Source organism: Flavobacterium sp. ALJ2 (assembly GCF_015594725.1).
GTDB lineage: Bacteria > Bacteroidota > Bacteroidia > Flavobacteriales > Flavobacteriaceae > Flavobacterium.
On the sequence record NZ_JADNRC010000002.1, the window covers coordinates 172,352 to 230,022 of the forward strand.

The following is a 57,671-nucleotide window of genomic DNA, read 5'->3' on the forward strand; positions in this document are numbered from 1 at the left end:
TATAATTTACTGTATTACTCCATAGATAGTGTTGCCAAAACAGGAAAATGGTCTGAGTTTTCAAAATCTGAAAAACTTTCAAATTTCTTTACTTTCATATTATTATCAGCAAAAATATAATCGATTCTCGCAGGATAATAACGAAACTTATATGTAGCTCCAAATCCTTCGCCTGCTTCTTCAAAACTATCCTTTAATTTCCCTTTTATATTACGATAAACATATGAGAAAGGACTATTATTCATGTCTCCACATATTATAAGAGGGTAAGTACATTCTTTTTTATTCTCTCTGAAAATTTCTGCCTGCTCTTGCTGTTGCTTGAATGCCTTACTTATTCGGGAAAGAATACGTTGTGATTTTTCCTGATTCATCACATCAATATTTTCAGAAATTTCATCTACATCTGGTGAAATCTTAATCGACTGCAAGTGCATATTATAAACTCTTATAATATCCTTACCACGCTTAATATCGGCATAAATCACATTATTATTCGAATTAGGAAAAACAATATTTCCTTGGTACAATATAGGAAACTTAGAAAAGATTGCCTGACCGGTTTTAATCTTATTCCCTCCCATAAATATATATCTATGTGGATAAACTTTTAGATCAATATGAGCTGAATTTGAAAATTCTTGAATACATAAAATGTCTGGATTTTTTTCATCTATAAAGGCTTTTATATCAAGAGGAACATCCTCTCTATCGATCCATTTAAAAACATTAAACAGTCGTACATTATAACTCATTACCGTAAAATCCTTTTCATTTTTAATATACTCTTTAGTCGAAAATTTATAAAATTTATTTATAAAAGTAATTCCCATCAAGAGAACTAATCCTGATAGAATCATTCGCTTCTTAAACTGAATTGCCCAATAAAAAAAGAATAATCCATTAAATACAAAAAACAACGGCATAAACAAAGTAAATACCGACAAAAGAGGAAACATCTTAGGAGCTAAAAAAGGCAAAATATAAGCACTGAATGTCAACACAGTAAGTACTATATTCAAAAAGAACATTATTTTATTAAACCATGAAAGATTCTTCATTACACTTTAATTAATAATTTTTATTTCCCAGCTTTAAATAAAAATTCTTTTTCTTCTTTTGTTAAACAATCATAACCTGACTGACTAATTTTATCTAAAATCTCATCTATTTGCTGTTGAGTTTTATCTTTAGTTACAATTTTAGAGGTAGTTCTTTGAGTAGTTATATTATTGTAATTTTTATGTACCTTCTTAAATGGAGTCGAGGGTGATTTCTTGAATAAATTAGTAAAAAAATCTAAAACACGAGTTACAATCTTACTTAGATCAAAACCACTTTGTAATAATTTAATAAAAACAAATCCGAAAACAGCACCAGCAAGATGAGATATATGTCCCCCCATATTACCTAATCGAAACTGCATTAGGTCTAATACTAAAATAACGACAGTAATATGCCATAATTTTACATTACCGATAAGCAACAAACGAACCGTCATTAATGGCTGATAAGTCGTTGTAGCAACTAGAATCGCCATAATAGCAGCTGAAGCTCCAACTACAGAAGAGTCAAGACTTAGGAAATAAAAACTAAGAGCAAATACTACTCCTGCAAAGATTGCACTTAAAATGTACAATCCCAAATATTGTTTTTCAGTAAAAAAGGTCAAAAACAAAGAACTAGTAAAATTTAAAATCAACATATTAAACAACAAATGCAGAAACCCATCATGGAAAAAAGCATAAGTAAGGAATGTCCAAGGTTTAAATAAAAAATCCGCTGGTTCTGATGATAATGCCAACCAACTCGGAAAAGCAAATTGACCTATCGAAAACTGATAAAAAAAAACTAATGAAACTAAAAAACAGGCGATATTCCAATAGATTACTCGCTGAGCAATTCCTCCTAATTTATATTGCAATTTTAAATCGTCTAATATATTCATATGTCTTTTCTGTTTATAATATAAGTAATAAATCTAAAAAATTAATTCCAACGATTATTATTAAACTGAGTCTTTTTCCAATACCACATCATTAAATATCCAACAAGTGCCCCTCCAATGTGGGCAAAATGAGCAATACCTGTGCCTCCACTACCAAACAATGAACTTCCTTTAAAACCTAAAAATAAATCGACAGCGATGATTCCAGGCACAAAATACTTAGCTTTTATAGGCACCGGAATAAACATAAGAGCCAACTCAGCATTAGGAAACATGAAAGCAAAAGCTACCAGAAGTCCATAAATTGCTCCCGAAGCTCCAACCATAGGTGTTTGATTAATTATAGAGGCATCAAATAAACTTTTAAAATTAACCTCATTTAATAAATTAGTTTTTCCTACTTTATCTAAAATTGGCCTGATACCATCCATGAATAAATCACCACGGTAACTCCCACCATCTGTGAAATTCACGTTTAATATTTGATGTAATGAACTATCTGACAAACCTAAATTAGATGCACCTTCTAAAACATTTTGTATTTGAAGGTAATTAAATCCTAACTGCAACAAAGCTGCTCCAAGTCCACATGAAATATAAAAGAATATAAACTTTTTCCCTCCCCAAAAATGCTCCAATGCAGATCCAAAAGAGACCAATGCAAACATATTAAACGCAATATGCATAAATCCTCCGTGCATAAACATATGCGTAATTGGCTGCCAAAGCTTAAATTGATAATTCTCTGGAAAATAAAGCGAGAAATACTCATAAGAAACTGGCACTAATTGTGAACCTAGGAAAAAAATAATATTAATTATCAATAATTGTTTTACAACTGGAGTCATATTCATCATAAGGCAAATTTTTTATCTATATCTTCCACACGCATTGTGATGAAAGTTGGTTTTTGAAATGGAGAAATATTTGGATCTTTACAAGCAAAGAGTCCGTTTACTAAATTATCTTGTTCTTTTTCTGTTAAATAGGAGCCCGTTTTTACAGCCATACTTTTCGCCATTGATTTAGCGATTGTATCATTTTGAGAAAAACTACTTTCTGGAATTCCATCTTGCAAATCACTTAACAATTGTTCTATAACCAATGACACTTCACTTTCGGTACTATTAACAGGTATTCCTGAAATCACAATATGATCTTCCGAAGAAGACTCAAAAACAAAACCAGTATTTACAAGTGATAATTGTAATTCCTTAATGATTTCCAAATCTGTAGATGAGTAAAATAAATTTAAAGGGAATAACAATTGTTGGCTAGAAGCCTGATTAACGGTCATATTATGCAAAAACTGTTCGTATAAAATACGTTGATGAGCCCGTTGCTGATCTACAATCACCATTCCTGATTTTATAGGTGAAACAATATATTTTTTATGAATTTGATAGGTCTTATGAACAGTTTGCTCGATCTCATTATCATTAAATAAAGACGAGGTTACCTCTTCATTTTCAAAAGACATCATCCCTATTTCCTCGGTGTCTTGCTTTAAACCTACATATAAACTTTCCCAACTAGCTGTTGGCTCTGGTTTTTTATAACTAGAATACGAATTAGAACTACCAGAACTAGAGCCACTACTAAAACTAGAACCTGAATTAGAATAATGTTTATTTGTTTTATCATCCGTAAAGGGATTAAAAGTACCATCAACCTGAATTGTTGGCGTTTCTCCTTCTAAATCTTTATAATGGTAAGGGGTATCTAAATTAGCATCTCGATCAAAATCCAAAACAGGAGCTACATTAAATTGCCCTAAACTGTGCTTAATAGATGCTCTTAAAATAGCATATAAAGCTTGCTCATCATCAAACTTAATTTCGGTTTTTGTTGGGTGAATATTAATATCAATCGTATTAGGTGGCACTGATAAGTACAAGAAATAACTTGGCTGGGCACCATCTTTTAAAATCCCCTCATAAGCAGCCATAACTGCATGATGCAGATAACTGCTTTTAATAAAACGATCGTTAACAAAGAAAAACTGCTCTCCCCTACTTTTTTTAGCAAATTCTGGTTTACTCACAAATCCTTTTATGGCTACGATTTCAGTTTCTTCATTTACAGGAACTAATTTCTCATTTGTTTTACCTGCAAAAATCCCAACAATACGTTGTCTAAAGCTAGAAGGGGGTAAATTAAACATTTCACTTCCGTTATGATAAAAAGTAAAATGAATATTAGCATGTGCCAAAGCTACACGCTGAAACTCATCCATAACATGGCGAAATTCAACCGTATCTGACTTCAAGAAATTTCTTCGGGCAGGTATGTTAAAAAACAAATTTTTAACCGCGAATGAAGTTCCTACTGGCAAAACAGCTACTTCCTGCGATACAAATTTACTGCCTTCAATAACAATATGTATTCCTAGCTCCTCCTGATCTTGTTTAGTTTTCATTTCCATATGAGCAATTGCAGCAATAGATGCTAATGCCTCGCCACGAAATCCTTTGGTGTGCAAAGAAAACAAATCTTCTGCCTGGCGTATTTTGGAAGTTGCATGACGTTCAAAACACAAACGTGCATCAGTAACACTCATCCCAGAACCATTATCAATGACTTGTACCAATGACTTCCCAGCATCTTTGATGATTAATTTAATATCTGTTGCTTTTGCATCGACTGCGTTTTCTAAAAGTTCTTTCACCACCGATGCAGGTCTTTGAACCACTTCTCCAGCAGCAATTTGATTGGCAACATGATCAGGAAGTAATTGTATAATACTCGACATTAAAAAAAATTTGGGTTTATAGTTTAGATCTTTGGTATAAAACCAAAGATTACAAATTTAATGAATTTCTATTGGGTTTTATAGCTTTATGAATCATAAAAAAAACAAAAAAACCTATACTGTTTTTACACAGTATAGGCATCAATATTCTTACAGATGTATTTTTATTTTTCTAACTCCAATGGTTTGTCTTCTATTTGAAGCGCCCCACTTGACAACAACGGCTGGTCTTGAAACTGATTTAAAGATGCTTGCTGACGGATATATGCCATTTTTATCGCTGCAATAGCGGCCTCGGTACCTTTGTTGCCATGAATACCACCACTCCTATCAATAGATTGTTGCATGTTATTATCTGTCAACACACAAAAAATAACGGGAATATCAGTTTGAACATTCAAATCTTTAATTCCTTGCGTCACACCTTCGCATACAAAATCAAAATGTTTTGTTTGTCCTTGAATTACACATCCAATAACAATTACGGCATCAACATTTTGAGTTTGCAACATTTTTTTTGCTCCATAGATCAACTCAAAACTTCCAGGAACATTCCATCGAATAATTTGTTGTGCAGGAACTTGATTCTCAATAAATGTTTCAAAAGCGCCATTATAAAGGCCTTCTGTTATAGTGTCATTCCACTCAGAAACAACAATCCCAAATCGAAAATTTTTCGCATTTGGGACTGTGTTTTTATCGTAATCTGATAAATTTTTATTTTCGGTAGCCATCTTTATTATTTAAGATTTTAGAATTTCAATTATAAGACTGCTAAAATACAAATCTTAAATGTAAATTTCTAACTCTACAATTATTTATTGCGCTAATCCAATCAATACATCTACAGAAGCTGCTTCTGGAGTTGCATCATAGTTCTCTTTAACATCTGTAAAATACTTAAGAGCGTCAGATTTTTGACCTAAAGTCAAAGCTGTTTTACCTGCCTTAAGCAAGAAACGTGGCGTAGTAAAATCATTTTTATTTAATTCAGCCGCTTTTACATAATAATCTAAAGCTTCTTTTTGTTGATTTTTTTGAGAATACGCATCACCTATTGCACCTTTCGCCAATGCGCCTAAAATTAAATCTTTAGACTTAAATTTACCCAAATAAGAAATTGCTTCATCATATTTACCAGTATTTAAATAAGCAATACCAGCATAATAATTTGCTAAATTCCCAGCATCAGTTCCAGAATATTCATCTGCAATTTTCACAAATCCAAATTTACCTTCCGAACCATTCAATGCTAATTTATACAAAGAATCACTAGCTACTCCATTAGTTGCTTTTTCAAAATTTTGTTGAGCAACAAACATTTCATTAGCGGCCTCTTCTTGTTTAGGAGAAGCGATAAATTTTTGGTAAACCAAATAACCTATAGTTCCTACAGCAATCGCAGCAACTAACCCAATAATAATTTTTTGGTTTCTAGCAACCCAGTCCTCTGTTCTAGAAGCAGTCTCATCTAATTTAGAAAAAACTTCAGCAGTTGTACTGTTTTTCCCATCAAGAATTACTTGTTGCTCTTCATTAACAACTTCATCTTTAACTTCTTTTTCTTTAGGTGCTTTATATCCTCTTTTATTGTAAGTAGCCATTTAAAAATAATTTAGTGAACGGCAAAAATAAAATTTTTATTGAAACTTACATGAAAAAAATCAACTTTAAATTAATTTTAAAAAAATTTCCCTCAAAATCGAACTTTTTCATGTATAAAATTCAAAATAATTCAGACACTAAACCCTAAAAAAACAGTTTATATCGATATTTTTCAATAATTTGCACACGCTTAAAAATTGTTAAACAAAAACAACAACAAGCTTTATTTCAGCAGTTTAAAATGTATTTAAAAAAAATTTCTTTATTCAACTATAAAAATTTTTCTGAAGCAAATTTCGAATTTGACAAAAAGATAAATTGTTTCGTTGGAAAAAACGGTATTGGGAAAACCAATGTACTCGATGCTATTTACCATTTAGCCTACGGAAAAAGCTATTTCAATCCTTTGGCAGTTCAAAACATTAAGCATGGAGAAGAGTTTTTTGTGATAGATGCCGAGATAGAAAAAAACGAACGAAACGAACAAATCGTATGCAGTTTAAAAAAAGGGCAAAAAAAAATCCTAAAAAGGAATGGCAAGGCCTACGATAAATTCTCTGACCACATCGGCTTCATTCCTTTAGTAATAATTTCTCCAGCAGACAGAGATTTGATCGTTGAAGGAAGCGAAACACGCCGTAAATTTATGGATACTGTGATTTCACAATTAGACTCTCATTATCTGCAACAACTTATTCAATACCAAAAAGTAATTAGCCAGCGTAATGCACTACTCAAATATTTTGCATTGAATCACGTTTTCGACAATGATACCTTATCTATATATAATGAGCAATTGGACAGCTACGGTAAATCTATTTTTGAAAAGAGAAAACAATTCATCGAATCTTTTATCCCAATTTTCAATGCACATCATCATGCGATAACAGGCTCCGAAGAAACAGTACAATTAGTCTACGAAAGTCATTTGTTCGAAAAAGACCTACTCACGCTACTACAAGAAAACATTAATAAAGACCGTGCCTTACAATATACAAGTATTGGAATTCATAAAGATGATTTGTCTTTTGAAATAGACAACCATCCTATTAAAAAATTCGGATCACAGGGACAGCAAAAATCATTTTTGATTGCTTTAAAATTAGCACAGTTTGAATTCTTAAAAAAACAAAGTGGTGTAAAACCAATTTTACTCTTTGATGATATTTTTGATAAATTAGACGAAAGTCGAGTAGCCAAAATTATAGAAATGGTTAATAACGATACTTTTGGTCAACTTTTTATTTCAGACACACATCCAGATCGGACTGAAACCATTGTTAAGTCAACACATCAGAGTTACAAAATATTTAATTTATGATTTCATAAAGATTCCCAAATTAAAAAAACTTAAATTAGCCTACTCATTAAATACAAGACTATGAAAACCCCACAAACAATTCTTATTGTAATCGCATTCGTACTTGCCTCTTGCAACGGACAATCATCTAAAAATATCGAAGTTATTAATCCAACTGCTTTCTCAGAAAAAATAAACACTACTCAAGACCCTCAAATTTTTGACGTAAGAACTCCTGAAGAATTTGCAGCAGAGCATATTGACAATGCAGTAAATGTAAACTGGAACAGCAAAGACTTTGCTACAAAAGCAGCAACTTTTGACAAATCAAAACCAGTTTTTGTATACTGTTTGAGTGGTGGAAGAAGTAAAAAAGCGTCTCAAAAACTAAAAGAATTAGGCTTTACAAACATATATGAACTTGACGGTGGAATTATGAAATGGAACGCTGAAGGACATTCAAATCCAAATGCTAAAACTACAGGAATGACAAGTCAAGAGTATGCAACTTTATTAAACACAGATAAAAAAGTCTTAATTGATTTTTATGCAGAATGGTGTGGTCCTTGCAAACAAATGACTCCTTACCTTACCAAAATGCAAAAAGAACTAGCTGACAAAGTGGTTATCATTCGCATAGATGTTGATCAAAATAAAACCTTGGTAAAAGATATGAAAATTGACCAACTTCCGACTCTAATATTATATGAGAACAAAGAAGTAAAATGGAAAAACACAGGATTTATTAGCGAAACTGACCTAAAAAAACAACTATAATAAAAACTATAATATGCTTACCAAAGAAAGTTTACAGTTTTTAGATGATTTAAAAACAAATAACAATAGAGATTGGTTTTTGGAAAACAAAAAACGATATGATATCTTCAAAAAAGACTATCATCAGCTAGTTTCCGATTTTTTGGACGCAATGAAACCAATGGACCCTTCATTGGAACTATTAGAAGTAAAAAATTGCACATTCAGAATCAACCGTGACATTCGTTTTTCTAAAGACAAATCACCATACAAATCACACCTTGGCGTTTGGCTTTCTACTGGAGTAAAAGGACAAAATCGTGCTGGATATTATGTTCATATCGAAAAAGGCGCTAGTTTTATAGCTGGTGGTTTCTACTCACCAGAAGCAGAAGACTTGAAAAAAGTACGCAAAGAAATCGCTTTTTTTTATGATGACTTAGAAGCAATTATAGCCGATGAAAACTTCAAGAAAGAATTTGAAAACTTAGATATAACTGAGACCAATTCGCTTAAAAATCCACCACGCGGATATGAAAAAGAACATCCTGCGATTGATTTTTTGAAATTAAAAAGTTTTACAGCTACGCAAAAATACGACATCAAAGAAGTAACCCAAAAAGATTTTGTTACCAAAATGAGTCAGAAACTTATTGCATTAAAACCACTAAATGAATTTATTAATCGCGCTTTAACGACCGATGAATTTTAAGGTTTTTGTCACAAATTTTACTAATTCTCATTAATTAAATTTGTGTGAATTAGTAAAATTACTTCGACTGTTTACTATCGTTCGGGTCGTGCCAGAAAAAAGTTTCACACAACGCTTTCTAAATTTATCGAATGAAAAAAAGAAAAATACTTTTTCTTGGAGAATCATATCGAGCCGATGCCATTACATGGATGAGAGGCTTAAAAGAGTTTGGCGATTTTGAGATCTGTACTTGGGAACTCAAAACACCAAATAACACCAATTTCAACCGTTTCAAACGAATAACTGAATATGCTTTTGCCCCTTTCGCTATTAAAAAAATCATTCGATTAGAAAAACCCGATATAATTATTGCAGAAAGAACGACCAGTTATGGCTTTCTTGCTGCACTATCTGGTGTAAATACAATTGCAATTGCACAACAAGGAAGAACCGATTTATGGCCAGAAGGATCTTTATTATTACCTTTTAAAAAGATAATTCAGAAGTATGCATTCAAAAAAGCACATTTAATACATGCTTGGGGTCCTGTAATGACAACTTCAATGAAATCTACTGGAGTCGACATGAATAAAGTTTTAATCTTGCCAAAAGGGATCAATTTATCAATTTTCTCTCCTTCAATCAACAATGCTACTAAAATAGAAGCAATTGTCACTCGTTCTTTAGAACCTGAATACAAACATGATTGCATTTTTAAGGCATTTGCCATTTTAGACAAAAAAAACATTGATTTCAGTTTAACAATTGTTGGAGACGGAACTCAATTAGGATATCTAAAAAAACTAGCCATAGAATTAAATATTCAAAACAAAGTAGTTTTTACTGGTCGAATTGCAAACACAGAACTTCCTAAATTATTACAAAAAGCTAACTTTTATATTAGCATGCCAAGCACCGAAGGTGTTTCGGCTTCATTATTCGAAGCAATGGCTTGTAACTGCTATCCTATTGTATCGGATATTCCAGGAAACCAAAGTTGGATAAAACATCGCGAAAACGGACAATTAATCCCTATTGACAATTACATCAAACTAGCCAATGAACTTATCTGGTCATTTCAAAATCCACATTCAAGAAACAAAGCAATTATGCAAAACCGAAAGTTTGTAGAAGAAAACACCAATTATAATATCAACATGAAAATTATCGCAGATAAATATCATGAATTATTGGATTTACGAAGCTAAATAAAACTAACCATAAAAAATATAAAGTTTTACGTTAATTGATTTATTTCAAAAAAAACTTTACGCTCTCTGCTGTAAAACTTAACAATTACATCAACCTAATTTTTTTTATCTTTTAAGACAGAATAAACCACTATATTTATTACAAAAATCAAGTCAAATAAATTATAATCCTTACTTTTGGACTCTTGATTAATTCTACAAAAAAGTTTCGCATTTATGGAAATTCTATCTCAATTTTCTTTAAAAAATCATAATACATTTGGCATTGAGGCCAAAGCAAAACAGTTTATTGCCGTACATTCAATTGAACAATTGAAGAAAGTATTAGAGGAAAATAAAAATCAGCCAAAATTTATTTTAGGAGGCGGAAGTAATATGCTTTTAACCAAAGATATTGATGCCTTGGTAATCCATATTGATTTAAAAGGAAAAAAAATAATTGATGAAAATGATGATTTTGTCTGGGTCGAAAGTCAAGCCGGAGAAACTTGGCATGAATTTGTACTCTGGACAATCGATCTAAATTTTGGCGGATTAGAAAACATGTCGCTTATTCCTGGAAATGTAGGAACAACTCCTGTACAAAACATTGGTGCTTATGGAACAGAAATAAAAGATACGTTTGTTTCGTGTGATGCAATGAATATTGAAACTCAGCTGGTAAAAACTTTTACCCATGCTGAATGCAATTTTGGATATCGCGAAAGCATTTTCAAAAATGAAGTAAAAAACCAATATATTATAACATCGGTAACTTACAAACTAACCAAGCGTAATCATAAAATTAATACTTCTTATGGAGATATTACTGCCGAATTAGCCAAAAACAATATTACAAACCCTAATTTAAAAGATGTTAGTAATGCCGTAATTGCTATTAGACAAAGTAAATTACCAAACCCAAAAGAATTAGGAAATAGCGGAAGTTTCTTTAAAAACCCAATATTATTAAAATCAGATTTTGAAAAAATTTATCAAAATTTTCCAGAAATGAAATATTATGATATTTCCGAAACTGAAGTAAAAGTTCCTGCTGGGTGGCTTATCGAACAAGCAGGATTTAAAGGGAAACGTTTTGGAAATGCTGGAATTCATAAAAATCAAGCTTTAGTACTCGTGAATTACGGAAATGCAACTGGACAAGAAATTCTAGCAATCTCGAAAGACATTCAAAGAACAGTATTTGAAAAATTTGGAATACACATAGAAGCAGAAGTTAATGTGATTTAAAAAAATATAAGATGCACACACCAAATATTTTCAAAAATGAAGACCCTGAAGCAATTAGATCTTTTCTTAAAGAAAATAGTTTCGGAATACTGATTAACCAAACAAATGGAAAGTTATGGGCAACACATATTCCATTAGAAATAGAAACTAGAGAAGACGGAAAAGAAGTACTATGCGGTCATATTTCTAAATTAAATCCGCAAGGTGAAGGATTCATTCAAAACGACGAAATCTTAGCTGTTTTTTCAGGAGCGCATAGCTACATTTCATCTTCTTGGTACGATCATGAAAATGTACCTACTTGGAATTATAGTGCTGTACACATATATGGTCGGATAAAAATAATAGATCACGAAGCTGCAATTGAATCATTAAGAAAATTAGTAAACAAATACGAAGCTAACTCCGAAAAACCTATTCGCATAGAAGATTTATCTGAAAAAACAATGCGACAAGCACATGGAATAATTGCTTTTGAAATTGAAATAGATGAAATTCAGGCAACTAAAAAAATGTCCCAAAACCGAGACGATGTAAACTATAAAAACATAATCATAGCCTTAGAAAAAACAGAAAACCCTCAGTCTATTGTGGTTGCAAAAGAAATGTCAAAATACCGAAAGTAATTACACTTTAAAGGTTGAAAATCGAGAATTGATAATTACATTTGCACTCGCAAGATTCAAAATTAAAAGACATTAAAATCAGATGCTTACAATTATTTTATACTTTTTTATTGCTATCGTTGTAGTACAGCTTTCTTATTATTTAGGTGTATTTAGTAAATTTTCATTTGCTAAAACACAGAATATCACTACAAAGAGAATTCCTATTTCAGTTATTGTCTGTGCAAAAAATGAGGCCGAAAATGCAATAAAATACATTCCGTTATTAATTGAACAAGATTATCCTGATTTCGAAATTGTTCTAATAGATGATGCTTCAAGTGACGAAACATTAGAAATTTTTGAGCAGTTCGAAAGTCAACACCCAAACCTAATTCGTTTAGTGAAAGTAAAAAACAACGAAGCCTTTTGGGGAAATAAAAAATACGCTTTAACATTAGGAATAAAAGCAGCTAAAAAAGAGTATTTATTATTTACAGATGCCGATTGTTATCCTACATCTAAAAATTGGATTACAGCTATGAGCTCTCAATTTACAATGAACAAAACCATAGTCTTAGGATATGGTGCTTACGACAAAATTGAGAAATCATTCTTAAATAAAATCATTCGTTTTGAAACTTTACTCACTGCTATCCAGTATTTTTCATGGGCAAAAGCAGGCTGTCCATATATGGGAGTTGGTCGTAATTTAGCATACAAAAAAGAAGAATTTTTTAATGTAAATGGTTTTATAAGCCACATTCAAGTTCGCTCAGGAGATGATGATTTGTTTATCAATCAAGCTGCCCATAGCCACAATACAACTATAGCTTATTCTCCAGAAAGTTTTACATATTCTAAACCAAAAGAAAAATACAAAGACTGGTTTATTCAAAAAAGAAGGCATGTAGCAACCGCTAATTACTATAAAACTTTTGACAAAATACAATTAGGCCTTTTTTACAGCTCTCAATTGTTATTCTTTATACTAGCCATTATCTTACTATCTTTCCAATTTCAATGGATTATCGTTTTAAGCTTATTCTTAGCGCGATACATCGTTGCTTGGCTCGTTGTAGGGTTTTCTGCTGGAAAATTAAAAGAAAATGATTTAAAATTGTGGTTTCCTATTGTAGAAATTGTGCTTATATTCACTCAAATTAATATCTTTATAACTAATATTTTTTCAAAACCAGTACATTGGAAATAAATTCTAAAATAGAGAAAGCAAAAAACGGAGACCAAATCGCCTTCACTTTTTTGTTGAACCATTATTGGAATGAAGTCTATAGTTTCATGCTTAAACGTACTGAAAACGAAACGATTGCCGAAGATATAACTATAGAAACGTTCTCTAAAGCTTTTGACAAAATAAAAACTTACAATCGTGAATTTCAATTCAATACCTGGCTTATTGCAATTGCAAAGAATGTGCACATTGATTTATTACGCAAAAAAAAAGCCAATCTCTTTATCGAAATTACCGATCAGGAAAACCAACAAGCCTATAATATTGCCGACACTACTCCGTCTGTAGAGGATGAATTAATTACCGAACAAAATTTATCCAGATTATTGCATTGCATCAAAGAATTAAAACCGCATTATCAGGAAGTAATTCAGTTACGCTATTTTCAGGAAATGAGTTACCAGGAAATTGCCTTTAAAATAAATGAGCCTTTAAGCAATGTGAAAATAAAATTACTTCGTGCTAAGAAATTATTAGCAGAAGTAATAAAAAACAAAAGATAATTTCCTATCTTTCGCCAAAGGATACAACATCCGCACTTTCCCCCTTAAATAACTAATAACATAACAAAGTTCTTATTATTAACGTTAATTACGTAAACTATTTTTGCTTATGATTTAAACTACTACTTAACCTTTAAAACTATGAATTATGTCAACATCAAGCATCTACGAAAACAAATGGATTGACCTTGTATTCGAAAACAGAAACAAAGAGTATGGCGCATACCAGTTACGCCATGAAAGTTCAAGAAACTCCTTTAGAGCTCTTCTCATGGGATTAATACTCATTACGACTGTTGTATGCATTACAATGTTAGTTAGCAAACTAAATCACGTCAATATCTCACCAACACTACCCGATATTCCGGTAATAGAACTAAAATTAACTGACATTCCGTATGTGACTGAAAAATCGGCAGCAATGCCTGCAGTAAAATCACAACCTACAGAAACTGTTATTGAAAAAAGCCAACTTACTAACCCTACAATTGTAGAAGCAAGTCGAGCTACTCCTGAAATTGCTAAAAACACAGAGAATGCTGTGGTAGTAACACCAACTGAAGGAGGTGCTACAACATCAACTAATACTTTAACAACTGGAGGAAACGATAGTGAAACTGAAATTGTAAAAACACCTGGTAATGGCAACAAAATTGTAACAACTGGTTCTCTAGACAAGCTACCAGAATTTCCAGGAGGAATAAATAAATTCTACACCTATGTAGGAAATAATTTTAATCGCCCAGAATTAGACAGCGAAAGAACGATTCGTATTTATGTATCATTTGTAATCGAGAGAGACGGAAGTATGACAGACATCCTTGTAAGAAATGATCCAGGATATGGATTAGGAAAAGAAGCTGTTAGAGTTTTAAAATCTTTAAGAACAAAGTGGAACCCAGGAATGGTTGATTCTAAGCCTGTTCGTACCGCATATAATCTGCCAATTACAATAAAAACAGAGTAAAATATAAAACTAAAGAGGCAGTCCTTAGACAGCCTCTTTAATGTTTAAATCTAAAAACACATCTAATTATTTTTTAGTAGTTTTCTTAACTGTTTTTTTAGCAGTCGCTTTCTTTACTGAAGCTGGCACAGTATTAACTATTTTTTGTTGAACATATGGTTTATACACCCCATCTTTTTCAGCTCTTTTTTTAGCATCTTCAGCTCTTTGTTTAGGATCTGGATGTGAACTCATCATTTTATCTAAAAAAGACCCTTCGGCGCCTTCACTCATCTTTGCAAGAATTCTAAATGCAGATTCTTCGGCATTAACATTATAACCATTCTTTTTCAAAAAATCATATGAAAACAAATCTGCTTCTGATTCTTGTGTTCTACTGTGCTTACTATCAATCATAGCACTTCCAATTTTTCCCAGTTGAGTTTCGGTAAGCGCTGCAATTTTTCCTGACTGTGAAGATACCGCATCAATTAAAGCTTCTTTTCTATAAGCTGCCTTCATTCCATCTCTTGAATCATGATTAGCTACGTGACCAATTTCATGCCCAATAACTGCAAGCAATTCATTATCATCCATTATATCCATTAAACCTGAATATACGCGAACACTACCATCAGCAGTTGCAAAAGCATTTACTTCTTTTAGCATATAAACTTTATAATTTAAAGTATATCCATTACCCGAAGTATGTTTTCCAAACAATCTGTTTAATCGTATTGCATATCCATCTGTCGCTGGTGCAACTTGATTTTTGGCATCCATTTCAGCAACTGCTGCTTTTGATAAAGCTGCAGCATCGGCATCACTAAATGTAAATCCTGCATACCCTTTTTGAACAGCTCCTAAAGCTTTTTCTCCTAAATTTATTTGTGCATTAGCTTTTGTAAATCCAAAAGTTGCCAGCAATACAATTAATGCTATAGATTTTTTTTTCATATTTTTAATGTTAAATTAACCATAACAAATATAATACATCTTTAAAATACTCATCCAATGAAAAACTAATTAATTTTAGAAGAAAAAAACATTCCATAATTCTATAAACTAAAATTATTTATTGTAATTATCATTAAAATAAAATTCATGTATTTTCTTTCATCAATAATCCATAAAGCAAAATTAAAGCATAAACAAATAAACAAATAAGCAACATTGCTTATCTTTGTACTTTGAATATTAAATATGGAAAGCGTTATAGATAATAATTTACCTATTGGAAAACCAAAATGGTTGAAGGTAAAACTCCCAATTGGACAAAAATATACCGAACTACGTGGTTTGGTAGATAAATATAGTTTAAATACAATTTGCACTTCTGGTAGCTGCCCGAATATGGGTGAATGCTGGGGAGAAGGAACTGCTACTTTTATGATTTTAGGTAACGTTTGTACACGTTCTTGTGGTTTTTGTGGTGTAAAAACCGGAAGACCTGAAACTGTAGATTGGGACGAACCAGAAAAAGTAGCACGCTCTATTAAAATCATGAACATCAAGCACGCTGTTATAACAAGTGTCGATAGAGATGATTTAAAAGATGGTGGTTCGATTATTTGGATTGAAACTGTCAAAGCAATACGACGTATGAATCCGAATACGACTTTAGAGACGTTAATTCCTGATTTTCAAGGAATAGAAAGAAACATTGACCGAATTGTAGAAGCTAATCCTGAAGTGGTTTCTCATAACGTAGAAACCGTTCGTCGATTAACTCGTGAAGTACGCATACAAGCTAAATATGACCGTAGCCTAGAAGTATTACGCTACTTAAAAGAAAAAGGAATCAACAGAACCAAGTCTGGAATCATGCTTGGACTTGGAGAAACCGAAGAAGAAGTATTTCAAACTATGACCGATTTACGTAATGCAAACGTAGATGTAGTAACGATTGGACAATATTTACAACCAAGTAAAAAACATTTACCTGTAAAAGAATTTATCACTCCAGATCAATTCGCTAAATATGAAAAATTCGGACTAGAATTAGGCTTTCGCCATGTCGAAAGCGGTCCGCTAGTACGTTCATCTTACAAAGCGCAAAAACATATTCTTTAGTTACTAAATGTTGAATATTTTATTTTAATGAATAAAAAAACACGAATTGCTATTAATGGTTTCGGAAGAATTGGTCGAAACTTGTTTAGATTACTTTTAAACCATCCCGAAATTGAAGTTGTTGCTATAAATGATATTGCCGACACTAAAACAATGGCACACCTAATTAAATACGATAGTATCCATGGTGTATTACCATATGTAGTTAGTAGTGATGAAAATGGAATAATCGTTAACGAAAGACACTTTTTGTTTTTCCACGAGAAAAACATTTCAAGCTTAAATTGGAAAGACTGTGATATAGATTATGTCATAGAATCAACTGGAAAATATAAAACGTATGAAGAAATTAATGCGCATATTATTGCCGGAGCAAAAAAAGTAATTCTGTCCGCTCCTTCTGAAGTTGACACCATTAAAACAGTTGTTTTGGGTGTAAACGAAGAAATATTAGACGGAACTGAAACAATAATATCTAATGCGAGCTGCACAACAAATAATGCTGCTCCAATGATAAAAATAATCGATGATCTTTGTGGTATCGAGCAGGCCTACATTACTACGATACACTCATACACGACAGATCAGAGTCTGCACGATCAACCCCATAAAGATTTGCGCAGAGCTAGAGGTGCGAGCCAATCAATTGTTCCTACAACAACGGGCGCAGCTAAAGCATTAACAAAGATTTTTCCTAAATTGCAAAATAAAATTGGCGGTTGCGGTATTCGCGTTCCTGTTCCCGATGGTTCATTAACCGATATTACATTTAATGTAAAACGTGCCGTTTCAATTGAAGAAATTAATGAAGCATTTCAAAATGCTGCTAAAACTAGTTTAAAAGGAATTTTGGATTACACTGAGGATCCTATTGTATCTGTTGATATTATTGGAAATCATAATTCCTGTTTATTTGATGCACAACTTACTTCTGTAATCGACAAAATGGTTAAAGTTGTAGGTTGGTACGACAATGAAATTGGCTATTCATCTAGATTAATCGATTTAATATTGCTGACAAAAAAAAAATAAACTAATTATAAAAAGTATTACAACACATGAAATACCTTTTTATTATAATCAGTTTTTTCAGTTCATTTTTGTATTCCCAGCTCATCCGGAATACAGATAGTGCCGTGTATTATGACGAATTGGCTAATTCTAGTCTTGAGTCTAACAAATACAACCAAGCACTTATATTTACCGAAAAATCAATCCTTTTTTGCGAAGCTAATCATAAAACAGAAAGCCAAGCCAATCAAACTTTTAAGCTTGGTAAAATTTACTATAATCAAAAAAAATACAACGAAGCTTTAACCAACTTCAACAAAAGTCTTGCTTTACTTAAAAACAAGCCTTCTACAATTACTAAAGCGCTTGCTCTTCATTATATTGGCATAACAAATACCGAAAAAGGAAATCATCATCTCGCTCAAACTTATTTTAAGAAATCAGAATCTGTTTTCAAACAATTGAACATTATTGACTCGACTCAAGTTCTAAACCTTCAAAAGGGAATAGCCTTAAAAGCCAATAACGAATATGACTTGGCTATCGCTATTTTTAAAAAAATAATTAAGGAACCAGACAGTAGATCTATGTTAAGAACAAAAACTGATGCATATTATCAGCTTGGCCTTATAGAAAAACATCTAAATAGAAATAAAACTACCATATACTATCTTGACAAAGCACTAGAGCTGTCTTCAAAGAGCAATGATCTTAACCAAAAATCAATTATTTTATTAGCACTTAGCCAATTTTACAAAACACATAAAGACTACGACAGAGCCTATACCTACCTAGACGAGCATTACCAATTAAAAAACTATATATACAAATTAAAAACCTCAAAACTTGATTTTGATGATTTTAAAAAATTTAAGGATAAAGAGGTCATAAACACTGCGCTTCAAAAAGAAAAAAAAGATCTTGAAGATAAAAAAACATACAAATATTCTAAATTAATAAGTATTCTTGCCATTGCATTAATCTCTATTTTATCGCTTTTAAGTTTATCTCTTTATAAAAACAACATTATTCGAAATCAGAACAACATCCTTTTAAGAGAGAAAAACAATGAATTGGTCATTGCAAAGAACAAAGCTGAAAAAGCATCAAAAGCAAGATCTGAATTTTTATCGACTGTTAGTCATGAACTCCGAACTCCTCTTAATGCGATTAATGGAATCACTCATTTATTAATAGAAGATAATCCTAAGAAATCACAAAAAAAATATCTAGAATCATTAAAGTTTTCAGGGAATTATTTAACTACATTTATCAATGAAATTCTTGAAATTAATAAAATTGATTCTAACAAACTTGAAATAGAATCGATAAGTTTTAATCTAAAAGAATTACTAATAAACATACAACGTTCTTTAAAAGAATTAGCTACAGCCAATAAAAACTATTTTAATTTAGAAATTGACGAAAGTATTCCAGACAATTTAATTGGTGACCCAACCAAATTGTCTCAAATAATAATGAACCTAATTAATAACGCCTTAAAATTCACTGAAAATGGACGAGTGAATGTAATTGTAAAACTACATTCATTAAAAGACGAAAAAGCAACTATTTATTTTGAAATAGTTGATACCGGAATAGGAATCCCAGAAGATAAACTACAAACTGTTTTCGAAAGTTTTTCGCAAGGTTCAATAGAAGTCAATCGAAAATATGGAGGAACTGGCTTAGGACTTACAATTGTAAAAAAATTAACCGAAATGCTAGGTGGGGAGATCAATCTTAAAAGTGAAGTTGACAAAGGTTCTACATTCACATTTAGATTAAAATTTAAAATAGACAACGAACCATTAGCAATTAAAGAAGAAACCAAATTGTATAACGACTACGATCTAAAAGGCAAAAACATTCTGTTGATAGAAGACAACAGAATCAACCAAATGATTACTCGAAAGATGCTTGAAAACAAAGACATAACTTGCGAGGTAATCGACAATGGAGAGGAAGCAATTGAATTATTAAAAATCAAACGATTTGATATGATCTTAATGGATGTTCATTTACCAGGAATAAACGGAACTACTGCAACAAAATATATTCGTGAATTTGACAAAATAACTCCAATTATTGCATTAACTGCTATTTCATTAGATGAGAACAGGGAAATGCTATTATCTTTCGGGATGAACGACGTAATAACAAAACCCTTTGTTCCTGATGAATTTTATAGCATTATTGCGAAATGTTTTAACGCATGTACCAATTAATACTCTAAAATCAAGTTTTTTATCAAAGCTCTTACTTTAGGCTCAGCCATTTTTGCTGCCTCAAGAACTTCATCATGTGAAATTGTATCTATACTTTCTTCATTACCCATGTCAGTAATTACTGAGATACCAAACGTTTCAACGTTCATATGACGGGCTACGATAACTTCTGGTACTGTAGACATTCCTACACAATCTGCTCCAAGAATTTTTACCATTTTATATTCAGCCAAAGTTTCAAAAGTTGGCCCTTGCAAACCAAAATAAATTCCATCATGAATTTCTATATTCAATCTTGATGCAATTTCTTTACTTTTAATGATCATTTTTCTAGAATATGGCTCACTCATATTTACAAATCGAGGCCCAAAACGCTCATCATTTTTACCTCGCAAAGGATGCTCCGGAGCAAAGTTAATATGATCTTTAATAATCACTATAGAACCTACTTTATAATCTGCATTTACTCCTCCTGAAGCATTTGAAACTAATAATTTAGTAACCCCTAAAAACTTCATTACACGAACCGGAAAAGTAACCTCTTCCATTGTGTATCCTTCGTAAAAATGAAAGCGCCCTTGCATTGCAACAACTTTTTTATCTCCAATAGTTCCAAAAACTAAAGCACCTTTATGCCCTTGAACTGTAGATACTGGAAAATTTGGAATTTCATTGTATGGCAATGTAAACTCTATTTCAATATCATTTGTAAAGCCACCTAGTCCTGAACCCAAAATTACACCGTATTCTGGTGTGAACTGCGTTTTTGACTTTATATAACTAACTGTTTCCTGAACTTTTTCCCACATAATTTAAAATTGTTATATCAAAATTATTTTGATAATTAATAAAAGTACTTTTTATTGGCAAATAATATAATTGCGGCGCAATATTAGTGCCTTTTAACCGAACATAATCTTTTTCGGTTGTAATAATTTTATGTTCTTTCGCTTTATTCGCAATCGTTATAATATCTACTTCTGTAAAATGATGATGATCAGGGAATGTAAGACACTCATCGTCATTCGATTTTAAAAACTTAAAAAATGGAGCTGGTTTTGCAATTCCGGCTAAAAGCAATTTTTGCTCATCTTTAATTTCTGCAACAACTAATTTTTCATTTTGAGAATAAACACAATCATCATAATCAATATAGGTAAAATAGAGTTCTTGTGAAGCTTTTAATTTTAATTTTCTACGAATATTTTCTTGCTCATACTTCTCAAGGCTTGCTGGGCATTTGGTAACAATAACAATGTTAGCACGTTTTGCTCCGCTCCTACTCTCTCGCAAATTCCCTGTTGGCAGCATCCAATCATCTACATATAAATCGCCATACGAAGTTAGTAAAATATAAAATCCTGCTTTTACTTTTCGGTGTTGGAAAGCATCATCAAGTAAAATAATCTCAGGCTTTATAGGTTGCGAAAGTAATTGCTGAATTCCATTTGTTCTATTTGCATCTACAGCAACTTGAATATTCTTAAACTTATGAAAAAACTGAAAAGGTTCATCGCCTAATATAACAGCGTTTGAAGTTTTATCGGCAAGAACAAAACCTTCTGATTGTCGCTTATAACCCCGACTAAGAGTTGCCACCTGATATTTATTTGATAATAATCGAATTAAATATTCTATTTGTGGTGTTTTTCCAGTTCCTCCCACGCTAAGATTCCCAACCGCAATGATCGGAACATCAAATGAAGTTGATTTTAAAATTCCTTTATCAAAAAGAAAATTCCGAATGCTAGTGATGATTCCATATAAAATGGCAAATGGGAAAAGTATTTTTCGAAGTAAATTCATAATACGAAAGTAAATTTTTTATTTCAAAGTTGATTTGTTTATTCGTTAATTTGTTGTTCAAAAATTTGATTGGATTATTTCATAATTACAAAATTCGAACAATCCAATCATCTAAAAATCTAAAAATGAAAATACAAGAAATACTTTCTGTTCTTGAAGAAATGGCACCTTTGGGTTATGCAGAAGATTTTGACAATGTTGGATTATTAGTAGGTAATTCTTCAACAGAAGCCACAGGAGTTTTAGTATGTCATGATGCACTTGAAAATGTAATTGATGAAGCAATTAGCAAAAACTGCAATCTTGTAGTTTGTTTTCACCCCATTTTATTTTCTGGCATAAAAAAAATAACTGGCAAAAATTATGTAGAGCGTGCTATTCTTAAAGCTATAAAAAATGATGTTGCTATTTATGCCGTTCACACTGCATTAGACAATCACTCCCAAGGTGTAAATAAAATATTCTGCGATGCTTTAGGTTTGATAAATACTAAAGTTCTGATTCCGAAACAAAACTATATCCAAAAACTTGTAACCTATACAGTTCCCTCTAATTCCGAAAAAGTCCGCAATGCCTTATTTGAAGCTGGAGCAGGAAATATCGGGAATTATGACAATTGTAGTTTTAATACCGAAGGTTTTTTTACTTTTAAAGGAAATGAGAACAGCAATCCTGTTATTGGAGAAAAAGAAAAACTGCATACTGGGAATGAAATAAAAATTGAAGTTGTTTTTGAAAAACACTTACAATCAAAAATTTTAAAAGCTCTTTTTGCTACTCATATTTATGAAGAAGTCGCTTATGAAATTTATGATTTGCAAAATGCACACCAAAATATAGGCTTAGGTATGATTGGAGAATTTGAAACTCCGATGAACGAATCTGATTTTTTACCTTTTGTAAAACAGAAAATGATAGCTGATGGCATTAGGCATTCTGCTTATATCGGGAAAAAAATCCATAAAGTTGCTGTTCTTGGAGGTTCTGGAAGTTTTGCGATAAAAAATGCAATTCAGGCTGGAGCCGATGCTTTTTTGACAGCTGATTTAAAATACCATCAGTTTTATGAAGCCGAAAATCGATTACTATTAGCTGATATTGGACATTTTGAAAGCGAACGTTATACAAAAAATTATATTGTTGATTATCTTCGGAAAAAAATCCTTAATTTTGCAATCATTTTATCAGAAGAAAATACAAATCCAGTTAAGTACTTATAGAATATGGCGAATACGAAAGAATTAAGTGTTGAGGACAAGTTAAGAGCAATTTACGATTTACAGCTAATTGACTCTAGAATTGACGAAATCAGAAACGTAAGAGGAGAACTTCCATTAGAAGTGGAAGATTTAGAAGATGAAGTTGCAGGTTTAGGCACACGTTCAGAAAAATTGAAAAGCGAACTAGAAATAGTTGAAGAGCAAATCAAAACTAGAAAAAATGCTATTGATGATCATAAAGAAGCCATCAAAAAGTATACAAAACAACAAGAATCAGTTCGCAACAATAGAGAATTTAACTCTTTAACAAAAGAAGTTGAGTTTCAAGAATTAGAAATTCAATTGGCTGAAAAGCAAATCAAAGAAATGAAAGTTTCTATTGAGCATAAAAAAGAAGTTATCGCTGGTTTAAAAGAAAGACTTGATTCTAAGAGTTCACATCTAAAACACAAGAAATCTGAATTGGATGCGATTATGGCTGAAACTCAAAAAGAAGAAATCTTCTTATCTGAAAAATCAGCTGAGTATGAAAGTTTAATTGAAGAGCGTTTATTAACAGCTTATAAACGAATTAGAACTAGTGTTCGTAATGGCTTGGCAGTAGTATCAATCGAAAGAGGTGCATCAGCAGGTTCTTTCTTTACTATCCCACCACAAACTCAAGTTGAGATTGCATCTAGAAAAAAAATCATAACTGACGAACATTCTGGAAGAATCCTAGTTGACAGCACATTAGCAGAAGAAGAAAGAGAAAAAATGGAACAATTATTTTCGAAATTCTAAATAATATAAAGCCTCGAAATTCGGGGCTTTTTTTTTATATTAAAAATTACAATTTTGGGATTTAAAGAAGGCATCCGTTTTATAACACTAAAATCTGTTGGACAGTATATTAACTTTTTAAGTTATGTTCGCCCGCAAAAAGCAACACATCTTTCGTATGCTCTTTTTAGCCAACCAAGAGAAGGAAGATTAAGCAAATCCAGCTTACCACAAGTATTACAAAACACCAAAACAGAAACTTTCCATCATAACGAGCATCATTTCCAAACTTATATTTGGGAAGGAAATGAAACCAAAATTTTACTTGTTCATGGCTGGGAAAGCAATGCTGCACGATGGCAAAAGACATTACCTCACTTACAAAAAACTGGAAGTACCATTATTGCTATCGATGCTCCTGCTCACGGACAAAGTAGCGGTAAAGAGTTCAACGTACCTCTTTATGCTGAATTCATTAACAAAGCAGTACAAAAATACCATCCTACAATTATAATCGGCCATTCTATTGGGGGAGCAGCTTGTATATATCATCAACACCTGTTCCCTGAAACTAGTATTCAGAAAATGGTTATTCTAGGAGCTCCATCCGATTTACAAACTCTTATCAACAACTACATTAAGATGCTGAGTCTAAACAAGAAAATGATTCCTCTTTTGGAAAATCGTTTCGTGAATCGTTTCAACTTAAAACTTGAGGATTTCTCTGGTAAAAAATTTGCTTCAAACTTTACTATTAAGGGTTTAATTGCCCACGACACCGATGATAATATAGTTGCGTTTGAAGAAGGAGAAAAAATAGCCAGTACATGGAAAAATAGCCAATTTATAACAACAAATGGCTTAGGTCACGGCATGCATGATGATAAATTGTATCAAAAAGTAGTTGATTTTTTGTTTTCAGAAGTCTAGACTCAAAGGTTCTAAAATTCTAAAATTCAAGATATCTATTTTTTGATTACTTTTGCACTATGGAAGAAAATCTAAAACGCCTCAACAAATTCATTGGAGAAACTGGATATTGCTCTCGTCGTGAAGCTGACAAACTAATCGAAGAAGGACGTGTAACCATAAACGGAGTTGTACCTGAAATGGGAACGAAAGTTACACCTGATGATGAAATACGCATAGACGGAAAGTTAATCGTAGAAAAACACGAAAAACTCGTTTATTTGGCTTTTAATAAACCTGCCGGAATAGAATGTACCACTAATCTAGAGGTACGTAATAACATTGTAGATTATATTAACTACCCTAAACGTATTTTCCCAATTGGAAGATTAGACAAGGCAAGTGAAGGATTAATATTTATGACCAATGATGGTGATATCGTAAACAAAATTCTACGTGCAAGAAACAACCACGAAAAGGAATATACTGTAACTGTAAATAAACCTATTACCGATCGCTTTATTGAGCGAATGGGGAATGGTGTACCTATTCTTGACACAGTAACCAAAAAATGCAAGGTAGAGCAAATAAGCAAATACATCTTTAAGATTATCCTAACTCAAGGCTTAAATCGTCAGATTCGTAGAATGGCTGAATATTTAGGATATGAAGTTACAGCCCTAAAACGTATTCGCATTATTAATATTTCTCTTGATATTCCTGTTGGTCGTTATCGTGACTTAACTGATGCAGAGTTTAAAGAATTAAATGAGCTTATTAAACCTTCGAGCAAAACTGAAGAAGCAAGTTTACCTATAAATGAAACTCCAAAAAGAAGAACCGAATTTATAAAAAAAGAGGATCCTCGATTTAAGAAAAGGGGAGATTATTAATCTGACGTTCTTTTCTTACAAATACATAATATAGAAAGCCTGGAAAACTTACATTCCAGGCTTTCTATATCATATTTTTTTTAAAACTAATAAGTACTAATTATTTAATGCAATTTGGTATTTGATTCTATTACTAGGGTATCATTATTTTAATCCCCTTCTGCTTTAAATCACTTATTTTAAAAATATCTCTAACTCATTTCTCATTATCAAATCCTTGTTGTTTTAACAACATGAGGATTGCTAACTAATTACGTAGAAATCTTCACTATAGCCTCATAGCCAGTCTCAGAAGACAGAGCCGATGTAGTGCGTCTAAAACGATAGTTAGTCCCTAATAGCTTATGTTTAACAACTGCAGTAGGGGCATGCTTTATTCCTACGTAATCTTCCAACGCCTGTTTGAATATTAATAAATCTGCGGTTTTAGATTTACGAAAATCTATTCATTCACCAATTATTGCTCGAGATTTGTAAGGGCTTAACTTGACATAATATTGTAATTTAATTGTTTTTCGTTCTACTCATAAGACTTTTCAGATACGCCATGTTATTAAATCGGGTACAAAAAATCCTCTTTAATGCAATTACTTAGCTGATAAGTAAGAAATTCATAGAGAATTAAATTATGGTCATCTTAATCAATTCTCAATAGTAAAACTATAACACAATTAAATCTGCAAGTACAAATATGTCATAAAAACAGAAATCATTGTCATGAATATAAAAAAAGTAGTACGGAATTTTTTCCTAAAATAAATAAGCAAAAAAACCTCCTTCATATAACATGAAGGAGGTTTTGGTTGTAGAGAATTACGTGAAGTAAACTTATCTCAATATTCGAAACTTTTTTTAACGCTTTATTTTTTTAACAAAAAGACACTCGTCGCTTATAACAGTATCTTGTTCCTCACCAACAACTAGCTATTTTATGGCTCGCATTTTTCTTGCCAATAATGTGTTTTTGAGTAACATTGCAATTGTCATTGGTCCTACTCCTCCAGGAACTGGTGTAATATATGATGATTTCTTACTCACCTCATCAAAATCAACATCCCCCGTAATTACGTATCCTTTTGGGTGTGTAGCATCTTCTACCCTAGTGATTCCAACATCAATAACCACAACACCATCTTTTACCATATGTGCTTTTAGGTAATTTGGAACTCCTAAAGCAGTGATAATAATATCCGCATTTTTAGTAAACTCTTCGATATTCTTAGTTCTGCTATGCGTTAATGTCACTGTTGAATCTCCTGGATTTCCTTTACGGCTCATCAAAATACTCATTGGTCGACCTACAATATGACTACGCCCAATAACTACTGTATGTTTCCCTGCTGTTTCTACTTTATAACGTTCTAGTAATTGCATGATTCCAAATGGTGTCGCTGGAATAAAAGTTTCCATCTCTAAAGCCATTTTTCCGAAATTCGTCGGATGAAATCCATCTACGTCTTTATCAGGATCAATAGCCAATAAAATCTTTTGTTCGTCGATATGTTTTGGCAAAGGCAATTGTACGATGTATCCGTCTAGATTATCATCTTCGTTTAATTCTTTAATTTTAGCCAACAGTTCCTCTTCAGTAATCGTTTCTGGCAAACTTACCAAAGTTGAATCGAAACCTATTTGTTGACATGATCTTACTTTACTACCTACATAAGTTAAACTAGCTCCATCGTTACCAACAATCACAGCTGCTAAGTGAGGCACTTTACCTCCTGCATCTTTAATCGCTTGCACTTCTATTGCAATTTCGTTTTTAATATCTTCTGCTGTTTTTTTCCCGTCTAGTAGTTGCATTGTTTTAAAAATGTTTCAAGTTTAATGTTTCAAGTTTCAGAAATAGAAACCCTTATTTATATTATTAAAAAAAGTTTCAAATTTCAGTCTCAAAACTTGAAACCTGAAACTTGAAACTATCTTTATTATCTCGGCATTCCGCCTGGCATTCCTTTCATGCCTCCCATCATTTTCATTAAATTCTTTCCGCCTGGACCTTGCATCATTTTCATCATCTTGCTCATTTGTTCAAACTGTTTCATTAGCTGATTTACTTGCTCGATTTTAGTTCCTGAACCTTTGGCAATTCTAGCTTTCCTTTTTACATCGATTACCGCTGGCTTGCTTCTTTCTATTGGTGTCATCGAATGTATGATTGCTTCGATATGCTTGAAGGCATCATCTTCAATTTCTACATCTTTCATGGCTTTTGAAGCTCCTGGTATCATTCCTACCAAGTCTTTCATATTACCCATTTTCTTTACTTGTTGAATTTGTGACAAGAAATCATCAAAACCAAATTCGTTTTTCGCGATTTTCTTTTGAATTTTTCTTGCTTCTTCTTCATCAAATTGTTCTTGTGCTCTTTCTACTAACGACACAACATCACCCATACCAAGTATACGTTCTGCCATACGAATAGGATAGAACACATCGATTGCATCCATCTTCTCTCCTGTACCTACAAACTTAATTGGTTTATTTACTACAGACTTAATAGAAATGGCAGCACCTCCACGTGTATCTCCATCTAATTTGGTAAGGATAACCCCGTCAAAGTTTAATATATCATTGAATGCTTTTGCAGTATTTACAGCATCTTGACCTGTCATGGCATCCACAACAAATAAAGTTTCTTGTGGCTGAATTGCTTTGTGTACACGTGCAATCTCGTCCATCATTTCCTGATCTACGGCTAAACGTCCTGCTGTATCGACAATTACAACATTAAACCCATTAGCTTTAGCGTGCTTAATTGCATTTTGTGCAATTTCTACAGGATTTTTATTTTCTGGCTCTGAGTAAACCTCAACTCCTATTTGATCTCCTACAACATGTAATTGGTTTATCGCCGCTGGACGGTAAATATCACACGCTACTAAAAGTGGTTTTTTATTCTTTTTTGTTTTTAAATAATTAGCCAGTTTTCCAGAGAATGTAGTTTTTCCCGAACCTTGTAATCCTGACATTAAGATAACACTTGGTGTTCCTGACAAGTTTATTCCTGCTACATCACCCCCCATTAATTCGGTAAGTTCGTCTTTTACTAACTTCACCAATAATTGTCCTGGTTGTAACGTAGTTAAAACGTCTTGACCTATTGCTTTTTCTTTTACTTTGGTAGTAAAATCTTTAGCAATTTTAAAGTTAACATCGGCATCAAGTAAGGCACGACGAACTTCTTTTAAAGTTTCGGCAACGTTTACTTCTGTAATTTTACCGTGTCCTTTTAATATATGGAAGGCTTTATCTAACTTATCACTTAAATTATCAAACATACTATTTTCTTTATTTGAAGTGCAAAGATAATCTAATTAGGCATTTCAGGCAATTTTTATTTAACTGCAAAGTTCGTTTTGATTTTACCGCAAAGTTCACAAAGTATTACGCAAAGATCACAAGGTTTTTTTTCGCATAATTCCGATAGTTATCAGGAGCGAAACAGCAAAGTTTTTTGTTTCACGCAGATTTAGCAGATTCAGCAAATTATTTTTTAGCGTACAAATGAAAAAAAAATAATCTGCTAAATCTACACAAAAGAAAAAGCGCAAAAGAATAAACTTTTGCGCCTTTGTTGCTTTGTGCCTTTGAATCTTTTTTAAAATTGGAAATAAATAAATGGCTGTGAACCTGCAACTGCTGTTGCATAAACTATCCAATATACAAATCCTAAAACAATTGCCTTTCCTATTAACGGGGTTTTATCGAAAACAAATTTCATTTTGGCTGTAACAACTTCTGGTAAAAAGTGCCAAGCATAACCAAATAACATTAATAAAAATACGTTTTTATATCCCAATATAATTGTTTGCCAATGATCTGGTTCGAATGTTAACTGTCCAATATTATTGATTACCTGTATTGCTGTATCGAAATCTTTTGCACGGAAAAATATCCAACAGAATACTACAAAATGAAATGTTATCACTATTGAGAAGAATTTCCAGATTGTACTTAATCCGTTGCTTTCTTTTTTAGAAGGAAAAAGCTCTACAACTATTTTATGAACAGCTAATGCCAAACCATGTAATGCTCCCCAGATTATAAACTGGGCTCCTGCTCCGTGCCACAATCCTCCTAAAAGCATTGTTGTAAAAAGGTTAAAATTGGTTACCATTGTCTGTTTAAATTTGCTTGAAAGCAAAAATGACAAACAAAAAACAGCGATTCCTCCAACAGCAATTACTAATGGAATTATACTTTCGGCAGAATTTATAATTCCCCAAAGCAACAATCCGAAAAAGAATAAACTCGGGAATAAAAATCCTGCGAATGTTCCTTCTCTATTTCCTCCAATAGATATATACAAGAAGTCTTTTAACCAAGTTGATAATGAAATGTGCCATCTTCTCCAGAAATCAGTAATCGATACAGATTTATATGGTGTTCTAAAGTTGGCTGGTAATTTAAATCCTAGCAACAATGCAATTCCGATTGCCATATCTGAATATCCTGAGAAATCACAATAAATTTGAATTGCATATCCGTAAGATGCCATTAAATTCTCAAATGAGGTGTAACTCATCGGTGTATCAAAAACACGGTCTACAAAGTTTACTGAGATATAATTAGAGATTACAGTTTTTTTAATTAATCCTCCAATGATTAAAAACAATGCATTGTTTACATCTGCCTTTGTGAGGTTTAATTTTTGATATATCTGTGGTAAGAAATCTTTCGCTCTTACAATTGGACCTGCAACTAATTGTGGAAAGAAAGAAACGAAGAATAAATATTCGATGTAGTTTTTTGTGGGTTTAATCTCTTCTCGATAAATTTCGATAATATAACTCATCGATTGGAAGGTGTAAAAAGAAATTCCGACTGGAAGGAATATATCATGTAACTCAAAATTACCATGAAATATATCATTGTACGTAACAATCATAAAATTCATGTACTTGAAATAACCAAGTAGTCCCAAGTTTAGAATAACACTTATTATGAGGTATATTTTCTTTCGGGTCTTTACACTTTCATTATAGATTATCTGGCTCAATCCATAATCTACAACTGAGGAAACTAGTAATAATAAAAAATATATTCCGCTTGATTTATAATAAAAGAAAAGCGAGAATAGAATAACATATGTTAATCTTAAATAAAATGTTTTGCGTAAAAATGCGTACACAAAATAAAAAACTAAAAACAACCCTAAGAATAAACCTGTATTAAATAATAATTTTTCTTCTGGATTATAAATAAACCAACCTTTAACCTGTTCTAATGTAAGTACACCAAAATTTTGAACGAACCAATCGTTAATGCTATCAATTGTTATCAACTTATTTTTTTAATTTAAAATTATCGTATTCGTTTAATAATGCTTTCGAAAACAAACTTCCTTGTTTTACATATCCATTTTTGGAATAATGTACCCAATCTGGACCTATCAATCCTTCGGCTTTTAATCTTCCGATTTCTTTCATACCTCCAAATTCATTATATAGATCCCAAACTGCTAATCCATCTGCCTGAGCTGCTTCGTATATATGCTTTGTATAATCTGCAACAAATGTATTTGGCTTTCTTCCTTTTAATAATGATGGCGGTGGCGTCATAACTAGTACAGGAATATGAATATTTTGTGCTTTCAGATTACTTATAAACTCACGTAGTTGTTTTATATAAACTGATGCCTCTAATCTATCATAGCTTTCGTTGGTTCCCAATGACAGCACAATCATATCTGGGTGCAAAGACTTTAGTTGTTCAAAGAAAACTGGATATTTGTTGTAATCGGAAAACTTCGCTCCATTTACCCCTATACCACTATAAATTACTCCTGATGAATTTTTTTCAAGGATCAATCCGTTAAGCTCATACTTTTTAGCATCCTTATTTGGTATAAGGTAGATTTTATCTAACGCTTTTTCGGTATTGTAGTAATGTGAGAATGAATCTGACTCTATATCTAAAGGAACATATTGTGATTGTGAGATTGTTTTGGGACGTGTTTCATTTGTTACAATTTTCAATGTCCTTCCTGCTCTAATCACATTCGATTTTAAATGATTGGCTCTCTTTATCTCTGCAATCGAAACTTTGTATTTATCTGCAATAACCGAAATTGCTTCTCCTTTTTTTATTTTGTGTGTAATTACCTTTCTCTCCGAAGATTGAATCATATTAGTTTGAATGCGACTTGCTAAGTCAAACATATGTTGATTTTGTGGTGTAATTATCTTAATTGTATTAAACTTATACACTGGATCTTTTACATTAACCTCAATTACAAATCCATCTGTATTCCTCCAAAGTGCAATTCCGCTTAAGCCCATCGGATAATCTTTTACTGGAAGAATATTTCGGTAACTTTCCCAAACTTTATTTGAGCGAAAACGTTCGTTATAAGAACCATTTGTTTTTGCTAATGAATATGGAAAAATTAGACCTCTTCCTGCATTTCCTAATTCTTTTTGGAGGTTTTTCCGAATTTCATTTGTCATCAGATCGCTCTGAATGTGCGAATCTCCAATATGAACAATGTTTATTTTATGGTTACTATGATTTTCATTGTCTTTTAATTTCTTAAAGAAATCCTCTAATACTTTCGCATTATAAATTTGATTTCCTACTAAAGGCTCTACATCTGTTGTATCTATATTGCTAATCATCTTTTTAGTCATTAAAATTGGCTCCGCCTTTTGCGCTTTATTATTGGACGCAAAAAGAAGACAACAAAAGAAAAGAATAAGTTTATTCATCTACACTATCGTTTATTACAGACATGGAGTCTGTATTTGTTTTCCTGACTGTTTTTCCTTTTTTTATACCTGCTTCTCTTTTTTCGCGCAAAACTTTATATTGTTCGTATCCTTTATTTAATTGATCATAAAGTAATCCTCCAATTGCTTTGGCTCCTCGTTGATTAAAATGCGTATAATCTTTATTCGCTTTTGCTGGTGCCTCATCTACCCATTTCACCATTGAACCATCTCCACCCATCAAGGTATATAAATTTACGAATCCAGATTCTGTTTCCAAAGCATAGCGTTTTTGAGCTTTCATTAAAGGAACAACTGCTGAATCAGTTTTCATTTGCATATCATATTTTGTCGATTTATCGGCTGTAGAAATTATCAAAATAGAAACTCCTGGAAAGGATTCTTTTATTTTATTTACAGCTTTAGTCATTCCTTTTCCGTACCAAGAATAGTTCTTTGTACCATAATTCAAAACGTTAGTTCCGTAATGAAGTATAATCAAGTCATATTTTAAATTAGCATTAAAACTCTGCATTACATTGGTATCAAAAATAGAAATTGGCATTCCTGAATTTCCCCTTTGTGAGAAGTTGTCCACATGAACTCCCCTTCCATTATCAAAATTGAAGCCATAAATTGGAATTGAATCTGCATGAATGAAACTTGCCTTAAATCCTTTTATACTTTTAGAAGTTACTTTTATGGTGTTGACCAAATTATTTGGAGCAAGATTTTTGGATATAGTATCTTTACCTATTATAAAATTTACTTTTCCAGATTTTGATGATTTTCCGTAATACAAAGTTGGATTATCCAAGCTAGTCGCAAATTTGCTTAATCCTGCCTCGTATGAAACCCATGTTGAATTTGACTTATCATTTGCAAAAAAGACATGCCCATTTACTCCAAAAGGACTTATTGGTTTCTTTACATTAAGATACGATTGCGCCTTCCAGTTTTTGGAAGATAATGATTTTACAGAAGCTCGTGATGCTGACGACTCTGAAGAAATAGAAACAAATCCAACTCCTGTTCCTCCAAATCGTTCTTGATAATTATTTCGAACATCTTGTACAATTAGATCTCCATCAGTCATAGAATCGCCATAATATGCAATTCTTACTTTTGCTTCTGGATTTTTTTCTAATTCATATAATTTATCATAAAAAGAAATTAGGTATTGATATCCTTTATAATCATCAAATGTTTCTGAAGGAAATTCTATTCCTTCATTAGAATTAAAAACGATATTTTTCTGTACCTGTTTATCGGCATCAGGGCTACCTTCTTTTTTTGATACGGATTCTTTTTCAAAAGATTCTAAAAGCATGCTATCTACAAGTACGTTTTTGGAATCTACTTTGCTTTCAGGAAAAATTTTATCTGGCAATATTTGTTTAAAACCAATGAAAGCTACAAATGCTAAAGCTACAATTGTAAAAGACTGAAAAAAATAAGATTTTGTATTCACTTTTAATTATAAATTTTGAAGAATAAAATTAATAGAAACCTCAAAGTCCAAATTTCTTATTAATTTAATTAAAACGTTTGCAAAGATAGAATAAACAATAATCTATTATTCCTTTTTTGCGATTAAATAAAAAATAAAAAAGAGGCTAGATAAATCCAGCCTCTTTCCAAAAAAAATAAAAAAAAACCAAGTTAGTGTCTAATTGAATTTAAACATTGTTTTGTTTATATAAGTTGATAAGTCATAACTTATCATTTCATCTTAATTTATTTTAATAATGCATACTCAAATGACACATTACCTCTTTCTCCTGCAGTATTTGTCATAGTAAGGAAGTTAACTTTATAATAATTCCCATCTATATCTTTAATTACATAAAAACGGTCTGTTTTAATACTTGGCAATGACCCATTTTGACCCCCACCTTTTCTCCAGTTAGCACCAATAATTCTTTGATCAGTTGTTGATTTTATAAAATCAGTTTCAACAACTTTTGCTTTTGTAAAATCTGCATAAGAACCACCACTTGCAACTAAAACCTGATACACTTGAGTTCCTCCTTTCATATTTGATACGATGAAATCAGAAAAACCATAACTTACATCACCTTTTCCTCCATTGAAATAATTTGTAAAAGTCGTAAAATTCAAATCCCATTTTGCTTTTTCTGGTTCTACAGAAACTGTATTTCCTGAAATCAAACTAAAAAATGTAAAATTGAAAGCTGCATTTTTAGATATTATTTTTTCTATAAAAGTTACAGAAGCTAAATCGGCATATTGAATTTTATATCCATTACCATTTCTTAAAATTCTAATTTTTTTCCATCCTCTTGCAGCTCCATCTACACTAACATTACCAATACCTGGTTTTTCTGTTCCAATTGCTGCTCCAAGATTTACTAAATACACTTTGTTATCTGCATCAGTAGCAGATACCTCTGCCATTGCTGTTCCAATTCCTGCTCCAGCTCCAGCTAAAACTCCTGTAGGATTATCTACATAACCATTAGACGCTGCAGTTTCTCCTTGTCCAACGGTCACATCAAGATTAATCTCTTGTTTTAAAGTTATATCTGAAGTTTCTAATTTCTTCACAGCCATTTTAAGAGATCCATTGATAGTAACTCTAAAATCTGAACCACTAGAAAATCCTAAATCCCATGTTGCTCTATTCACCGACTCTATCTTTCCTGTACTTAAGTCTACAAAAACCTGATTTGGTTGATTTGGCCCGCCCACACTTGGCTGTAATACTTGCCCAACAGAAGGACCAACAGGTATAGTTGTATCATTGTTGTCATCGCTTGAACAAGATCCAAGTGTCAATAATGCGAATGATAATAGTAAAAATGTCTTTTTCATTGTATTTGATTTTATATTTAAAGATTAAGGTTATATGCTAATTTTATAAAATATGAGCGTCCATAGGCAAGCATCAAATCAGAAGGTCCTGCATGCCCAGCAGATTGACTTGTTTTGGTCTGATTAACATTAGTTACATTACATATGTTTCTAGCTCCAATTGTAGCTTCTAACTGGTTTTGTAAAAAAGTTTTTCGAAGAGATGCATCAAGCCAATTACTCGCTGATATATCCGATATCACATAGGCTGAAGTTGTCTCTATAAATTGTTGTGATTTTCCGTTGTATTTATAATAAGCAGAAAGAGTTGTCCCCCATTTTGGTATTAAATAAGAAACACTACTATTTATGTTAAATGAGTATAAAAATTTATCATCTGAAGAAAACTTTTGATTCTCTATTTTACGAGAAACACCAACCAAAGATGCCCCAAAATTGAATGTCAAATTATCTATTTTGAATTTATTCATTGTCGATAAATTCCACATTTTGTATTTACTAATATTAAAATATTGATATTCTGGATTTCCTGTATCTGGATTAAATCTTACCAAGGCCATATCAATTCGATCATTTACATCAAGAAAACTTCCTGCTAACGTATTCGATATTTGTAAACCTGAAACTAAAAACGATGTCTTTTTTAAACTGGCTTCAAAAGAATTACTAGTTTCTGGAATAAGCTTTTCATTTCCAATAAAAAAATGTCCATCAAAAATTAATTTTGAATACAACTCTTCAAAAGTTGGAGTTCTAAATGAAGTCCCATATGAACCTCTAAGTTCAACTCCCTTATCAAATAAATACCTTAAACCTAGTGATGATGCATATTGATCCTTAAACTTTGATTGAGCTGAAAAACGCAATCCTGGACGAATAGACAATTTTTCGGTTGCTTTGATTTCTGAGGAAGCAAAAAAATCATAGTTCTCGAGTCTTTTACGAACTGCAGAAAACTTATTACTTGCTTCCTGAACCAATGAATGGCCTTGATTGTTTACAAACTCATAACCTAATTGCAAATCAACTTTTTTGTCTGAGAAAAAATTACTCAAAGTTCCTGTTGAATAAAGAACTTCCATCGATTGATCCTTAGTAGTTATATTACTTCCTTCATTCTTGGTAAATAAATAATATTTAAAATCTTCAACATCTCTTTGTTGTTTTTGATGCGAAAGTGAAACATTATAATTCAATTGTGAAAACAATTTACCAGTAGCATTTAAATTATGAAAATACCTATTCGTAAAATATCTTTTATCATCTGAGTATCTATATGAACCTAATGCTGGATCATATTGTGATTGTACTGTAGTATTATAGTAATCTACATCTTCCTTCAAATATTCGAATTTATAGAAAAAGCGAAAATTATTTTTATGATAAGCGAGTAAAGCGGTACTGTTTAGTTGTTCTTTCGGTAGCCATCTATATCCACGAGACTGATCATTTTCAATATAATCTTTTCCTTTTTTATCATCTAGAAAGCCTCTAAAGTCATTTCGATTAGCTCCTAAACTTACAAACCAGTTTTCATTAAATGTGCGAGAAAGTTTAAGTGATTGTATATGGCGTCCTTCATTAAAAAGTGCATATTCATCTTTAACTGTTTCCTCTTGTACTGAAGCTGTCATACTCCATTTATATTTTGAAGATTTTTTTGTAATTATATTTAAAACTCCACTAACAGCATTACCGCCATAAGCAACTCCCATTGAGCCTTCTACAATTTCTATTTGCTCGACATCATTTAAGTTAATCTGAGATAAATCAGTATTATTTCCCAAACCAGCTTCATTTACCAAAGGAACATTATCTACCAAAATCTTAAAATACTGAGCATCTAATCCAAACAATGATACTGTAGAACGCCCACTTGTTCCGCTTGGCCTTACATTAATATTCAAATACTGATTTAAAACATCTGATAAATTGTTGGCGGCCAAATTCTGAATGTCTTTATTTGAAATAATTCGCACATTAAATACCGACTTCTTTATAGATTGTGGTTCGAACTGCCCAGTAACAACAACTTCTGACAATTCGTTGGTACGAATACTATCTTTTTTCTTTTGCTGAGCTGAAAGCGTTTTACAAAATACAAGGGTAACAAATAGGATGATTTTGATTTTCATTAGTCTTAATTGGTCTTAATAATCTTTGCAAATATATAATTATTTTTATTCAATCTAAATAAAATTTATATATTTGCTGAAATTTTTTAAATCAAAAAAAACTAGTTATGATTACAAAAACCTTCTGTTTATCAGCCATTATGGTGTTATCAGTAAATTTTGGATTTAGTCAGGAATCTAAAAAACAACAAGACATTAAATCGATAAAATCGATGTGTGGTTGTTATGAAGTTAAATTTAATTTTATAGAAACTTTTAAGTACCCTAAAGACACTCTTACTTACAAACCTTCTGAAACAAAACACGAATCTGCTTTAGAGTGGGTAGAGTTATTAGAAGATACTCCTAACAAGATTGCAATGCAGCACTTATTAATCGTAAGTGATGATATGATTATTAAACACTGGAGACAAGATTGGTTATATGAAAATACAGACTTGTATTTATTTGATAAAGGAACTTCTTGGAAATATAAAAAATTAGATAAAAAAGACGTAAAAGGACAATGGTCTCAAAAAGTATATCAAGTAGATGATAGTCCAAGATATGAAGGTTCTTCTTCATGGGTACATGTAGATGGACAAGATTACTGGGTAAATACTACCGATGCTCCGCTACCTCGTAGAGAACAAACAAAACGTAATGATTATAATGTTCTAAAAAGAAGAAACATTCATGAAATTACTGCTACTGGATGGAATCATGAGCAAGATAACGACAAATTAATTCGCGGTGATAGCGGAAAAGATATTTTGTTGGCACAAGAAAAAGGAATGGATGTGTACACTAAAGTTGCAGACATTAAATGTATCGCTGGGCAAAAATGGTGGAAGGAAAACAATGCTCTTTGGAAAAATGTTCGTGATAAATGGCAAACGCTGTTTGACAGACATCAAGACTTAAACTTAGAAGCTAAAGTAGAAAGAAAAGCACTTTATTCTCTTTTGTTTGATCTAAAACCAACCGCTACAAAAGCAGAGACAGATGCAATCATCAATAAATTTGTGAAAAAATAAAATATTTTGTGTTAGTTATAAAAAAGGAAGCTGTCTATTTTTAGACAGCTTCCTTTTTGTTATGCTAGTCTATGAAAACTATTATCGGTGCCAAAAACAGGAAACATAAACATAGAAGTTAGGAAGTGATTAGCCCAATTATTTTTGATTGCACGGGTTTTTGTTATATTTGCAGTCCTAAATAACTGAATTATGACTTTACAAAAATTACCCCGTGTGGAATGGTGGCGATATCCGAAAGGTTCGCAACGTCTCAGTTGACGTAGGACACCTAAACTACACGGGTTTTATATTTCCTAAATAACTGAGTTATGAACACAAAACACACACTAGCGACAAGCTACAATCCTGAAAAACTTACTGAATTTTTTAATAAGGACATTTCTCCCGAAACTATGGCTAAATTGATTCGCAACCTAAACTACGTAATCACATTAACCTTAATTAGAAGAAATGAAACATTAGAATTTCATAACAAAGAATTAGACCACGGTTTTTATTGGCTAAATGAATTAGCCGAAATTCTAAACCCCTATTTTAATATTGATTAAACAAAAAAAGGCTGTCATAGACAGCCTTTTTTTGTGCTCAGATTTCTGATATTTTTACATTCTTTCAGGAACTTCTATTCCTAATAAACTGAAACTTGATTTTATAATTTCTCCCACTTTTTGAGAGAACTGTACTCTGAATATTTTTTTAGTCAAATCTTCTTCTCCTAAAATATGTACCGATTGATAAAATGAATTGTACTCTTTTACTAGATCATAGGTATAATTAGCAATTAATGCTGGACTATGATTGTGTGCTGCATTTTGGATTACTTCTGGGAAAAGCTCGATTTGTTTTACCAATTCTTTTTCTTTTTCATGAAGTTCTTCAATTCCTGTTAATGTTACAGAAAAATCAAAATCTGCTTTACGTATAATCGACTGGATTCTGGCATAGGTATATTGAATAAACGGCCCTGTGTTTCCTGCAAAATCAACAGACTCTTCTGGATTAAACAAAATACGTTTCTTTGGATCTACTTTTAAAATGTAATATTTTAAAGCACCAAGTCCGATTGTGTTATATAATTTTGCTTTTTCATCTTCAGAAAAACTATCTAGCTTACCTAAACCTTCTGAAATTTCTTGAGCTGTATCGGTCATTTCCTGCATTAAATCATCTGCATCGACAACAGTTCCTTCACGGCTTTTCATTTTCCCCGAAGGCAAATCGACCATTCCGTAAGATAAATGATATAAGCTTGAAGCCCAATCAAAACCTAATTTTTGAAGAATTAAGAACAATACCTTAAAATGATAATCTTGCTCATTCCCTACAGTATAAACCATTCCTCCAACATCTGGATGATCTTTTACTCGCTGAATTGCTGTTCCAATATCTTGTGTCATATAAACTGCCGTTCCATCTGAACGCAGTACAATTTTACGATCTAAACCTTCATCTGTTAAGTCAATCCAAACCGAACCATCCGGATCTTTTTCAAAAATTCCTTTGTCCAATCCTATCTGAACAACATCTTTTCCTAATAAATAAGTATTACTTTCATAGTAATAACTATCAAAATTTACTCCTAGATTTTTATATGTAATTGCAAAACCATCATAAACCCATTGGTTCATCTTTGCCCAAAGTGCAACAACATAATTATCTCCTGCCTCCCATTTTTGAAGCATTTCTTTAACTTCTTTTCCTAAAGCACTATATGTGTTAAAATATTTATCTTTAAAATTTGATCTGAATATTTTGTGATCTCCTTCTTCTGTAAAAAAATCCTCATCAATAATCCCTCCATCATCGAAAAAGACTGGCATCTCTCCATCTTCCCCCATTAATTTTTCAATTAATGAAGTATTTTTATCTTTTAAAAATTCTTTTGAATATTCTATAGTTTTCTGCCAATCAGAATATTCTTTTTGAAATTCTTTTTCAAACTTCACATAATAATTCCCAACCAATTTATCTCCTTTTAAACCTGTACTTTGGGGAGTTTCACCGTTTCCAAATTTTTCCCATGCCAACATCGATTTACAAATATGAATTCCTCTGTCGTTTATAATTTGAGTTTTATATACTTTTTTACCAGAAGCCTTAATAATCTCTGCTACAGAATATCCTAACAAATTGTTACGAACATGCCCTAGGTGTAATGGCTTGTTTGTATTTGGCGAAGAATACTCCACAATGATTGCTTTATCTGAAGGATTTGGTTCTACAAAACCATATTTTTTTTCATCTTTTATACCATTAAAGAAATTCACATAATAAGTATCCGCAATTACAATGTTCAAGAAACCCGAAACCACATTAAAACGAGCTACCTCTGGAAGGTTTTCTACAAGATAGTTTCCTATTTTATTCCCTAATTCAACAGGATTACTTTTAATCACTTTTAATAGCGGAAAAATAACCATCGTAATATCTCCTTCAAACTCTTTTCTAGTAGTTTGAAATTCGATTTTATCTACAGTTACTTGAAATAAGGCTTGTATTGCTTTTTGTATAGAAGGCGTAAGAATTTGTGATAATGACATGTAAACTTAGTTTTAAAGTGTGCAAATATACTGCTTATTCATCAATTACAGAAAATGTAAAAGATTTAAAATCTATAATAAGTAGCCTTCTTATTTCAAAAAACAATTAAGACTCATTACAAATAACATTCTTAAATCACTGAAAAACAAATCACACTTCATAAAAAAACAGTTTTTTTGATAAATCCTGTAACATAAAATCAAAATAATAGTCTTAATAGAAACTTTAAATAAATTTCAAACAAGAATAATCAACTTGTATTTAAAGAAAATCATCAATCAAAAAATAATTAATTAAATCTAACAAAATTAAATTTTATGAAACTTAAAATTATCATGTTATTGCTTATTGGAGTAATAACATCGGTGCAAGCTCAAAATTCTGGAAGTATCTCTGGAAAAGTACTAGAGAAAGCTACAAATTCCCCAATATCTTATGCTACAGTTGCTGTAAAAGAAGAAGGTAAAACAATTGCAAGTGGAGTTACTGATGATAAAGGTGATTTTAATTTAAAAAACATCCCTTTAAAAAATTATATTTTAGAAATACAATACATCGGATTTAGACCTTATAAAACCAACTTATACTTTAGTAATTCTAAAAAAGAATACACATTTAAAGTAACTCTTGAGGAAGAAGCTACTCAGCTTAAAGGTGTAAACATTGTTAGCGAACGCTCGACTATCGAACAAAAAATTGACCGAAAAGTAATTACTGTTGGTAAAGACCTTACAACTGCTGGCGCTTCGGCTTCAGATATCATGAATAATATCCCTTCGGTAAATGTAGATCAGGACGGGAAACTTTCACTTCGCGGAAACGATAATGTACGTATATTAATTGACGGAAGACCATCAAATATTGACCCTGCACAATTATTGAAACAAATTCCATCAACTTCTATCAAAAAAATCGAATTGATTACAAACCCAAGTGCAAAATATAATCCAGAAGGAATGTCTGGAATTATAAATATCATTCTGCATAAAAACGCTAATACTGGTTTCAACGGGAGTTATAGCGCTGGTATTACGTTTGGTGAAACAGCCAAATACAATCAATCATTAGATTTAAATTATAAAACTGGAAAAGTAAATTTCTTTGGAAACGTAGGTCAGAATTTCGGAACTTATCACAATAGTGGTGTCATTAAAAGAATTGATCCGGAAATCATTCAGGATATTAATGTTCTGAACGATAATGATTCTTACTTGTATAAAATTGGAATGGATTATTTAATTGATGATCATAACACCATATCTATCTATACCAACCAAAACAAATCAAACACAAAAGGATTTGTAGATACAAATATTGATTATAACAATTTAACAGATTCTGATATTTCTAATATTATTCAGAAATCAAAATATTCAGGCCCAAATAAAGTTGGCACTTATAATTTAGCCTACAAACATATCTTTAAAAAAGAAGGTCATACCTTAGACTTTGAAGGAAACTACAGTGATAATGAAGGAACACAATATGCTTCTTTTGATACACAATCAACGAAAACTGACAATACTATAAATAGCGTAACTTACGATGATCAGATTAAAAGCACGCGCAAATTAAGTACTTTTAATGTTGATTATGTAAATCCTTTAAATGAAAAAACTACACTTGAGGCTGGTGCTGAAGCTAGAATTACAAAAACTAATAATGATTATATTACCGGAAATCTACTTGCTGCGCTTCCAGTTTCTAATTATACTTACGACACTGATATTTATTCAGCTTATGTAACATTTGGTCAGAAATACAAAAAATTCAGTTACCAATTAGGTGCTCGTTTTGAAAGTTATAAAGTCGCAGCTAATTTAAATCATGGTCTTGATAAATTCGATGATGATTATATTACTTTATATCCATCAGCTTATTTTACATATAAACTGAATGAAAAAAACACTTTGCAATTAAGCTATAGCCGTCGCGTAGACCGTCCGAGTTTAGAACAAACAAAACCTATTCGTGAATTCTCTACTCCGTTGGTAACTTCTTTAGGAAACCCTGAATTAAAACCACAATTTACCAATTCAGTAGAAATAAATTATACCAAAACTCTTGAAAAAGGAAGTTTTACAACTGGTATTTTCTACAGAAGCATTAATGACCAAATTAGCAGGATTTTATATCCTGATGAAACTGACCCAAGCGGTAATAAACAAATTATGACTTACACCAACTATGATCATAATACTTCTTACGGTTTTGAAGTTTCCTTAAATTACAAAATCACAAAATGGTGGGATATCCAACCTTCTATTGATTTTTCGAGTATCAACCAACAAGGTGTTGTGTTTTTATATGATCCAGCAACAAAAACAAGTAATCCAATTGAAAGAAAAGTTACTGTTGCGGCATTTAATGGCCGCATGAACTCAAACTTTAAGGTAAACAAACGTATAAGCTTCTTATTATTTGGTTTTTACAGAGGTGCCGTTGACGGGCTTCAAAATAATAGCCATGAAATGTACAAAATGGACATAGGTTCGCGCTATACTTTATTAAACAACAAGATGAACATTAGCCTACGTTTTAATGATGTATTTAACACCATGAAGTATGCTTTTGATTCTAATTATCCTTATGCTCATACAGGACAGTTTACATGGGAAAGTCAAACGGTTTATTTAGGTTTAACCTATAATTTTGGTGGAGCAAAAATTAAAAACTTACAACGTAAGCAAAGAGAAGACAATACGAGTAAAGGTGGTGGTGGATTATTTTAATCTATCACACTAATTCGATTTTTTTTTTAATTTTTGAATTGTTTTAATAGTAAAAGCCCAGAGAATGCCACTCTGGGCTTTTTAATATACAAATTACAACTTCTCTTTTAGAGCAATAATTTCTGTTGCATTTGCTGTTTCGCCTGAATCGGTAATCGCTGATGAATGGAAAAAAGTATTCCCAAGCTTTTCTTTTAGCAATCCAATATTCGTAGATCGAAGTCCTCCGCCTGGCATAATTACTATTCTATTATTTGCTTTTTGAACAACTTCAATAAGAGTAGCTATTCCCTCTTCAACATTTTTCCCCTGACCTGAGGTCAAGATTGTTTTAAAACCACAATCAATTACATCTTCGAGAGATTTACTCACATTGGCAACAACATCAAATGCTCGGTGAAATGTACAAGGAAGTGGATTTGCCAAATTAATCAACTCCATATTTTGTTCCATATTTACACTTCCGTCAGAATTAAGATTTCCAAATACAAAACCATCAACTTTGCAATTTTTATAGTCGATTATACTTTCTTTCATTTCCTGAAATTCAGCATCGGTATAAACGAAATCACCTCCTCGAGGTCGTATGATAACATTTAAATCTATTGTAGCTATTTCTCTCGCTGCCTGAACTAAACTTAAACCCGGAGTTGTCCCTCCCTCTTTCATATTAACACATAACTCAATTCTATTTACTCCATTTTCCTGAGCAATTTTTACAGAATCAAGGTTAAAACACGCAATCTCTAATTGACTTTTTTCCATTTTTAATTATACTTAAACAATTGTAATGAGCTTAGACTTAGGTTTATCCTAAGCGGAGACGAATAACTCAACCTGAAAATACGATGAAGACAAAATAACAATCAAAAACCGCAGTGTCACCCTGAGCGAAGTCGAAGGCTAATTTACTACTAAATCTTCTTTTTATTATAATTTTTAAAATGAGTTTCGTTCAAACATTCCGAGAGTTTTTTTCAAATCTTCCCAATTACTTGAAATTTTATTACAATATTGAAATAAGTTTACTGTTTGCCAATTGGAACGCGGCTTCGACTTCGCCTGACAAGTGCGTATAAAAAAACCTATTCATTGCTGAATAGTTTTCTTTTAAAAGTTTTTTTACCGTATAAAAGCCATTTAAGAAAATATCAGTTTAAAACATTTCACTTAAATGAGCTTATATAACTTACTAAGTTAGCTTCTTATAAATTTAAATTACCATTTGATGATTACACTTCCCCATGTAAATCCGCTACCAAATGCAGCAAGAACTACAGTATCTCCAGATTTAATTTTCCCTTGTTCCCAAGCTTCTGTCAATGCAATCGGAATAGATGCCGCTGTTGTATTACCGTATTTTTGAATATTGTTATGCACCTGATCATCATTTAAACCAAATTTCTTTTGGATAAATTGAGAAATTCTTAAGTTTGCCTGATGCGGAATCAACATATCAATATCCGAAACTTGTAGATTATTGGCTACTAACCCTTCATTAATTACTTCAGCAAAACGTACTACTGCATTTTTAAATACAAATTGTCCGTTCATATAAGGAAAATAGCTTTCATCATCCGGATCGTTATCTGCCAAAATATCTGTTACCCAACGCGCTCCCATTCCCGGTGCAATTAGCGATAATTCTTCTGCATGCTGTCCTTCTGAATGTAAATGTGTCGATAATATTCCTTTTGTAGTATCTTCTTCTCTGCTTAAGACTGCTGCTCCTGCTCCATCTCCAAAAATCACAGAAACCCCTCTTCCTCTAGTAGTCATATCTAAACCCGTCGAATGTACCTCTGAACCTATTACCAAAACATTTTTATACATTCCGGTTTTAATATATTGATCAGCTACAGAAATAGCATATACAAAACCAGAACATTGATTTCTTACATCTAATGCACCAACAGTTTTTAATCCTAAATCACGTTGTACTAAAACTCCCGGACCTGGGAAATAATAATCTGGACTTAATGTGGCAAAAACAACAAAATCGATATCTTCTTTTGCTACTCCTGAACGCTGAATAGCTATTTCGGCAGCTTTTACCCCCATTGAAGTTGTAGTGTCTTCTCCACGAATAATATGTCTACGTTCTTCAATTCCTGTTCGCTCTTGTATCCATTCGTCGTTAGTATCCATTATTTTAGACAAATCGTCATTGGTAACTACATTTGAAGGGACATAATATCCTAATCCCGCTATTTTTGAATGATACATATTTTTTTATTATTCGTTAAAAATTTGGATTGCAAAGCTAAACATCTTTTAAAAATCATGTACACAATTTAGTGATTTTTTCGTAATTCCCAATTTTATATATCATTCTCATTCGCTACATATTAGGAACTTATCATAAATTGAGAGAAAACTACCCTATATTTGAATTTTTTTTATTGTAACACTTTTTCATTACTAGAATGTAACAAGTTTGAACTACTTTAGACTTATTATAACAATCCTTAACCAATTAATTATAAAAGTTTCAACTATGAAATTAAAAATTATCTTATTTCTACTTTTAAATCTTGGCTTAGTAGCTTCAGCCCAAGAAAACGTAACGTATCAAAAGCCTTCAAAATCAATTTTAGATTTGGCAGATTACGAAAGAGCTCCCTCTGTATCAATGGATACAAAAAAAGAATATATGCTGTTAAGTTACAGAAATACCTACAAAACATTAGACGATTTAAACCAAGAAGAACTTCGTTTAGCTGGTTTAAGAATTAATCCTGTAACTAACATTTCTAGCACGGTAACTTATGTTAAAAATCTCAAATTGAGAAAAATTAGCGATACCAAAGAAATAGAAATAGCAAATTTGCCAACTGACCCACAGATTAGCTATACTACATGGTCACCTGATAACAAGAAGATATTATTTACTAATACTACAAAAACTGGAGTTGAACTTTGGATTATAGATGTTCCTTCTGCTAAAGCAACTAAACTTACTGATGCAACATTAAATGCAAACATAGGAACTCCATTTAGTTGGTTCAACGACGGTGAAACTATTTTAGTAAAAATGCTGCCTAAAAACAGACCTGCATTATTAGATGCTAAAAAAGATTTACCAACTGGTCCGATTGTTTCTACCGCTGATGGTTCTAAATCACAAAATAGAACTTATGCTGACATGTTGAAAAACAAAAACGATGAGGCCAATTTTGAAAACATCATTACTTCTGAAATCTACAAAGTAAACATTAATGGTACAGCTACTTTATTCAAAAATGCTGCAATGTACTCTTCTGAAAGAATTTCTCCTGACGGAAATTATGTAATGTTGACAACAATCCAAAAACCATTCTCCTATATTGTCCCGCTAGGGAGATTTCCATCAAAGGCTGTAGTTTATGATAAAAACGGTACTGAAATAAAAACGGTAAACGAAGTTCCTCTTTACGAAATTATGCCAAAAGGTTTTATGGCAGTTCGTAAGGGAAAAAGAGAAATGTCATGGAGAAATGACAAACCTGCAACACTATCTTATGTAGAAGCTTTAGATGAAGGTAATCCGGCTAATAAAGTTGAATTTAGAGATGAAGTATTTCTTTGGAATGCTCCATTTAGCACCGAAGCAACTTCATTAGTAAAGACTCCTCAGCGTTATAGTGGAATTATTTGGGGAAATGACAACGTAGCAATTCTTATGGATGAATGGTATGATACACGTAATACCAAAACTTATTTAATCAATCCAGCTGCCCCTGCTCAAAAACCTAAATTAATTTTTGATAGAAACTCACAAGATATCTACGCAGATCCAGGTAATTTTGAATACAAGAAAAATCAATACAATAGATATGTTCTTGCTATAGAAAACGACAATGCTTTCCTTCTTGGAGAAGGTTTTACTAAAGATGGTCAATTCCCTTTTATTAGTGAACTTAATCTTAAGACATTAAAGACAAAACGCCTTTACACTTCTTCATTTAAAGATAAAAAAGAAGATATATTAAGCATTGAAGATTTTAAAACAGGAAAAGTTTTGGTACAAATTCAATCCAAAAATGATTATCCTAACTACTATTTCAGAAACATAAAAAAACAAAATAGCTTAACTCAAGTTACTTTTTTCAAAAACCCATTTGAAAGCATTAAAGATGTAAGCAAAGAGGTTATTAAATACAAACGAAAAGATGGTGTTCAATTATCTGGAACTTTATATTTACCTGCAGGATACGATAAAGTAAAAAAAGAAAAACTACCATTATTAATCTGGGCATATCCTGCTGAATACAAAGATAAAAACAGTGCAGGACAAAGTAGTCAAAACCCAAATGAGTTTACATTTCCTTATTATGGATCATTTGTATATTGGGTAACTAAAGGATACGTAGTCCTTGATGATGCCTCTTTCCCAATTATTGGTGAAGGAACTACAGAACCTAATGATAATTTTATAACACAGCTTGTTGATGATGCAGAGGCAGCAATAAATGCAGTAGATGCGTTAGGATACATAAACAAAAAGAAAGTTGCCATTGGAGGGCATTCCTATGGCGCATTTATGACTGCAAATTTACTAACACATTCTAATCTTTTTGCTTGCGGAATTGCACGAAGTGGAGCTTACAACAGAACTTTAACTCCTTTTGGTTTCCAGACTGAGCAACGTAATTACTGGGAAGTTCCTGATGTTTACAATACAATGTCTCCTTTTATGCATGCTGACAAAATGAAAACACCACTACTTTTAGTACATGGTGAAGCTGATAATAATCCAGGAACTTTTACTTTACAAACAGAGCGTTATTTCCAAGCCATAAAAGGATTGGGCGGACCAGCAAGAATGGTTATTTTACCAAAAGAATCTCATGGTTATGTAGCTAGAGAAAACATCTTGCATTTGCTTTGGGAACAAGATCAATTCTTAGAGAAATACTTAAAAAACTAGATTTCTTTTTACAAATAAAAAACCCGACAGATTTTAAAACCTGTCGGGTTTGTTTTTTATAGCGCTAAAAGAATTATCTAATTTCTAACTGACAAATTTTCCAATTAAAGATAATTTAAACTTAAAAATATTTCCTGCTCAAGAGGCAAATCAATTTCACTTTCAAAAAAAATCAATTGCCTTTTATAAACTGTTTCAATTAAGTAGTGATTTCCTCTAAAATAAGTCCTTCTAATCTTTACTGGCAAGTTAGACTCTGCTACCATTTTTAATTGATGCGGATACACCAACGTTTTATGCATTTCATCTTCATAAGAAACCAATAAATAAGTAGCAACTTCATTTACTTCACCAAAAAGTGACGCTACATAACGAGTCTCAGGATCCTCATAAATTTTTGTTGGATTGTCTTTCACAATAACTTCTCCATCTCTCATCACAATCGCTTCATCTGCAAATGACAAAGCATCTGTACTATCATGGGTGGCTATAATACAAGTAATCCCTTTTTGTTTTAAATATCGAAACAAATTTCGGCGCAAAGCATTTTTACGAAAAGCATCAATTTGGCTAAAAGGTTCATCCAGCAAAATCACTTCCGGCTCTAAAGCCAATACTCTTACTAGGGCTACCCTTTGCTTTTGCCCTCCACTTAAGAGACTTGCTTTTACATTTGAGAATTGCTCCATTTCTACCATCTCCAATAACTCCTGAACGCGTAGCTTTTTCATATTGGCAAAACCATTCGAAAGAAACTTTCCTACATTTTCAGCAACAGTTTCAAAAGGAGACAAATCAAAATCCTGAGCCAAATATTTCATATAAGGCATTCCGGGAACCAAATTGAATTTAGGTCCTAAAATCGGCTTTTCATTATAAAAAATCTTACCTTCATTTAAATCATATAGCCCGTATATTAATTTAAGAAGCGTGCTTTTTCCGCAACCACTTTCGCCAATAATAGCAATATTTTCTCCTTTATTTATGGTAAAAGAAACGTTTTTTATAACAGGCTTTTCGGTATACGAAAAAGAAATATCTTGAACTTGAAGCATTGGTTGGCATTGAAAAATTGAGGACACAAAGATAGCTCCTTTAGCAAAACTAACTTAGAGAAAGTTATTAAATTATCTACAAAAAAAAGCCGTTCCTAAAGAAACGGCTTTTAATATATTTATATAAGAAGAAATACTTATTTACCAGCTTTTGCGTCATTTACCATTTTGTCATTTGCAGTAATAGCAAACTCTACACGACGGTTTTGTGCTCTTCCTTCTGGAGTATCATTTGTTGCGATAGGATCTGCAATCCCTAAACCTGAAGTTTTGAAACGAGTAGCTTTTAATCCTTTAGAAACTAAATATGCTTGTACAGAAGCAGCTCTTTGTCCTGAAAGTGTCATATTGTATTCAGCTCTACCAGTGTTATCAGTATATCCGAAAATTTGAATATCAGTATCTCCATATTCATTAAACACCGTAACTAATTTGTCTAAATTTGCTTTTGCCTGTGTAGTTAATGTTGATTTATTAGTATCAAAACGAACAGAATTTTCATTTAAAGTTAGATGAATACCTTCTCCTACTCTTTCTACAGTAGCACCAGGTAAAGCCTCATCTATCTCTCTAGCTTGCTTGTCCATTTTATTTCCAATAAGAGCACCAGTTCCACCACCTACAGCAGCACCAATAGCAGCACCTAAAGCAGCGTTACCACCTTTTCCTAAATTGTTCCCTAAAATACCACCAATAAGAGCACCTGCAGCAACACCTATTCCTGTACCCTTTTGAGTATTATTTGCGTTTTTTACCGAATCACAACTTGTAAAAAAACTTGTTAATACAAGTAAAGTACTCAAACCTAAAACCGTTATCTTTCTCATGTGTTTATATTTTTATATTTTTTTTATTATTAATTAGCTCTTTCAAATTGATATACTACATCCTTAACTTGTCCTCCAACATTAACATTGTCAATTAATTGAAATGAATTCTCAGTTAAACCGCCCACTTTTAGTAAATATCCGTCTCTAACTTTTTTTGCTTTTATGCCAGCATCAAGAATCTTAAGCACAAACATACCTTGACTATTGATACTCCATACAATTGGAGAGGAAAAATCAGTACAACTAGATGATGCTAAAGCCATCGACCCCTTGTTATTATTTGAAATAAAGCTCCAAGTACTACCAATAAAACATTTAGAATCAGCAAGATCAAATGAATTCACTTTAATATACTCTGAACCAGGATAAGAAACATTGGTTAAAACCCAATTTCCTTTAATTGCTACTTGAGTAGACTTATCAAGTTTTTTAGAAAGCGGTTCAGCTCCATTAGATGTGGCCGCTGTTGACGCTGATTTGCATGCAAAAACCGTTACGGCTATTATGCATATTAAAATAATTTTTCTCATCGTTTTTAGCATATTTAAAATTAATACTCCTACAAAGATACAATGCAAAAAAATTAAATTTGTTTAAAAATTATTTTTTTTTCTTGTAGAATTAACACCTACGACAATTTGTCACTCCTTTTGCAATTGGTATTCTATTTGAAGAATCTGAAATGCATAATGTTAAACTTAAAATTTTATAAAATATGACAACAGGTAAAATTAATGTTTCAGTAGAAAACATATTTCCCTTAATCAAGAAATTCTTATACAGCGATCACGAGATTTTCTTGCGTGAGTTGATTTCTAACGGAACCGATGCTAGTCTAAAATTAAAACACCTAGTAAGTATTGGTGAAGCCAAAGTAGAATATGGCAACCCAATTATCGAGATTAAAATTGACAAAGAAGGAAAAAAAATCCACATTATTGACCAGGGTCTTGGTATGACAGCTGACGAAGTTGAAAAATATATCAACCAAGTTGCCTTCTCAGGAGCTGAAGAATTTTTGGACAAATACAAAGATTCTGCAAAAGATTCAGGAATCATAGGCCATTTTGGACTTGGTTTTTACTCTGCTTTTATGGTTGCCGAAAAAGTAGAGATTTTCACTAAATCATACAAAGACGAACCAGCTGCTCATTGGACATGTGATGGAAGCCCAGAATTTACTTTGGAGCCAACTGACAAAACTACACGTGGAACTGAAATCGTTTTACATATTGCTGAAGATTCTTTAGAATTTTTAGAAGATTCTAAAATTTTTGAGTTATTGAATAAGTATAACAAGTTTATGCCTATTCCTATTAAATTTGGAACAAAAACAGAAACTCTTCCTAAACCAGAAGACGCACCCGAAGATTACATAAACGAAACTATAGAAGTTGACAATATCATCAATAACCCAAATCCAGCTTGGACAAAACAACCAACTGAATTATCTGATGAAAACTATAAAAGCTTTTACCGCGAGTTGTATCCAATGCAATTCGAAGACCCATTATTCAATATTCACTTAAATGTTGATTACCCATTTAACCTAACAGGAATTTTATATTTCCCGAAATTAGGTTCGGATATGCAAATTCAGAAAGATAAAATTCAATTATACCAAAATCAAGTTTATGTAACTGATAACGTAGAAGGAATTGTTCCTGAATTTTTGACAATGCTGAAAGGTGTTATTGATTCACCAGACATTCCATTAAACGTTTCTCGTTCTGGACTACAAGCTGATGGTGCCGTTAAAAAAATATCAAACTACATTACTCGTAAAGTAGCTGATAAATTAAAAGCATTATTCACTGAAAATCGTGCTGATTTCGAAGCAAAATGGAACGATATTAAAATCGTTTTAGAGTACGGAATGCTTTCTGAAGATAAATTCTACGAAAAAGCTGGTGCATTTGTATTATACCCAACAGTCGACAATACTTATTTTACTCTAGAAGAATTAAAAGAGAAATTAAAAGATAACCAAACCGATAAAGACGGAAAATTGGTAGTTCTTTATGCTGGAAATAAAGATGCACAACACTCTTATATTGAAACAGCAAAAGAAAAAGGATACGAAGTATTACTTTTAGATTCTCCAATTATCTCACATTTAATTCAGAAAATAGAAGGTGATAATAAAGATGTAACTTTCGTACGTGTCGATTCTGATCATATTGATAACTTAATCAAGAAAGACGAAAACACGATTTCTAAATTATCTGAAGAAGAAAAAGAAGCTTTAAAAACATCTTTAGAATCTTATATTCCAAAAGCATATAGTGTACAACTAGAAGCTTTGGATAGTCAAGCTGCTCCATTTATTATTACGCAACCAGAATTTATGCGTAGAATGAAAGAAATGAGTCAATCTGGTGGTTCTGGAATGTTCGGAATGGGTAATATGCCAGAAATGTACAACTTGGTTGTAAATACAAATTCTGAATTAGCAACTAACATCTTAAACACCGAAGACAAATCACACCAAGAACATTTGGTAAAACAAGCTTTAGATCTAGCTAAATTGTCACAAAACCTTTTAAAAGGTGAAGCATTAACTGCTTTTGTAAAAAGAAGTTTTGAAATGATCAAATAATATCACATTTAGGTCTATAGCCTAATAATTACGAAGACCTGCAAGCAATACTTGCGGGTCTTTTTGCTTAAAGAAATAAAAAAACAACTACCTATACTTTTAGTACAGCTATTCGCATAACTTCAAATCGTCTTGTTTGAGTCTTCATATAAAAACAGTATTCAGATAATTATGAATAAATTACAAATAACACAACTTTGAAGCATTTTTAATAAATTCACCAACGAAAACAATGTTATAACTATACTAATTAAATTAAAAACACTTTTTAATTCAATCAGTAAAGCCTATCTTTGCCGACTTTGTTTGTTAAAAACAAAGCAGTAAATTATATACAATGATAAAAAATAACGTACTAAAGGGGGTTTTTCTAGTAGCAATTGGAGCAACAAGTTACGGCATGTTAGCCACTTTTGTAAAAATGGCATATGACGAGGGATTCACTACAGCAGAAGTAACTACTTCTCAATTTATATTAGGAATAATTGGAATCCTGATTATTAACGCTTTTCAAAAAGCAAAACATAAAAATGAAGTTGCAAAGGCAACTCCAAAGAATATTGCTCAGCTAATGACAGCTGGAACTTCGTTAGGAATGACAAGTTTATTCTATTATTTAGCAGTAAAATATATACCCGTTTCCATAGGAATTGTTTTATTGATGCAAACGGTATGGATGGGTGTATTATTAGAAATGATTTTGGAGAAAAAATTACCTTCTAAGCAAAAAGTAGTTGCTGTAATAATTGTTTTAGCAGGAACAGTCTTAGCTACTAATATTACTCAAAACGAAATACAATTAGATTGGCGCGGTCTTGTATGGGGGTGTTTGGCAGCAGCATCATTTACTACAACAATGTTTACAGCAAACCGAGTTGCAACTGAGATTTCATCAGCACAACGTAGTTTGTACATGCTTTTAGGAGGAGCAATTATCATCTTTTCATTTGCATTAGCAACACAAACAACTCCATTTAACTTCGAAATTTTTGCTAAATGGGGTATTATACTTGCTCTCTTTGGCACAATTATAACTCCAATGCTTATGAATGCTGGCTTCCCTCTTACAGGAATTGGACTTGGAAGTATAGTCTCTGCACTAGAACTACCAGTATCTGTAATGATGGCCTACATAATACTAAATGAGCAAGTTGTATTCTTACAATGGGTTGGAATAATTTTAATCATACTTGCAATTATTATTATGAATCTAAATTTCGAGAAGAAGAAATAATTAATTCCTAATAGTCGTTAAAAACAATTAATATATTGCGTTAAATTATTAATTATTTCTTAAATTCGTAATAAATAACTATTATGAATTTACCTTGGCACTTATACCTAATGGCTTCGCTTTATATTATTGCTGGGATAAATCATTTTAGAAATCCTAGAATGTATCAAAAGATCATTCCTTCTTATCTTTCAAATCCAAAATTATTAAATATTTTAAGCGGTGTCGCTGAGATTATATTAGGATCACTCCTATTAATCTCAGCGACATCTCATTTTGCTGCATGGGGAATTATTACGTTATTGGTCGCAGTTTTCCCAACACACGTATATATGTATCAAAACAAAAAAGCAAGTTTTGGGTTACCTAAATGGGTTTTATTATTGCGCATGCCTCTTCAACTCGTTTTGATTTTTTGGGCATATCAATATACATTTTAAGCATTTATATATTAACTAAACACTTTTTATTATGAAAAAACTTTTTGCAGAATTTTTCGGAACATTCTGGCTTGTATTTGGAGGTTGCGGAAGCGCTATTTTCGCAGCAGGAATCCCCGAATTAGGAATTGGATTTGCAGGCGTAGCATTAGCTTTCGGTTTAACCGTTTTGACAATGGCATATGCCGTAGGACATATATCAGGAGGTCATTTTAATCCTGCAGTTTCTTTTGGACTTTGGGCCAGCGGAAGGTTTCCTGCGAAAGACTTAATACCATACATTATCGCACAATGTGTTGGAGCAATAGCTGCAGCTGGAACTTTATACACAATTGCATCTGGCAAAGCTGGTTTCATGATAGATAATACCAAAGCTGGAGCATTTGCATCAAATGGTTTTGGAGCTTTTTCTCCAGATGGATATTCTTTACAATCCGCATTTATTGCTGAATTTGTACTGACTCTGTTTTTCTTATTAATTATTCTTGGCGCTACAGATAAATTTGCAAATGGAAAATTTGCAGGAGTAGCAATTGGTCTAGGATTAACATTAATTCACTTAATAAGCATTCCAATAACAAATACATCTGTAAACCCAGCTAGATCATTATCTCAAGCTTTATTTGTTGGTGGCGAGCCATTATCACAAGTTTGGTTATTCTGGGTTGCCCCAATATTAGGTGCAATTGTAGCAGGAATTATATATAAAACATTATTACAAAATCATGACGCAGCATAATTTTCTTAAAACAATTATCAATCCTTAAACTTTTAAAATATGGAATTTTTATATTTCTTACTTATTGGAGCAATTTCCGGTTGGCTTGCAGGTCAAATATGGAAAGGTGCTGGTTTTGGAATTCTTGGCAATATTGTTGTTGGAATAGTCGGCGGACTTATTGGAGGCTGGATTGCAGGAAGGTTAGGCATTGGTGGAGGCGGTTTGCTTTGGCAAATTATAATTGCTGTTGGGGGCGCTTGGGTTTTATTATTTATTATTAGCTTAATAAAAAAAGCATAACTCGCTTCACGTTACATTACTTGTTATGAAAAACATTAAATAAGTAATAACTTTATATATCAAAGAGAAGGAAAAGAAGTTTATTACTTTATTTCCTTCTCTTTTTTTTCTTTAATACCATTCGACACATAATTCATAAAAGCATAATTTATCTACAACATTGAAGACTCATTTTAATTTCATATCATCAAAATCATTAATTTTTAGTAAATACTTTCGGTATGTTTTTTTTCTTATTTTAGTACTCCCCCCCCTTCTTTACACAGCAGCTTAATTCTTATTAGCGAAATAACCGTTTTGGGAACACTCGCCGAGCATAAAATTAAATTCTCATAGTGTTTTCATCTTATTTATCATACTAATAACTGGATTAACACTACAAGTAGCAATCGACATCATCCTGGTGAAAATATAATTCGATCTGTTTTCACAACTTTTGGTGTTTTAATTATAAGAAGTGCTATGTGGTATTTTTCCTAGACCAAACACTTTCTGTTATATCTACCCAATTTACTTATGCAAATACCTCCCTACCCATTAAAGTTGATTCTTTTTTAAACTACTTTATAGTTTCCCCAAATATGCACAAAACACATCATCATTATATATTGCCCTATACTTATACTAATTATAGAAATATATCTTCTATAAAGGCCATCTTTTCGGAACATTTATGACACTTACCCAAAAAAAAATCTATGGAATTGACACTCACATCAACCCAAAAAAACAGAATAATTTAAAAAAATTATTACAAATTCCGTTTCAAAAACTGTGTTCGAAAAAAAACGAGTAAAATCAATAAAAAAAATCTACCAAAGCGACGAAGTAATTATTTTTTTCATTAATATTGATATCTAAATTGAAAATCAATCTATTATTAATCATTAACCCCTATTTGAATTAATTTTCACGTGATGAAAAAGAGTAACCGTAAAGAATTGAGCTGGGAACAAACAGAAAAACTTGTTACATTAGCCCTAGAAGAAAAGAATCCTTTTGAAATTATCAAAAAAGAATTTGGACTGGCTGAAAAAGAGGTTTTAGAAATTATGAAAAAGAAAATGCCCGCAGAGAAATTTGAAATGTGGAAAAAGAAAGCTGTTGCTAACAAACCTAAGCCAAAACCAGTTAAAATAGATGATTTTGACGAAGATTTGGACGGAAAATATTACATAAAGAACAAATTAGACTAACCATAAAACTCCTGGAAACAGGAGTTTTTTTTGTACATATAAATAAAATTGAAATGTTTTTGTAACTTACTTCCATCTATAAAGACAAATACTAAAAACAAACTCATAAGTAATGAAAAAAATAATAGCCACATTAGCATTAGTAGCCGTATTTATAGGCTGTAAAACAGCTAGTTCAACTAGTAATACACATGCAAAACAAGAAATCGGAGTCAATATTAATCTTACTGACATAAAAGAAGATAAAGTTCAGGTCACAGTTACAGCTCCTAAAATCAATACAGAAGAAGTAACCTACAGTATTCCTAAAACCGTTCCCGGAACATATTCTGAAGACAATTATGGTAGATTTATTGAAGATTTTAAAGCTTTTGATTCAAAAGGAACACTCCTTACTGCAAAGAAAACAGACAAAAACACTTGGTTAATTTCTAATGCAAAAGCATTAAAAACAATTACTTACTTAGTGAACGATACTTTCGACACTGAAAAAGGTACAGGATTTGGTAATGATGATATTTTCTCCCCAGCAGGCACAAATATCGATGCCGGAGTTAATTTCATGATAAACACCCATGGTTTTGTAGGCTATTTTCAGGACAAACTAGACACTCCTTATAAAGTCACCATTACACATCCAGCTACACTTTGGGCAGCAACATCGATGACTGATGAAGATGCAAGCAATACTAGCGACGTATTTACAAC

At 32.0% G+C, this 57,671-nt stretch carries 50 protein-coding genes (2 of these 50 running past the window's edge); 28 read left to right on the plus strand and 22 right to left on the minus strand.

All coding sequences use genetic code 11. From position 1 onward, the window contains the following. Positions 1-5: the 3' end of a WbqC family protein gene (locus IUY40_RS03120; protein WP_195735432.1), read on the plus strand. It extends 610 nt beyond the left edge of the window; 5 of the gene's 615 nt are visible here — the last part of the coding sequence; its start codon lies beyond the left edge, outside the window; its stop codon occupies positions 3-5. A 9-nt stretch (positions 6-14) separates the two neighbouring features. On the opposite strand, the gene IUY40_RS03125 is transcribed toward IUY40_RS03120, so the two are convergent. The 6 genes from IUY40_RS03125 to IUY40_RS03150 all read right to left on the minus strand — a co-directional run bounded on the left by IUY40_RS03125 (position 15) and on the right by IUY40_RS03150 (position 6,304). Beyond that, positions 15-1,061: an endonuclease/exonuclease/phosphatase family protein gene (locus IUY40_RS03125; RefSeq protein ID WP_195735433.1), complete on the minus strand. Its 1,047-nt coding sequence runs from the start codon at positions 1,059-1,061 to the stop codon at positions 15-17. A gap of 20 nt (positions 1,062-1,081) precedes the next feature. After that, the gene (locus IUY40_RS03130; protein ID WP_195735434.1) at positions 1,082-1,948 is read right to left on the minus strand and encodes a rhomboid family intramembrane serine protease; all 867 of its coding nucleotides are present in this window, start codon (positions 1,946-1,948) and stop codon (positions 1,082-1,084) included. A 41-nt stretch (positions 1,949-1,989) separates the two neighbouring features. Further along, on the minus strand, positions 1,990-2,805 hold the full coding sequence (locus tag IUY40_RS03135) for a rhomboid family intramembrane serine protease (protein WP_195735435.1): 816 nt from the start codon (positions 2,803-2,805) through the stop codon (positions 1,990-1,992). Next, entirely contained in the window at positions 2,802-4,700 is a 1,899-nt protein-coding gene (gene mutL / locus IUY40_RS03140; RefSeq protein ID WP_195735436.1) for a DNA mismatch repair endonuclease MutL, read from the minus strand. Before mutL ends, IUY40_RS03135 begins: the two co-directional genes overlap by 4 nt. Positions 4,701-4,864: 164 nt before the next feature. Beyond that, entirely contained in the window at positions 4,865-5,434 is a 570-nt protein-coding gene (gene ribH, locus IUY40_RS03145; protein ID WP_195735437.1) for a 6,7-dimethyl-8-ribityllumazine synthase, read from the minus strand. Positions 5,435-5,518: 84 nt separating this feature from the next. Beyond that, positions 5,519-6,304 (minus strand): tetratricopeptide repeat protein, encoded by a 786-nt coding sequence (locus IUY40_RS03150; protein WP_195735438.1) that lies wholly within the window; start codon positions 6,302-6,304, stop codon positions 5,519-5,521. Positions 6,305-6,546: 242 nt separating this feature from the next. Between IUY40_RS03150 and IUY40_RS03155 the strand changes: the two genes are divergently transcribed. From IUY40_RS03155 to IUY40_RS03195, 9 genes are all read left to right on the plus strand, one after another. Then, entirely contained in the window at positions 6,547-7,626 is a 1,080-nt protein-coding gene (locus IUY40_RS03155) for a DNA replication/repair protein RecF (RefSeq protein WP_195735439.1), read from the plus strand. 60 nt (positions 7,627-7,686) lie between these two features. After that, positions 7,687-8,382 carry a thioredoxin domain-containing protein gene (locus tag IUY40_RS03160; RefSeq protein ID WP_195735440.1) on the plus strand — a complete coding sequence of 232 codons (696 nt, stop codon included), beginning with the start codon at positions 7,687-7,689 and terminating at the stop codon, positions 8,380-8,382. A 13-nt stretch (positions 8,383-8,395) separates the two neighbouring features. After that, positions 8,396-9,073, plus strand: coding sequence for a DUF2461 domain-containing protein (locus tag IUY40_RS03165; RefSeq protein WP_195735441.1), 678 nt, complete (start codon positions 8,396-8,398; stop codon positions 9,071-9,073). A gap of 131 nt (positions 9,074-9,204) precedes the next feature. Next, complete coding sequence (locus tag IUY40_RS03170) at positions 9,205-10,263, plus strand: glycosyltransferase (RefSeq protein ID WP_195735442.1); 1,059 nt, start codon at positions 9,205-9,207, stop codon at positions 10,261-10,263. A gap of 219 nt (positions 10,264-10,482) precedes the next feature. Next, positions 10,483-11,496, plus strand: coding sequence for a UDP-N-acetylmuramate dehydrogenase (gene murB, locus IUY40_RS03175; RefSeq protein ID WP_195735443.1), 1,014 nt, complete (start codon positions 10,483-10,485; stop codon positions 11,494-11,496). An 11-nt stretch (positions 11,497-11,507) separates the two neighbouring features. Further along, positions 11,508-12,122 carry an FMN-binding negative transcriptional regulator gene (locus IUY40_RS03180; protein ID WP_195735444.1) on the plus strand — a complete coding sequence of 205 codons (615 nt, stop codon included), beginning with the start codon at positions 11,508-11,510 and terminating at the stop codon, positions 12,120-12,122. Between the two features lie 82 nt (positions 12,123-12,204). Further along, complete coding sequence (locus tag IUY40_RS03185; RefSeq protein WP_195735445.1) at positions 12,205-13,314, plus strand: glycosyltransferase; 1,110 nt, start codon at positions 12,205-12,207, stop codon at positions 13,312-13,314. Next, positions 13,305-13,856 carry a sigma-70 family RNA polymerase sigma factor gene (locus IUY40_RS03190; RefSeq protein ID WP_195735446.1) on the plus strand — a complete coding sequence of 184 codons (552 nt, stop codon included), beginning with the start codon at positions 13,305-13,307 and terminating at the stop codon, positions 13,854-13,856. Before IUY40_RS03185 ends, IUY40_RS03190 begins: the two co-directional genes overlap by 10 nt. A gap of 148 nt (positions 13,857-14,004) precedes the next feature. Continuing rightward, positions 14,005-14,823: an energy transducer TonB gene (locus tag IUY40_RS03195; protein ID WP_195735447.1), complete on the plus strand. Its 819-nt coding sequence runs from the start codon at positions 14,005-14,007 to the stop codon at positions 14,821-14,823. A gap of 66 nt (positions 14,824-14,889) precedes the next feature. Here the strand turns inward: IUY40_RS03195 and IUY40_RS03200 are convergent, their stop codons facing one another. Beyond that, positions 14,890-15,759 carry a M48 family metalloprotease gene (locus tag IUY40_RS03200; RefSeq protein WP_195735448.1) on the minus strand — a complete coding sequence of 290 codons (870 nt, stop codon included), beginning with the start codon at positions 15,757-15,759 and terminating at the stop codon, positions 14,890-14,892. Between the two features lie 246 nt (positions 15,760-16,005). Here IUY40_RS03200 and lipA point away from each other — a divergent pair, with 246 nt between their 5' ends. From lipA to IUY40_RS03215, 3 genes are read left to right on the plus strand one after another with little or no spacing between them, the layout of a single operon-like run. Then, positions 16,006-16,875 (plus strand): lipoyl synthase, encoded by an 870-nt coding sequence (gene lipA / locus IUY40_RS03205; protein WP_195735449.1) that lies wholly within the window; start codon positions 16,006-16,008, stop codon positions 16,873-16,875. 27 nt (positions 16,876-16,902) lie between these two features. Next, positions 16,903-17,907 (plus strand): type I glyceraldehyde-3-phosphate dehydrogenase, encoded by a 1,005-nt coding sequence (gene gap / locus IUY40_RS03210; protein ID WP_195735450.1) that lies wholly within the window; start codon positions 16,903-16,905, stop codon positions 17,905-17,907. Positions 17,908-17,933: 26 nt separating this feature from the next. Continuing rightward, positions 17,934-20,114 (plus strand): ATP-binding protein, encoded by a 2,181-nt coding sequence (locus IUY40_RS03215; RefSeq protein ID WP_195735451.1) that lies wholly within the window; start codon positions 17,934-17,936, stop codon positions 20,112-20,114. Here IUY40_RS03215 and IUY40_RS03220 read toward each other — a convergent pair. Both IUY40_RS03220 and lpxK read right to left on the minus strand, forming a co-directional pair. After that, positions 20,111-20,923, minus strand: coding sequence for a purine-nucleoside phosphorylase (locus IUY40_RS03220; RefSeq protein ID WP_195735452.1), 813 nt, complete (start codon positions 20,921-20,923; stop codon positions 20,111-20,113). The two genes, IUY40_RS03215 and IUY40_RS03220, sit on opposite strands and share 4 nt — an antisense overlap. After that, complete coding sequence (gene lpxK / locus IUY40_RS03225) at positions 20,895-21,920, minus strand: tetraacyldisaccharide 4'-kinase (RefSeq protein WP_195735453.1); 1,026 nt, start codon at positions 21,918-21,920, stop codon at positions 20,895-20,897. Before lpxK ends, IUY40_RS03220 begins: the two co-directional genes overlap by 29 nt. A 125-nt stretch (positions 21,921-22,045) precedes the next feature. Between lpxK and IUY40_RS03230 the strand changes: the two genes are divergently transcribed. The 4 genes from IUY40_RS03230 to rluF are packed head-to-tail and all read left to right on the plus strand — an operon-like array spanning position 22,046 to position 25,704. After that, a complete protein-coding gene (locus IUY40_RS03230; RefSeq protein ID WP_195735454.1) occupies positions 22,046-23,140 on the plus strand; it encodes a Nif3-like dinuclear metal center hexameric protein in 1,095 nt (364 codons plus the stop codon). A gap of 3 nt (positions 23,141-23,143) precedes the next feature. Beyond that, on the plus strand, positions 23,144-23,923 hold the full coding sequence (locus IUY40_RS03235) for a C4-type zinc ribbon domain-containing protein (protein WP_195735455.1): 780 nt from the start codon (positions 23,144-23,146) through the stop codon (positions 23,921-23,923). Positions 23,924-23,977: 54 nt separating this feature from the next. Beyond that, the gene (locus tag IUY40_RS03240) at positions 23,978-24,832 is read left to right on the plus strand and encodes an alpha/beta fold hydrolase (RefSeq protein ID WP_195735456.1); all 855 of its coding nucleotides are present in this window, start codon (positions 23,978-23,980) and stop codon (positions 24,830-24,832) included. A gap of 59 nt (positions 24,833-24,891) precedes the next feature. Next, positions 24,892-25,704 (plus strand): 23S rRNA pseudouridine(2604) synthase RluF, encoded by an 813-nt coding sequence (rluF, locus tag IUY40_RS03245; RefSeq protein WP_195735457.1) that lies wholly within the window; start codon positions 24,892-24,894, stop codon positions 25,702-25,704. Between the two features lie 924 nt (positions 25,705-26,628). Here the strand turns inward: rluF and IUY40_RS03250 are convergent. The 7 genes from IUY40_RS03250 to IUY40_RS03280 all read right to left on the minus strand — a co-directional run bounded on the left by IUY40_RS03250 (position 26,629) and on the right by IUY40_RS03280 (position 37,387). After that, positions 26,629-27,510 carry a tetrahydrofolate dehydrogenase/cyclohydrolase catalytic domain-containing protein gene (locus tag IUY40_RS03250; RefSeq protein ID WP_195735458.1) on the minus strand — a complete coding sequence of 294 codons (882 nt, stop codon included), beginning with the start codon at positions 27,508-27,510 and terminating at the stop codon, positions 26,629-26,631. Between the two features lie 125 nt (positions 27,511-27,635). After that, positions 27,636-28,988, minus strand: coding sequence for a signal recognition particle protein (ffh, locus tag IUY40_RS03255; RefSeq protein WP_195735459.1), 1,353 nt, complete (start codon positions 28,986-28,988; stop codon positions 27,636-27,638). Between the two features lie 320 nt (positions 28,989-29,308). After that, the gene (locus tag IUY40_RS03260) at positions 29,309-30,994 is read right to left on the minus strand and encodes an MBOAT family protein (protein WP_195735460.1); all 1,686 of its coding nucleotides are present in this window, start codon (positions 30,992-30,994) and stop codon (positions 29,309-29,311) included. A 1-nt stretch (position 30,995) separates the two neighbouring features. Next, on the minus strand, positions 30,996-32,327 hold the full coding sequence (locus tag IUY40_RS03265) for a GDSL-type esterase/lipase family protein (RefSeq protein WP_229335332.1): 1,332 nt from the start codon (positions 32,325-32,327) through the stop codon (positions 30,996-30,998). Between the two features lie 82 nt (positions 32,328-32,409). Further along, entirely contained in the window at positions 32,410-33,888 is a 1,479-nt protein-coding gene (locus IUY40_RS03270; RefSeq protein WP_195735462.1) for an SGNH/GDSL hydrolase family protein, read from the minus strand. Positions 33,889-34,154: 266 nt separating this feature from the next. After that, complete coding sequence (locus IUY40_RS03275) at positions 34,155-35,252, minus strand: HmuY family protein (RefSeq protein WP_195735463.1); 1,098 nt, start codon at positions 35,250-35,252, stop codon at positions 34,155-34,157. Between the two features lie 17 nt (positions 35,253-35,269). Continuing rightward, positions 35,270-37,387 (minus strand): TonB-dependent receptor, encoded by a 2,118-nt coding sequence (locus tag IUY40_RS03280; RefSeq protein ID WP_195735464.1) that lies wholly within the window; start codon positions 37,385-37,387, stop codon positions 35,270-35,272. 107 nt (positions 37,388-37,494) lie between these two features. Here IUY40_RS03280 and IUY40_RS03285 point away from each other — a divergent pair, with 107 nt between their 5' ends. Both IUY40_RS03285 and IUY40_RS03290 read left to right on the plus strand, forming a co-directional pair. Further along, complete coding sequence (locus IUY40_RS03285; protein WP_195735465.1) at positions 37,495-38,403, plus strand: DUF6607 family protein; 909 nt, start codon at positions 37,495-37,497, stop codon at positions 38,401-38,403. A gap of 311 nt (positions 38,404-38,714) precedes the next feature. Then, a complete protein-coding gene (locus tag IUY40_RS03290; RefSeq protein WP_195735466.1) occupies positions 38,715-38,954 on the plus strand; it encodes a hypothetical protein in 240 nt (79 codons plus the stop codon). 54 nt (positions 38,955-39,008) lie between these two features. On the opposite strand, the gene argS is transcribed toward IUY40_RS03290, so the two are convergent. Further along, positions 39,009-40,946 carry an arginine--tRNA ligase gene (gene argS, locus IUY40_RS03295; RefSeq protein WP_195735467.1) on the minus strand — a complete coding sequence of 646 codons (1,938 nt, stop codon included), beginning with the start codon at positions 40,944-40,946 and terminating at the stop codon, positions 39,009-39,011. A 318-nt stretch (positions 40,947-41,264) separates the two neighbouring features. Between argS and IUY40_RS03300 the strand changes: the two genes are divergently transcribed. Beyond that, positions 41,265-43,679: a TonB-dependent receptor gene (locus IUY40_RS03300; RefSeq protein ID WP_195735468.1), complete on the plus strand. Its 2,415-nt coding sequence runs from the start codon at positions 41,265-41,267 to the stop codon at positions 43,677-43,679. A gap of 93 nt (positions 43,680-43,772) precedes the next feature. On the opposite strand, the gene IUY40_RS03305 is transcribed toward IUY40_RS03300, so the two are convergent. After that, complete coding sequence (locus tag IUY40_RS03305) at positions 43,773-44,444, minus strand: copper homeostasis protein CutC (protein WP_195735469.1); 672 nt, start codon at positions 44,442-44,444, stop codon at positions 43,773-43,775. A 453-nt stretch (positions 44,445-44,897) separates the two neighbouring features. Continuing rightward, positions 44,898-45,905: a beta-ketoacyl-ACP synthase III gene (locus IUY40_RS03310; protein ID WP_195735470.1), complete on the minus strand. Its 1,008-nt coding sequence runs from the start codon at positions 45,903-45,905 to the stop codon at positions 44,898-44,900. A 271-nt stretch (positions 45,906-46,176) separates the two neighbouring features. Between IUY40_RS03310 and IUY40_RS03315 the strand changes: the two genes are divergently transcribed. Beyond that, on the plus strand, positions 46,177-48,588 hold the full coding sequence (locus IUY40_RS03315; protein WP_195735471.1) for a prolyl oligopeptidase family serine peptidase: 2,412 nt from the start codon (positions 46,177-46,179) through the stop codon (positions 48,586-48,588). A 104-nt stretch (positions 48,589-48,692) separates the two neighbouring features. On the opposite strand, the gene IUY40_RS03320 is transcribed toward IUY40_RS03315, so the two are convergent. From IUY40_RS03320 to IUY40_RS03330, 3 genes are all read right to left on the minus strand, one after another. Further along, positions 48,693-49,643 carry an ABC transporter ATP-binding protein gene (locus tag IUY40_RS03320; RefSeq protein WP_195735472.1) on the minus strand — a complete coding sequence of 317 codons (951 nt, stop codon included), beginning with the start codon at positions 49,641-49,643 and terminating at the stop codon, positions 48,693-48,695. A 137-nt stretch (positions 49,644-49,780) separates the two neighbouring features. Further along, complete coding sequence (locus IUY40_RS03325) at positions 49,781-50,470, minus strand: OmpA family protein (RefSeq protein WP_195735473.1); 690 nt, start codon at positions 50,468-50,470, stop codon at positions 49,781-49,783. Between the two features lie 29 nt (positions 50,471-50,499). Continuing rightward, complete coding sequence (locus IUY40_RS03330; RefSeq protein ID WP_195735474.1) at positions 50,500-51,003, minus strand: lipocalin family protein; 504 nt, start codon at positions 51,001-51,003, stop codon at positions 50,500-50,502. Between the two features lie 185 nt (positions 51,004-51,188). On the opposite strand from IUY40_RS03330, the gene htpG reads away from it, so the two are divergent. From htpG to IUY40_RS03365, 7 genes are all read left to right on the plus strand, one after another. After that, a complete protein-coding gene (gene htpG, locus IUY40_RS03335; RefSeq protein WP_195735475.1) occupies positions 51,189-53,072 on the plus strand; it encodes a molecular chaperone HtpG in 1,884 nt (627 codons plus the stop codon). 337 nt (positions 53,073-53,409) lie between these two features. Then, positions 53,410-54,306, plus strand: coding sequence for a DMT family transporter (locus IUY40_RS03340; RefSeq protein ID WP_195735476.1), 897 nt, complete (start codon positions 53,410-53,412; stop codon positions 54,304-54,306). 83 nt (positions 54,307-54,389) lie between these two features. Further along, a complete protein-coding gene (locus IUY40_RS03345; RefSeq protein WP_195735477.1) occupies positions 54,390-54,746 on the plus strand; it encodes a MauE/DoxX family redox-associated membrane protein in 357 nt (118 codons plus the stop codon). A 31-nt stretch (positions 54,747-54,777) separates the two neighbouring features. Then, positions 54,778-55,485: an aquaporin Z gene (aqpZ, locus tag IUY40_RS03350; RefSeq protein WP_195735478.1), complete on the plus strand. Its 708-nt coding sequence runs from the start codon at positions 54,778-54,780 to the stop codon at positions 55,483-55,485. A gap of 39 nt (positions 55,486-55,524) precedes the next feature. Next, positions 55,525-55,767, plus strand: coding sequence for a GlsB/YeaQ/YmgE family stress response membrane protein (locus IUY40_RS03355; protein ID WP_195735479.1), 243 nt, complete (start codon positions 55,525-55,527; stop codon positions 55,765-55,767). Between the two features lie 917 nt (positions 55,768-56,684). Then, positions 56,685-56,963 carry a DUF2805 domain-containing protein gene (locus tag IUY40_RS03360; RefSeq protein WP_195735480.1) on the plus strand — a complete coding sequence of 93 codons (279 nt, stop codon included), beginning with the start codon at positions 56,685-56,687 and terminating at the stop codon, positions 56,961-56,963. Between the two features lie 112 nt (positions 56,964-57,075). Continuing rightward, positions 57,076-57,671: the beginning of a peptidase M61 gene (locus IUY40_RS03365; RefSeq protein ID WP_195735481.1), read on the plus strand. The gene runs 1,267 nt beyond the window's last position; the window shows 596 of its 1,863 coding nt (coding positions 1-596); it begins with the start codon at positions 57,076-57,078; its stop codon lies off the right edge, out of view.

Bases quoted from the DNA above. Each gene is read 5' to 3' on its own strand.
- ribH (WP_195735437.1), bottom strand. From the start codon at position 5,434: ATGGCTACCGAAAATAAAAATTTATCAGATTACGATAAAAACACAGTC.
- IUY40_RS03155 (WP_195735439.1), top strand. From the start codon at position 6,547: ATGTATTTAAAAAAAATTTCTTTATTCAACTATAAAAATTTTTCTGAA.
- IUY40_RS03320 (WP_195735472.1), bottom strand. From the start codon at position 49,643: ATGCTTCAAGTTCAAGATATTTCTTTTTCGTATACCGAAAAGCCTGTT.
- lipA (WP_195735449.1), top strand. From the start codon at position 16,006: ATGGAAAGCGTTATAGATAATAATTTACCTATTGGAAAACCAAAATGG.
- IUY40_RS03230 (WP_195735454.1), top strand. From the start codon at position 22,046: ATGAAAATACAAGAAATACTTTCTGTTCTTGAAGAAATGGCACCTTTG.
- IUY40_RS03300 (WP_195735468.1), top strand. From the start codon at position 41,265: ATGAAACTTAAAATTATCATGTTATTGCTTATTGGAGTAATAACATCG.
- IUY40_RS03265 (WP_229335332.1), bottom strand. From the start codon at position 32,327: ATGATTAGCAATATAGATACAACAGATGTAGAGCCTTTAGTAGGAAAT.
- IUY40_RS03285 (WP_195735465.1), top strand. From the start codon at position 37,495: ATGATTACAAAAACCTTCTGTTTATCAGCCATTATGGTGTTATCAGTA.
- IUY40_RS03180 (WP_195735444.1), top strand. From the start codon at position 11,508: ATGCACACACCAAATATTTTCAAAAATGAAGACCCTGAAGCAATTAGA.
- IUY40_RS03125 (WP_195735433.1), bottom strand. From the start codon at position 1,061: ATGAAGAATCTTTCATGGTTTAATAAAATAATGTTCTTTTTGAATATA.
- IUY40_RS03215 (WP_195735451.1), top strand. From the start codon at position 17,934: ATGAAATACCTTTTTATTATAATCAGTTTTTTCAGTTCATTTTTGTAT.
- rluF (WP_195735457.1), top strand. From the start codon at position 24,892: ATGGAAGAAAATCTAAAACGCCTCAACAAATTCATTGGAGAAACTGGA.
- mutL (WP_195735436.1), bottom strand. From the start codon at position 4,700: ATGTCGAGTATTATACAATTACTTCCTGATCATGTTGCCAATCAAATT.
- IUY40_RS03185 (WP_195735445.1), top strand. From the start codon at position 12,205: ATGCTTACAATTATTTTATACTTTTTTATTGCTATCGTTGTAGTACAG.
- argS (WP_195735467.1), bottom strand. From the start codon at position 40,946: ATGTCATTATCACAAATTCTTACGCCTTCTATACAAAAAGCAATACAA.
- ffh (WP_195735459.1), bottom strand. From the start codon at position 28,988: ATGTTTGATAATTTAAGTGATAAGTTAGATAAAGCCTTCCATATATTA.
- IUY40_RS03130 (WP_195735434.1), bottom strand. From the start codon at position 1,948: ATGAATATATTAGACGATTTAAAATTGCAATATAAATTAGGAGGAATT.
- IUY40_RS03135 (WP_195735435.1), bottom strand. From the start codon at position 2,805: ATGATGAATATGACTCCAGTTGTAAAACAATTATTGATAATTAATATT.
- IUY40_RS03220 (WP_195735452.1), bottom strand. From the start codon at position 20,923: ATGTGGGAAAAAGTTCAGGAAACAGTTAGTTATATAAAGTCAAAAACG.
- IUY40_RS03355 (WP_195735479.1), top strand. From the start codon at position 55,525: ATGGAATTTTTATATTTCTTACTTATTGGAGCAATTTCCGGTTGGCTT.
- aqpZ (WP_195735478.1), top strand. From the start codon at position 54,778: ATGAAAAAACTTTTTGCAGAATTTTTCGGAACATTCTGGCTTGTATTT.
- murB (WP_195735443.1), top strand. From the start codon at position 10,483: ATGGAAATTCTATCTCAATTTTCTTTAAAAAATCATAATACATTTGGC.
- IUY40_RS03160 (WP_195735440.1), top strand. From the start codon at position 7,687: ATGAAAACCCCACAAACAATTCTTATTGTAATCGCATTCGTACTTGCC.
- IUY40_RS03275 (WP_195735463.1), bottom strand. From the start codon at position 35,252: ATGAAAAAGACATTTTTACTATTATCATTCGCATTATTGACACTTGGA.
- IUY40_RS03150 (WP_195735438.1), bottom strand. From the start codon at position 6,304: ATGGCTACTTACAATAAAAGAGGATATAAAGCACCTAAAGAAAAAGAA.
- htpG (WP_195735475.1), top strand. From the start codon at position 51,189: ATGACAACAGGTAAAATTAATGTTTCAGTAGAAAACATATTTCCCTTA.
- IUY40_RS03165 (WP_195735441.1), top strand. From the start codon at position 8,396: ATGCTTACCAAAGAAAGTTTACAGTTTTTAGATGATTTAAAAACAAAT.
- IUY40_RS03250 (WP_195735458.1), bottom strand. From the start codon at position 27,510: ATGCAACTACTAGACGGGAAAAAAACAGCAGAAGATATTAAAAACGAA.
- IUY40_RS03315 (WP_195735471.1), top strand. From the start codon at position 46,177: ATGAAATTAAAAATTATCTTATTTCTACTTTTAAATCTTGGCTTAGTA.
- IUY40_RS03280 (WP_195735464.1), bottom strand. From the start codon at position 37,387: ATGAAAATCAAAATCATCCTATTTGTTACCCTTGTATTTTGTAAAACG.
- IUY40_RS03195 (WP_195735447.1), top strand. From the start codon at position 14,005: ATGTCAACATCAAGCATCTACGAAAACAAATGGATTGACCTTGTATTC.
- IUY40_RS03305 (WP_195735469.1), bottom strand. From the start codon at position 44,444: ATGGAAAAAAGTCAATTAGAGATTGCGTGTTTTAACCTTGATTCTGTA.
- IUY40_RS03345 (WP_195735477.1), top strand. From the start codon at position 54,390: ATGAATTTACCTTGGCACTTATACCTAATGGCTTCGCTTTATATTATT.
- IUY40_RS03360 (WP_195735480.1), top strand. From the start codon at position 56,685: ATGAAAAAGAGTAACCGTAAAGAATTGAGCTGGGAACAAACAGAAAAA.
- IUY40_RS03325 (WP_195735473.1), bottom strand. From the start codon at position 50,470: ATGAGAAAGATAACGGTTTTAGGTTTGAGTACTTTACTTGTATTAACA.
- gap (WP_195735450.1), top strand. From the start codon at position 16,903: ATGAATAAAAAAACACGAATTGCTATTAATGGTTTCGGAAGAATTGGT.
- lpxK (WP_195735453.1), bottom strand. From the start codon at position 21,920: ATGAATTTACTTCGAAAAATACTTTTCCCATTTGCCATTTTATATGGA.
- IUY40_RS03200 (WP_195735448.1), bottom strand. From the start codon at position 15,759: ATGAAAAAAAAATCTATAGCATTAATTGTATTGCTGGCAACTTTTGGA.
- IUY40_RS03170 (WP_195735442.1), top strand. From the start codon at position 9,205: ATGAAAAAAAGAAAAATACTTTTTCTTGGAGAATCATATCGAGCCGAT.
- IUY40_RS03340 (WP_195735476.1), top strand. From the start codon at position 53,410: ATGATAAAAAATAACGTACTAAAGGGGGTTTTTCTAGTAGCAATTGGA.
- IUY40_RS03310 (WP_195735470.1), bottom strand. From the start codon at position 45,905: ATGTATCATTCAAAAATAGCGGGATTAGGATATTATGTCCCTTCAAAT.
- IUY40_RS03235 (WP_195735455.1), top strand. From the start codon at position 23,144: ATGGCGAATACGAAAGAATTAAGTGTTGAGGACAAGTTAAGAGCAATT.
- IUY40_RS03330 (WP_195735474.1), bottom strand. From the start codon at position 51,003: ATGAGAAAAATTATTTTAATATGCATAATAGCCGTAACGGTTTTTGCA.
- IUY40_RS03290 (WP_195735466.1), top strand. From the start codon at position 38,715: ATGAACACAAAACACACACTAGCGACAAGCTACAATCCTGAAAAACTT.